Consider the following 57,671-nt stretch of genomic DNA (forward strand, 5'->3'; position numbering starts at 1 on the left):
CGTTTATGTTTTAAGTTGATATTTCTTTTTATTTGTTATTCCATATTGTAAACGTGTACGCTGTTGCCTTGTGCCGAAGGCAGATAATTCACGCCGAACCAGCAAACTTGCAGCAAGATAAAAGCGAACACCAGTATTCCAAGGGCTGACCTGTACTGTTTATTCTTCTGAAATCGGAAGTGTATATACAGCAGATTGCCCAGCCAGGTCGCTGCTGCCCAGGTCTCTTTCGGGTCCCAGCTCCAGTAATGCCCCCAGGCTTCTTTCGCCCAGAGCGCCCCGAAAAGCATCCCGATAGTCAGGAAAGCAGTTCCCACATAGACCAGGTTATCGCAGAGATCCATTACACCCGGCTCAATCGCCCTCTTTCGCGACCGGACCAGCAGATAGACGGCCACCACGGCCCCCGCTCCCAGCATCGCATAGGCAAACATATAAACAATCACATGCGGTGCAAACCAGGGACTTTGCAAGGCGGGCATCAGTGTCTTATTATGTATCTCCGGCTTAAACAGGTTGATACAAATAAACACCAGCGACATGACCGTACTGAAAGACAAGATCCATTTATAGCGCCAGCGGATATAAGTAATGATTCCGGCAACCGGCAGGAAGAAGGAGTACCACAGGCGCGTCTCCCCCATCGTCCGCAACGGCGGTCGTTCCAGCGACACCCACATCCCGACAATGAAAGCCATAAAGATAGCCAGGCCGGCAACCGTCCACAAAACCACCTGCAACGACTTGCCGGGCCGGTAAGCCGCCATTGCTCCCATGCCCCAGCAGAATACGGCCGGCAAAGCAAAATATATCAAATGATTCCATTCCATACGTTATACAGTTTTTATGTCATTAACCACCGTCTGTTCCGGCTTATTCCCGGGTGCCAGAATGAAAAGGCAGACGGAGCCGAGCAACATCATCAGAATGCCGGTATATACCAACGGAAGCCACGGGTCTTTCACCAACTCGAAGATGCTCAGGCGGCTCCATTTCCCTTTTGTTTCGTCATAACTTAGCTGGTAAATCTTCCAGCCGGACATACTGAAAGGCTTATTCACTTCAATCAATGCTTCGGCCTGCTCCTTTTCCTTCGTATACACCAAGACCTCGGAGGCGAAGCGTTTCGGTTCGCGTTCCGGCATGACCAGGCTCACCTCCTCATTCAGTTGCAGTGATACGTACGGGAACATGAAACTGCCGCAACTCACCCAACCGCTTTTTTCGACACCGCTTGCCTTATTGCGGGCAGTTACGTATAAGGCGGTTGTCGCCCCTTCGGAATGAAAGGCGACAAAGTTGACCGTGTCCTTTCCGGGGACGCAGGCGGCCATCGGCAACAGGTCGGTTACTTCTATCTCCCAATCCAACAGGTTGCCGGACAAAGGAGTGGATTCGACCAAGATGTTTTCAGGATTCTTTTCGGGCAACGCTTTACCGTCCGCATTGTCGATAATCAACAACTTCGGAGGATATTCGTCGATTGTAAATGATTTCAGTTCGATGGCTAAAGGCAGTTCCTGCATTTCTCCGGCTTCGTCGGTTGCCCGCCATTCCGGTTCACCTTGCGAAACCGTCATCCGCAGACGTTGCAAGTCACCATTTCCTAAAATGGCTGCCAGCAACGTAATGAATAATCCGGCATGATTCAGGATAAAAGGAACATCTTTCCATTTAAAACAGCTTATCTTCCGAATCGTCACCAACCCCAATACGGAGAGAAAATAAAGGAACAGCAGCATAAAAGGCCACGAGACCGTCATTTGCATGAAACCTAACCCGGACAGTAGTCCTCCGTGAGTAACCGTTGCAGAGGGAGCCACTTGTCGGGTCAGTCCCATGATGATAACCAAAACCATCCAGGCCGTCAAAGACGTAATACTCGCCGTCAGGCTGTAAAACCACTGCAAAACAGCAGCTTTACGGCTCGCGGCATATACCATTATCAAGAAAAACAGGAACACTCCTCCTGCTATAGCGTTCAGGGGATACCGGAAAAGAGTCGCGTCCACCTTCCCGGTTGTCATTTGCAGAATGACTCCGGTAATGAACAGGCCGATACTTATCGCCCATCCTTCTGCATATCCCCAGGGTTGCTTCCACATAATCAAATCTTTTCAGCCAAACGTTTGTTTGCTTTCGCTTCCTTAATCCATTCCGGAACGACAGTGTTCAGGAATTTCTCTTTTGCCTGACGTTCGACAGCCATATCCAGACCGATATATTGCTGTGCTTTTTCTTTTGTCGAGATATCCGGCATCGGAACATCATCTGTATAACCCAATTTAGCTAATACTTTGGATACAGCCAGACGTGCCTGCATGGTCCTGTCGAGGCCGTTACCCAGGATACGTTGTATCTCCTGCGGTGCATGGAATGCTCCACCGTGGGAAGCAACACCGAAATCCCAACGCCATTGTGCCTGACGGAGCAGTTTCAATACCGGAGCCATCTGGTCTTCCGTTGCGCCTTTATCCCAGGCAAACTTTGCTTCGATATGTGCTTTTGCCAGTTCGGCTTCCAGGCGGTTACGCATTTCGTTTGCCTTGTTCTGACGTTCGTAAACATTATTACGCAAAGTTTCTTCGCTTTCACGGTGGCAAACCTGGCAGGTACGGTCAATCATAGCCAGCGGGCTCATGATATGGTGGTCACTGTATTTCACGCCGCCTTCGCTTTTATAAGGCATATGGCAGTCGGCACAGGATACGCCACGCTGTGCATGGATACCCATCATCGACAATTCATAATCCGGATGCTGCGCTTTCAGAATCGGTGTACGGCTCAGTTTATGGGTATAGTCTGCGAAACCTTCTTCGTCATAATAAGCCTCCATGTCTTCAACAGTAAAGCCTTTATCCCAGGGGAAAGTCAGATACTTGCCGTCACCCTTGAAATAATATTCCACATGGCACTGCGCACAAACCAGTGAACGCATTTCCTGCTGGGTCGCCTTGGTGATGTCGCGTCCCTGGCGCTGGAATGCTTCAATCAAGGCCGGACGACTGATATGCAGATTCATATTCTCCGGTTCATGGCAATCGGCACAACCGATAGGATTCACAATCTCCGTTCCCATTGCCGCCCATTTGCTCTTATAGAAATTATCTACTCCTATCGCCTGCATCATACGGGGAACGTCCGGACTCTTACAAGTCCAGCAAGTTGCCGGCTGCGGACCTTCATCGGGCGTCATCGGAGCGCCGACACGCAGGGTATGACGCATATCGTCAATCGCATGCATATGACCGCGTGGAGTTGAATAATCTTTAGAAAAAGCATATCCGGCCCAAAGAATAACCATTTCGGGACGGGCTGCCAGCACATCGACCATCTGGTTTCCGTTATACTTGCTTTGAAAACTGGTATCCATCGTCTGCGTCCAGGTTTCATATTCCCGCGGATAGTTCGGGGCAAACTTTTCGTTTACCGACTCAATGCCGGTAATCTCGACTTTCTTGTTATTCATCACACTGGCAATCTCGGCCCTCCGTTCATTGATCGAGGCAGCGAGTACGCCCAATACGAAAACAACGGCCATTGTCCCGCCGAACAACAACCAGCCTTGCCATGATTTAAGTTTCTTTTCCATATTCGTTGATTTTTATTTATTCGTTTTATTTAAGCATATCTTTCAGCCATTGCGGCGTATTGGTTTTCGGATAAGGCACAATGGCCGAAGGAGTGGACGAGAGGCTGTTGGAACCTCCGTGCGGAACATCGCGGTGACAGTCCCAACAGGCTTTTCCTTCACCCGCCATCGCCATATTGTGGTCGATACGTCCGGTGTTTACAAATTCGGTATTCAGTTGCGTGTGGCAACGGACACAGTTGTTCATGATTACTTCAGCGCTTTCGTCGATAGCCTGTATTACCTGCGGTTCGCCACGCATCATAAAGACAGCGGCATGTCGCATACCGTCCATTCCTTTGAAAAACCATTTCTTTGCGGCGTTTTCGTGCGGCACATGGCAATCGTTACAAGTAGCGTTCCGGCTATGCGAACTGTGACTCCAAGTAGCATAATAAGGCCCCATGATATGACAGTTCACACAGGTCGACGGCTCATCAGACAAGTAACTCCAGGCCCTCGATACATAAAATGTATAAAAGCCTAAACCACAAATCGCTCCGCTCGCGACAATGGCAAATAATTTCCATCGTCTGGAAGGAAGAATCGCGTTTATTATCTCTTTTATCTTCATACAGCCTTAATTAAAGTTTAATTCTTGACAAATATCTTAAATCGAGTACAGGTAAAGTGTAATAAATATTACATTGCGCGAAAATTATCCAACAAATGAGAAAAGTTTTATTCATGGCAGTCTCCGCACTGCTGATCTGCACCTCGTGTGTAACGAAGAAAAAATACCTGGAAGCCGAAAATGGGCGGCTCGAAGCCATCGGCCGCGGCAATGCTTTACAAGAACAACTGGTCGATTGCAAAGATGCCGGTGACAAACTGAACGAGCGCCTCGCCGCCCTCCAGCGAGACACGGCAAAGATGGGCAGCAACATCCGCAACTATCAGACGATGCTGAATTCGAACATGACACAACAGGAAAAGTTAAACTCCCTCCTCAGCCAGAAGATGGAAGAATTGAACGAGCGGGAACGGACAATTAACGAATTGCAGGACATGATTAATGCCCAGAACGAAAAAGTTCAAAAGCTGCTAAGCAGCGTAAAGGATGCCTTATTAGGTTTCAGCAGCGAGGAACTGACTGTTACGGAGAAAGACGGCAAAGTATATGTCGCCATGTCGGATAAGTTATTGTTCGAATCAGGAAGCGCCCGGGTGGATAAACGTGGAAAAGAGGCATTGGCTAAACTGGCGGAAGTCCTCAACAAGCAGTCGGATATAGATGTATATATCGAAGGCCATACCGACAGCAAACCGATTAACACGGCACAGTTCAAAGACAACTGGGATCTGAGTGTAATCCGTGCAACTTCGGTTGTCCGCATCCTGACAAAAGATTACGGCGTGAATCCGTTACAGATACAGCCTTCCGGACGTGGAGAATATATGCCGGTAGCAGACAACGAATCGGCTGAAGGCCGCAGCAAGAACCGCCGGACAGAGATTATTATGGCACCGAAGCTGGATAAATTATATCAGATGTTACAATAACCTATAATAGCGGGAATGTGTCAAAAGTCGCTATCCTGTCTGTCATCCCGGGCTTAACCCGGGATCGTATACTACGTTGATATGCACCATTTAGTATAAGTTGGCGGATCAAGTCCGCCATGACAAAACGGACTTTTGCAACAGTCCTGTTATTCTATTGACCTATAGTGGATTTTTAATCGAAAAAAAGCTCCACTCCAAATCAAAGGGAGAACATGGGTACCAGATATCTTGTTTCTCTCCCCCTACTTCCTGAAAAATATGGATGAGACAGGTAGATGTTTTTAGGTATTTATCTCCATTTTCTTTCAATACGCTTACTTGACCAATCCCTTTGTTTTCAAATTCTCTGGTCGAATATCCCAAATTCGTATATTCCCTGAAAGAAGCCAAACTTTCTTCGTTATCCTTCACTTCTACCGATGCTTCATATATATAATACAAATAAGATTTATCAAACCCTGATTCCTTTGCTACATTTCTTGGAAGTGCACCTTTGCACACGTCAAGAGCTTCACAACGCGTAAATCCTTTGACAGCCACACTGTCATAATCATCAAATGTAAACCAGGTTATCTCCGGTTCCGATAAATAGATTTTTTTATCATACTGGAACTTTGTCTTTGAACAAGAGAGTAAAGCAAAGACAACTAACAGACTATAAATAAATGACAGATTCTTCATAATTCCTTAATTTAATATTAAATACTAGTCTTTTCATTCGTAAAACAAACTATTTATCCTCTTTTGATTTTACATCTATATCTTTAAAGGAAAAACAATGCCACTCCAAATCGAAAGGGGAACACGGATACCAGATATCCATCTTTTTACCATCCTTTTCCTGGGAAATATAGATTAGATAAGTGTTCATGACAAATGAATCATCAAGACTGTCATAATCTTTTACAGTATTGGAAACCCCAATATAACCCATATCCGGAAAAGAATATCCCAATTTAGTATTTTGATCAGCATACATAATAATAAAATCCTCCTCATTCATCTTAAATTCGGCAGTAACCGCGCAGATATAATAAACATAAGATTTATCGTATCCCGAATCCTTCACAACACTATCAGGCAGCATACCTTTATGTTCATCCCCGATAGTCCAGCTATTAAATCCCTTCACTACGATACTGTCCCCTTTCTCTACAGGATACCGGTTCACTTCCGGCTCCGACAAATACAAATAAACCTGACCGTTAAAACCAATCTCAGTCTTAGAACACGACATCAAGGTCAACATCAATAATAGATAAAACACAAACATTCGATTTCTCATATCATTCTCACATTTTAAATACTTCTATCCATTAAACGCCAGCCTTTGTTTCATATTGCGTGAGTGATAATCAATAAATTATTGTATGAGGCAGTGATAATAAAATATAAAAAAGACTCCCCCCTAATATTATTTATCATTAAATATTTATCATCTACTATCATACTATCATTATTTGATATAAATACATAATTATCAACACCCTATCTTATGACAGTAAGTGCTTTTAACTATCATATATCTATCATGCAACTATCATACCCGCTTAAAAAGTAAGATAGGAAACGTCTTCTTTTGGATAAATATATAGCTAAAAATCAACAACATAGTAACATATATTGCTTGACACCCGGGTCTTGACACCTTCGACACCCGGGTGTTCGCATCGTCAAGATGGGGGTGTAAAACAGGGTAAGATGGGCATCCCGGCAACAAAAAGTCTGTATTCGGGTGAAATTAAGTCATTGTTTTGGGATAAAAAAGTAGTAGACTAACGAATTATGAGAGACAGCATGTAACCGGGCAGTCATCTTTTTAAGGTCAAAAAGATGGCTGCTTAGTTAAAATAGAGTTAAAATGATGGTTGCATGATAGATAAATGATAGTTAAAAGCACCTACCATCATAGATTAGAATGCTTATAATCAGATATTTATATCAACCAGTGATAGTATGATAGTAGAATTAAAGATAATTCTACTTCTTACATCTTATTGCAAAATACAGAATATACAGAAATGCAATCAACGGCACAAAGAATCCGATTGCCATATTGTTTTCCCCGATATATCCCATCAGCATCGGACTGAAAGCGCCACCAGCCACTCCCATCACGATATAGGAAGATGCCTTTTTGGTATAAGCGCCCATCCCTTCCAGACCTAACGCAAAGATTGTCGGAAACATGATGGACATAAAGAAGAATGAAATATACAACGCATACAAAGATATCGTTCCGGCAGAAACAATTACCAACGCCATGCAGATGGCATCAGCCAAAGCAAACCAGGTCAGCAATTTTCCCGGAGCCATCCATTTCATCGTAAAACTTCCGGAAAGGCGGCCAATCATGAATAAAGCCATCCCGCCAAACGCAAGTATCCGCGAGGCTTCGATATTCGTCATCTGCGGGTCGAGTTCCGTGACATAATTAATAAAGAAACTAAAGATACCGGTTTGCGCCGCACAATAACAGAACTGGGCAATCACCGCCCGTACAAACTGCCCATGCCTCCACATCGAAGTGGCGGGGAGTTTTGTATCAAGTCTATTTTCCTCCTGTTCCTCTACCTTTATCTCCGGCAAACGAGTGAAAAAGAAAAGGATAGCTACCAATAAAACGATACCGCCCACAAGAATATAAGGTTTCGTCAGGGTAAACGGGTCATCCTGCGCACCTCCGAAGATTAAAGCCCCACCAACCAGCGGACCAAGTATCCAGCCCAACCCGTTAAACGATTGCGACAAATTCAGACGCTGCGCACCCGACTCCGTCGGTCCCAGAATAGTCGAATAAGGATTGGCTGCCGTCTCAAGAATACACAACCCGCAGGCAATGATAAATAAAGCGACCAGAAAAGGAGTCGCAGAATGCAAAAAGGCAGCAGGGATAAAAGCGAAAGCCCCGGCAGCAAAAAGTAACAATCCCAGAATAATACCTTTCTTATAACCGTAACGTTTCATAAACATTCCGGCAGGCAACGCCATCAGGAAATAAGCGATATAAGTGGAAAACTGCACCAGGCCGCTCTCTGCCTTCGTCATCGTGAAAGCGCCCTGGAAATGTTTGTTCAGTACGTCCAGTAAACCATGCGCAAATCCCCACAACAGGAACAGGCTGGTGATAAGTATGAATGGAACGAGATATGATTTTCCATTGGGGGCAGCAAATAAGCTTTGTTTGTTTTTCTTTTCCATCAGATTCTTTTGATTCGGGTAATTGAAATATGTCCATCAATTGCCATTTCTCCGCGGATATGGCGCCGGAAATGACTTAACAGATTGCAAAGGTAATTCTTTTCTGCCAATAAACTATGTATAATCAGGACCTCGCAGATATTGGAGGTCTTGACCGGTTATTTCTTTTTCAGATAATAATTCGGATTAAAGTAGGAAATCCGGTAAGCAGAGTCCGGAGCGTTACGGTATAAATTGATCGTATTAAAAACCAACTTTGCCGAATCCATATCGAACTCAAGTAAAACAGGGAACATCTTTTCAGGAACAGAATCATAAGGAGTCAACCCGGCTTTTGCCAGCTGGTTGTTCCAGAATGTCGTCAAGCTCTCCTGGTAGATAGTATCTCCTTTATGGTTGAATAGATAAAAAGTATCCCGCTCTGTCGTTGTCCACATTTTATCGGGATTTTTATATCCGGCAACCGGCATTAAAAACTGATAACCCGAAATATCCACCGGCTCCCCGTTATCAATCTCAAGATAAGCCTGATAGTCATATCTCTTATCTTCCGGAGGGTAGTTATCCCGTCCGGTTTGCGAAATCCGTTCAATATCTTTTGCCGTGATTCCGGGTATATAAGTAACCACCGACAAGAAGACGATCGCCAGGCAGGAAGCATACAGATAACGGCCGTACTGTTTGGTAAAGAATAAAACGGCCAGACAAGTCAGTATCAACCCGACTACCACCAGATACACACGCGGCTCTGTAAATCCGTACTCGTTGATACGATAACAAGCACCCACCCAATACATCACCAAAGCGGGCAATACGGCAAAACTGGCCTGTTTATAAAACCAATCATAATACCTCTTCGTCAGAAAGACCTGGCAACCTTTCAGAATAAAAGTGACAGAAACAAAACTGACAACGATATAAGCCACCGCCCCTTTCGGCAACGACCAGAGAACCGCTACCTTAATAAAATAAAGATACAGAATGACCGCATAGATCAGCAAAGCCGGCGAAAGCACATAATTCAGCAGCACTTCAAACAGCCGGTTACGGCTCTCCTCCTTTTCTTCCCTTTCTTGATTGAACATGAGGAACAACAAAGGCATCCCACACATAAACAGAAGGTAAGCCGAGTCGGTATAGAAACTCCTGTAACTGTTTTCCCATATCTCAAAGATGTATTGTATGGATGTATAGATCGAAATTGCCAGCAAATAAGCAATCCCCGCCAGTAATCCGGCAGACAACAAAGACTTCACATAACGCAACCCGACACGTACAAACTCATCATTATCACGTTTCCAGCCGCTAACCAGATAGAGAAGTTGCACTACAATCAATGAAACCAGATAGGTCGGTTGCCATATCTCATCCTTATCCAGCCACAAAAAAGGAATAAAAAAGAAAGCCGATAAGAAATACAACGGCCGTAGTTTGTGTTGTACGGTCAGTCCGTTCAATATATAGGTTATCAGGAACAGGACCGGAAAATAAGCCAGCGGCGCCGCCAGAAAAGAATATCCGAATGCATACTCGAAATAGACACATCCTGCCAGACTGAAAACGACTGACAACACAACTTCCACCGGATGTTTCCTGACAGCCAGTTTCAACCTGTTTATGAGAACCTCTATTTTCTTTTTCATATTGATTCAACGTTTATTAGATAGAAACGAAGATAAGAACTTCTTATTACATAAAAGCGATGAGAGACGAAATAAATAAACACATATTAGAACAAATCCCATAACTGTTTGTTTTATTAATAAAATCAATAAACGTAATATAAAACATACAGCTATGACTTTAAGTAGAAAATTATCCGATGCTCTGAACGAACAGATACTGGCAGAGATGTGGTCTTCCAATCTCTATCTGTCCATGTACATTCATTTTGCTCAAATAGGTTTGGACGGTTGCGCCCATTGGATGAAAAAACAATCGGAAGAGGAACTCGAGCATGCCTATAAAATGATTGATTATTCTGTAAAACGTGGCGGACAGGTGAAACTGGAACAGATCAATGTTGTTCCGACAGCTTTCGGCACACCGCTGGAAGTATTCGAACATGTATACCAGCATGAGGTTCACGTTTCCGAGTTGATCGACAAACTGGTAGACATCGCACATGCAGAAAACGACAAGGCGACACAAGATTTCCTTTGGGGTTTTGTACGTGAACAGGTAGAAGAAGAAGCAACCGCCAAAAACATCGTTGAAAAACTAAAACTCTACGGTGAACATCATGTGGCAATCATGGATCATCATTTGGGTAAGAGATAATTGGTTCAGATATTATCAGGTTTGAATGTTACTTTTCTCTTGAAAGAAAAGTAACCAAAAGTTCAAGGCTGCATCCGCTTCGCTACTCAGCCTCCTACGTTCGCTGTCGTCTGTGAACTCGCTGCACTCAAACAGCACAGCCTCTGGGCGCTCACTGCGGATGCTTCGTTTAACGCTCACCAGATGAGGCCTTTCATAGAACGCTTTGCGTTCTCCTAAGATTGCCGATACTACCTGTTAAATCCAAAAGTTTTTGTTCTATAAGTACCGGTATCGGCCATCTTAAGAGGAAGCACAGCTTCCTAGGAAAGGCCTAAGCGGATGAACGTCCGCGAAGGGGGAAGACGAAGCGGTTAAAAAAATCCGTTGTCTGAGCGAAGCGAGTTTCGGATTTTTCAGCGGAGTCTTTCACCGAAGCAGTGAAGCCGGTTAAGCCTTGATCTTTTGACTACTTTTCCATCAAGGGAAAAGTAGGTTCAATTATTTCTATATTTACTCTACTACCTTCATTATCGCCTTTCCCCAATATTCCCCCAATACGGCTGCCCCTTTTTCGTTCGGATGGAGATAGAACGTACCGGCATTACCTTCTTCCGGTATTAAATCCGTGAGGTAATTGGCCTTGAAATAGTCGAATGCCTCCGTATCTCCCATAAACACCTGGCCGGGAAAACGTTTGGCATACTCTTCGACCAACGATTGCAATACCGGATAATAACTTTGTAGACGGTTTAAACCTTCTTTCAGATACATGGCGCCGTTATATGTATTCGGACTGTACCATACCGGACGATGTAAAACGATTTTACAACTGGGATACAACGCTAGTAACTGGTTGATAATAGCTTTCATGTTTTCTTCATATTTTTCAGGAGAGGCCGGTGCACCGTTCGGACCTGTAATCGCGCTATCGTTCGTCCCCAACATAATGGAAAAGACAAGGGTCGCCCAAGTCTCGTCCGCAAACTTATCGGCAGCCTCCTTTGCCTTGGGGAAAAGTGTTTCCGTTGTCGGCAGATAATCGGTAGTCGTACAGCCGCTTACTCCCTGATTGGAGTATTTGACAGAAGCGACCGACGGTTGCTTTGTCAAGTATAAAGCGGCTTTTACAGGAGGAGCGTCATGTGACGGAGTAGCGATTAACGCTCCCTGGGTAATACTGTTTCCTATAAATACGATGTTCATATTCTTTTTACTTTCCGCCTTCATAAAAGGACTGCTTATCGCCAGTCCCAACAACAGGCAGGCTATTTTCGCGATCTGTTTCATATTCGTTTAGCTGAGTTAGTTTATTCGTTTGCGAAGGTAAAAATAAATCAACTATTTCGGGATGTTTTTGCAGCCAAACTTTTGCTCCCTCCGATTCACGTAAAGGATACTCTTCCATTATATCCATCAGTTCGCTCAGCTGCTCATTGGTAAACCTGAAGTTTTTAAAGAAAGCCGCAACGTAAGGGTGAGTTTCGGAAAAGCCTTTAGTAGCAACGGCTTCGATATGTTCTGCATTACCGAACACACCTTTACTGTCTTCCAGAAATTTCAGGTCATAACGGGAAAACATCCAGTGAGGCGTCCAGCCTGTCACGACAATCCAGTCATTATGTTCAACCGATTTTTGCAGGAACGCCGTCATGGTAGGCCCGCTGGAAGGCATCAAAGCCAGTTGTAATCCGTATTCATCAACAGCCTTTTCCGTCAGGTTCATCAGACTGGCACCGATATCGATTCCGATAATTTCATTTTTGAAACGTTCTTTGTGCGCATTCAGTTCTTCTATCGTATTGATCGTTACATAAGACGGAACAGCCAGTCCTAAACGGGCATTTTCAAACGGAACACCAATCGTTTCCAGACGGTCGCCATATTTTTTCATATAGTCGACATGCGTATCCGGAAGCCACGCATCCAGAAACAGATCGACTTTACCGGCAGCGACGGAGGTAAAGATCGGAGCGATATCGGCATTCTTCAAAGTCACTCTATATCCCTGTTCCTCCAGCATTGCCTTTGCCAGGTAACTCATGGCGATGCCTTCCGACCAGTTCACATAGCCGATCGAAATCTCCTTCGGGTCTTTGGCACGACTGCAACCGGCAAGGAACATGAGCACAGCCAGGAGCAGGATCAGGTTGATAAGTATAAATAATCTTCTCATACAATTTTTCTTTTTACAGTTAATCACGCAGGTTTATTTCTTACGAACAAACCCCTGAGTTATACGATCCAGTACAATGGCCAGAATCACAACGGCAATACCGCCTTCAAATCCGAGACCGATCTTCATCTGGGTAATACCTTTCAATACGATCTCCCCCAAACCTCCGGCAGAGATCATTGCGGCAATCACCACCATAGACAATGCCATCATAATCGTTTGATTCACTCCCGTCATAATCGTCGGCAACGCCAACGGCAGCTGTACTTTGAAAAGTAGCTGGCGGGAAGTCGCTCCGAATGAGCGTGTCGCCTCAACGATATCCTCCGGAACCTGCCGTATTCCTAAATCCGTCAAACGGACAACCGGCGGCATGGCAAATATCACCGTGGCAAAAGCACCCGGCACAGGTCCCAGCCCGAAGAACAAGACAGCCGGGATCAGGTAAACAAAAGCCGGCATTGTCTGCATCAGGTCCATAACCGGACGAATTATTTTGGCGGCAATGCGGTTTTGAGCCGTCCATATCCCAAGCGGGACACCCAGGATGAGGGCAATTACGGTAGACGATAAAACCAATGCTACGGTCTGCATCGTTTGTTCCCAGAATCCCATCCCGTAGATCAGGAAAAGTCCCAGCAACGTAAGCACAGCTGTCCCTTTACCGGCTTTATACCAGGCCAGTACCGCTAAAGCCGGAATCATAATGTAAAAAGGTATCCATAACAATCCATGCTGAAAGGTCTCGATGAAACCACCGATAATATTATTGATGACATCAAAAAAATGTGCCCAGTGTTCCGTCATCCAGTTGATGACGATTTCTATATATTTCCCGATATTAATCATAAATCTATTGCGTTTTGAATTATTTCTTCTATTTCTTTCTGATCTTTCCCGGTCATCTCAATGATGATAGCGGAAGGAGAGACAACACCCACCAACCGATTTTCCTCATTGACAACAGGTAAAGCCTGCCGCACTTTCGGAAGTAAAGGAAGCATATCTTCCACCGTAGTATTTTCAAGGACAGAAGGTACTTCTGTCTGTACGATAGAACTGACATCCTTGCTTCCCTCTTTCCGCAATTTCAATACATCTTTATATTGTATCTCACCGATAAACTGATCGTCATTCCCGATAACAGGCAGTGCATACAATCGTCTTTCACGCATTTTACGAAAGATCGCTTCCGGACCGTCTCTTTTAATCCTTACAACGATCGGTTGTTTAAGCATTATCGATGAAGCTGTTACGATGCGTCCCCGATCCACACTTTCTGTAAAACGTGTTACGTAAGCATTCGCCGGATCAGTCAGTATCTCTTCCGGAGTACCGACCTGCACGACTTCGCCATCTTTCATGATGGCAATACGGTCGCCCAGCTTAATCGCCTCGTCCAGGTCATGCGTAATAAAAATAATCGTCCTCTTCATCTTCTCCTGCAAAAGAAGTAATTCATCCTGCATCTGTTCACGGATCAACGGATCCAATGCAGAAAAAGCCTCATCCATCAAAAGGACTTCCGGATTATTAGCCAGTGCACGGGCCAGGCCGACACGTTGCTGCATACCACCGGACAGTTCATCGACCCGCTGATTTTCGTAACCTTTCAGACCGACCAGTTCGATACTCTCCTGTGCTTTCTTCTCCCGCTCTTCTTTAGGAACACTTTGCAATTCCAGACCGAACGAAACATTACTTAATACCGTACGGTGAGGTAATAACCCGAAATGCTGAAAAACCATTGCCAGTTCTTTCCGGCGTATCTGTAATAATTCCTTATCAGACGAACGTGTTATGTCGATCCCGTTCACACGGATCTCTCCCATTGTCGGTTCATTCAGCCGGTTTATGCAACGCAACAAAGTAGACTTTCCACTACCGGACAATCCCATGATAACGAACATCTCCCCTTCTTCAATTTCCAGGTTTGCGTTACGGACTGCGACTGTACATCCGGTTTCTTTCAAAATCTCCTGTTTACTTTTACCTTTCAGTATCATCTTTTTCGCCCTGTTCTTCTCAGAACCGAAAAGGATAGATAAGTTTTTTATTTCTATCTTCGTCATATATCTAATTATTTTGATTTCATGCCCGGTGGTTATAGTCCGGATCTGCTTTTTCAGACAAGTACAATCTGGTACCCGGACGCACATAATGAATCAGGAATAACTTTTTGACAATAAACTTTATATGCTAATTTTTACACCCTGGTGGTAAACGGAATCAGTACCGTTACATTATTACAACAAGTAAACCTTGATTTAGTTCATTTAAGGCTAAAAACATCTCGTGTCGGACAAATATTACCGGACAATAAAACGGCTTTCGCCATTTCTCTAAAAAACTTCTAAAGTTCAGTGAAAATCAATAAGATGAATTACATCTGAAAAATATCATATATTTTTGTAAGAAGAAACTTCCGTCAAATGCCGCTCCGCAGAATACCGGAGAAAAAAAGTTTATAAACTGTAGCCTGGAAAAATCAAAGAAGCGTGGATACTGTCAATATATAGACATTGAGGCTCTCGACAGGCCCCCCAACAATATGTATAACAGTACCACGCTCTTATCTATATACACGAACAACTTTACAATTATCTCATTGTGTATAAACAGAAAAGAACATTTGCATTTACAGTACTATTACTTGTTGGGTGAAATTGTCGAGATTTCGATGTCAAATAATATAAAAAAACGCTTATGTCTAACTTATAAAATGCTCATGAAGCAACACCTTGCATTTCATGTGCGGAACAAAGATACACAGAAGATTTAAATAATCAATTTTTCATCTAAAAATATACATGTATGCAATAGAAATACATGTAACCATTGTTATTTGATCAGTAAGTATTTTGTTTTCGAGGGCCTCATAAATGTTTTTGAGGACGCCAAAAACAGATTACTACCGGTAAAAAGAATAGGATTACCTAAAACAACCGGTAAACTAATTCGGTAATTCGGAGAGAAACATGTACATTTGCATTTTAAAGTATAAAATTAAATCTGTATCACAATGAAGACGCAATTATGCCAAAAGCTTGTAGTTCTCTTTCTCATAAGTGTATTTGTCAGCGGTTGTAACATCGGGACAAAAAAGACGACGGATAACGATGTGACATTCGATTCGATCAGTGTGGACAAAACATATCACCTCCTGGAAAATCCGGAAAATCCGAATTGTAATCTTCAGATAAACTTCACCTATCCGGCAAAATACGACAATAAAGATATCCTGAAAAAGATACAACAGCAATTTGTGTATTCTTACTTCGGAGATGGTTACGAAAACTTATCCCCCGAAGAAGCGACTGCCAAATATACCGAAGATTACCTGAACAACTACAAAGATTTGGAAGACGAATATAAAGCAGAAGTAGCAAAAGCCGACGAAACTCCGGTCGGAGCATGGTTCTCCTATTTTGAAATGTCGTCCGATGATATAGCCTACAATAAAAATGACATCCTAAGTTACACTGTCAACTTTGAAAATTACACAGGTGGTGCTCATGGCGCCCATTCTTTTACGAATCATGTCATAGATATGAAAACAGGTAACCTGATCAAGGAAGACGACATCTTTATCGAAGGTTTTCAGGAAGACCTGGCACAAATCCTTATAGACCGGATTGCCAAACAAAATACCGTGGAAAATCCGAAAGAACTGGAGAATATAGGGTTCTTCAGTATCGACGAGATTTTCCCGAACGGCAATTTCCTGATTGACGACAATGGTATTACCTATACATTTAACGAATATGAGATAGCCGCCTATGTAGTCGGTGCAACGAATGTACATCTTCCTTACGAAGAAATACAATATCTGCTCAAAAAAGAAAGTCCGATTGCACATCTGGCATTTTAAACATAATCTATGGAACTGATAAAAACTTATTTTCCGGAGCTGAACGAAACGCAACTTGCACAATACGAAGCTCTGTACGATTTATATACTGACTGGAATTCAAAGATCAACGTGATATCACGCAAAGATATCGAGAATCTTTATCCTCATCATGTCCTTCATTCGCTGGGGTTAACAAAAATGATGAAGTTTAAGGATGGTTCATCTGTTATGGATATCGGTACCGGCGGAGGATTTCCCGGTATTCCGTTGGCTATATTCTTTCCGGAAGTACAATTCCATCTGGTTGACAGTATCGGAAAAAAGATCAAGGTCGGACAAGCCGTGGCGGAAGCTATCGGTTTGAAGAACGTAACATTCCGTCACTGCCGGGCAGAAGAGGAAAAACAGCTTTTCGATTTTGTTGTCAGCCGGGCAGTCATGCCATTGGGAGACCTGGTCAAAATATCCCGCAAAAATGTAAAGAAAGAACAGCAGAACGCATTGCCCAACGGATTGATATGTCTGAAAGGCGGTGAGTTGCAACACGAAATACAGGCTTTTCAGAAACAGGCAATCGTTGTTGAACTGGGCGATCACTTCAAAGAAGAATTTTTTCAAACTAAAAAAGTAGTATACGTACCGTTATGATTACAATAAAGGCTTTTGAATTCAATTATTTCCAGGAAAACACATTCGTGTTGTATGATGACACCAAAGAAGCTGTCATCATCGACTGCGGTTGTCTTCGCCCGTCGGAAGAAAAAGAGTTGAGCGATTTCATTACAGAGAATAAGCTGACAGTGAAACATCTGCTTTGTACGCATTTACACCTGGACCATATCTTCGGGAATCCGTTTATATATAAAACGTATGGTTTATCCCCGCAGGCACACCGGCTCGACGTGGAACAACTCCCTGCACCCGACAAACAGGCACAGGCATTCGGACTACCGGGACATTTCCAAGAAATCCCGGTACAGAAACAGCTGGTCGGCAATGAAGTGGTCAAATTCGGACATTCGGAATTATTGGTCCTGACAGTTCCCGGACATTCTCCCGGCAGCGTGGCTTTCTACAATAAAAAGAACGGTTTTGCCATTGTTGGAGACGCGCTGTTTGCAGGAAGCATCGGCCGTACGGACTTATGGGGTGGTAATCAGGAAGTACTGATCGCCGCCATCAACGACAAATTGCTGTCATTGCCGGATGAAACGGTTATTTATCCCGGACACGGACCGGAAACAAGAGTTATCGACGAAAAATTAAACAATCCTTATTTATAAACACATTAAATACTATGGACACAAATAAATTTGTAAACCGCCACGTCGGCATTGCAGAGGAAGATATCCCGGCTATGCTTGAAGCTATCGGTGTTAAATCGGTTGACGAACTGATTGACCAGACAATCCCGGCCAATATTCGTCTGAAAGAACCTCTGAATCTTCCGGAGCCAATGACTGAGCGGGAGTTTGCAGAACATATCGCCGAACTGGCATCCAAGAATGAAGTTTTTACGTCATACATCGGAATGGGGTGGTATGATACTATCTGTCCTGCTCCTATCCAGCGTAATGTCTTCGAAAATCCGGTTTGGTACACCTCATACACACCATATCAGGCTGAGGTATCGCAGGGACGCCTGGAAGCACTGTTGAACTTCCAGACTGTAATCAGTGAGCTGACCGCTCTACCGCTAACCAACTGTTCTTTGTTGGATGAAGCGACTGCTGCTGCCGAAGCTGCAACCATGTTCTACGGAAGCCGGAGCCGTGCACAGGCAAAAGCCGGAGCCAATACACTATTTGTTGATGAGAATGTATTTGAATCAACTTTAGCCGTAATCAAAACACGCATGATTCCACAAGGTATCAACGTGGTAATAGGAAATTATAAGACATTCGCCTTTACACCGGATGTATTCGGAGCTATCGTACAATTCCCGAATGCAGATGGTTCGATTGAAGATTATAAAGAATTCATTGCAAAAGCGAACGCCAACGAAACCCGTGTAGCCGTAGCAGCCGACCTGATGAGTCTCGTATTACTGACTCCTCCGGGCGAATGGGGAGCAGACGTAGTATTCGGTAGCAGCCAGCGCTTCGGTATTCCGATGTTCTACGGTGGTCCTTCTGCTGCTTATTTTGCAACAAAAGACGAATACAAACGTGCTATTCCGGGACGTATCATCGGTATCTCGAAAGATGCTTACGGACATCCGGCTTACCGCTTGGCTTTGCAGACACGCGAACAGCATATCAAACGTGAAAAAGCAACTTCAAATATCTGTACCGCACAGGCTTTACTGGCAACAATGGCTGGTTTCTATGCCGTATATCACGGAGCAGAAGGTCTGCGCAACATTGCCGGACGCATCCACGCTTCGGCCGGATTCCTGGCAGCCGAACTTGAAAAATTAGGTTACAGACAACTGAACAAGGATTACTTCGATACGTTGAAGATCGAATTGCCGGCTCATGTTTCTGTAAATGCACTGCGTGAAATCGCTTTGGAATGCAAAGTGAACCTTCGCTACTTCGAAGGTGGCCAGGTAGGCATCAGTATTGACGAAACAACACAGTCTACCGATATAGGCGTATTGTTGTATATCTTCGCCGGTGCTGCCGGAAAAGACTATATGCTGGAAGAAGCCATCCCGGAAAAGACTTATTTCGATCAGAAATTCGCCCGTACTTCCGACTTCCTTCAGGAAGATGTATTCAAAAAATATCATACGGAAACCGAGCTGATGCGTTATATCACCCGTCTGGGACGCAAAGACGTATCATTGGCACAGTCGATGATCTCCCTGGGATCATGTACGATGAAACTGAACGCTGCATCTGAAATGCTTCCGCTCAGCCGTGCTGAATTTATGAATATTCACCCGTACGCACCGGAAGAACAGGTAGAAGGCTATACGGAGTTGATTGAAAACCTGTGCTGCTACCTGGCAGAGATCACCGGATTCAAAGGTGTTACATTACAACCGAACTCAGGTGCCGCCGGCGAATATACCGGACTTCGTGTCATCCGCGCTTATCTCGAAAGCATCGGACAGGGACATCGAAATATCGTATTGCTTCCGGCATCGGCCCACGGAACTAATCCGGCCAGTGCTATCCAGTGCGGTTATACCACTGTTACTGTTAAATGCGACGAAAACGGTAATATCGACCTGGAAGACTTCCGCGCCAAGGCAGAAGCCAACAAAGACAACCTGGCTGCCAGCATGATCACTTATCCGTCTACCCACGGTATTTTTGAAGTAGACATCAAAGAAATGTGTGATATTGTTCATGCTTGTGGCGGACAGTTATATATGGACGGTGCCAATATGAACGCTCAGGTAGGATTGACCAATCCGGGAACTATCGGAGCTGATGTTTGTCACCTGAACCTGCACAAGACATTTGCTTCACCTCACGGTGGTGGTGGTCCGGGCGTTGGTCCGATCTGTGTTGCCGAACATCTGGTACCGTTCCTACCCTCTCATCCGGTAGCCTGGGGAAGCGATCTGAATACGGTTTCTGCTGCTCCCTATGGTAGTGCAGGTATCCTTCCGATCACTTATGCTTATATCCGCATGCTTGGTACGGAAGGACTGGAAACTGTTACTAAAACTGCCATCCTGAATGCAAACTATCTGGCTTCTAAATTTAAAGACACTTACGGAATCGTCTATACCGGAGCCACAGGACGGGTTGGCCACGAATTGATTCTGGAATGCCGCGGTGTAAAAGAACGTTCAGGCATCGACGAAGGTGATATCGCTAAACGTCTGATGGACTTCGGGTATCATGCACCTACGCTTTCATTCCCGGTACACGGAACTTTAATGGTTGAACCGACCGAAAGCGAAAGCAAAGCCGAACTCGACCGTTTTGCCGAAGTAATGGACTGCATCTGGAAAGAAATCAAGGAAGTGGAAGAAGGCAAAGCCTCTAAAGAAGATAATGTGCTCAAAAATGCTCCTCATCCGGAATATGAAGTAACCGCCGATGAATGGAAGCATGAATATCCTCGTAGTAAAGCAGCCTTCCCACTGGAATGGTTGCATGACAGTAAATTCTGGATCAATGTGGCCCGCGTAGATAATGCTTACGGCGACCGCAATCTGATCCCGACACTCTGTGCTTGTGAAATTTAATAACAACAAACTATCTGAATGAAAAAAGTATTTTTAGCTTTAGCAGCCGTTGCCCTTCTGGCAACGGCTTGCAACAAAGCACCGGAAGCAAAAATCAAAGTGTACGGCTGGCAAGGTGAAGGCGGTAATACAACCGAAGAGACCTTACAAGCCGATTTTAGTAAATGGAAATCGCATGGGCTGGATGGTATGTGCTACAACGCCGGACATGATTTGCAAAAAATCCAGCGTGCCGCTAAAGTGGCTCACGCAAACGGTATGGAATACCATGCTTGGATACCGGCCATGTTACAGAGAGGCATGGACTCCACCCTGTATGCTGTAAACCGCAAAGGCGAACCGGCTTACGAAGTACAAGCGTATGTTCCTTATTACAAATGCCTTTGCCCAAACCATGAAGGGACTGCCGAATTCCTGACCGATCTATACGGCAAAGTAGCCGATATTCCTGAAGTAGATTACGTTCATCTGGATTATATCCGTTATGTAGACGTTATCCTCGCCAAAGGTCTTTGGGAAAAATACGGTCTGGTTATGAACGAAGAATATCCGACTGCCGATTATTGCTATTGCGACAAATGTGTAGCCGATTTCAAGACTGCTACCGGTATCGATATTAAATCTGTTGAAGATCCTTCCAAATGCAAAGAATGGGCTCAGTTCCGTTGTGACCTGATCACTAAGCTGGTAGATCGCATTGCAGATACAGTCCATGCTAAAGGTAAAAAGATCAGTGCAGCCGTATTCCCCGGTCCTGACTCACACGCCAAATGGATGGTTCGCCAGGAATGGAATAAATGGAATATCGACGCATTCTTCCCGATGAACTACAACGACTTCTACCTGGAAGACGCTGCCTGGGTAGGCGAGGTGACGAAGGAAGAAGTAAACTCTGTGAACGGAGAAAAACCCGTTTTCAGTGGTTTATTCATCTGCCACGATTGGCAAAACAAAGCTAACATCAAAGATCCGGAAGGACACGGTCTGATCCCTTCTGAAATAGAAGAAGCAGTACGCGGATCGATGGAAAGCGGTGCAGCCGGTGTTGCCCTGTTCACCCCCGGTAACATGACCGACGAACATTGGAAAGCTTTCGACAAAGCGATTCATCAAACTTACACTGTAAAGAAATAAAAGACTTACACAAGATGTAAATAAACGCAGGTATACGCAGCTCTAATTTTCTCATCTGCATATACCTGCGTTTTTACATTTCATATTCTAATTCTAAAAACAAATAACTATCGCATGAACACAACGACAAAGAAAGAGAAAATCAAATTCAGTAAAGCGTTTTGGGTAGCCAATACCGTTGAACTATTTGAACGTGCCGCCTACTATGGCGTATTTATCGTAATAACACTCTACCTCAGCCGCATCCTCGGATTCAACGACATACAAGCGGCAACCATCGCCGGAACATTCTCCGCATTCCTCTACTTCCTCCCGACTTTTGCCGGTGCACTGGCCGATAAGATCGGATTCCGCAATTCCATGCTATTGGCCTTCTCTTTGCTGACCATCGGTTATGCCGGGTTGGGGCTTTATCCTACCTGGTCCAGTCAGCCGGACTGGTTGAATACGGGACAACAACAACATTTACCGGATTGCTCGAAAGTAATCTCCGTTATGGAATTATCCCGATCATGATACTGATCGTTATCGGAGGATCATTCATCAAAAGTGTAATTTCCGGAACTGTAGCCAAAGAAACAACTCCCGAAACCCGTGCCAAAGGTTTCTCCATTTTCTATGCAATGGTAAATATAGGAGCCTTCTCCGGCAAAACTATTGTAAAACCGTTGCGCGAAGCATTAGGGAACGAGGGGTTGATCACTCTCAACTATTTTTCCGCTTCAATGACATTCCTGGCTCTTATTGCGATCTGGTTTTTCTATAAAAGCAGCCAACATTCCGGTGAAGGAAAAACTTTCGGATAAATATGGACGGCACTGATCAAAGTCTGTACAAACGGTCGCCTGATCATATTGATCTTTATTATTTCCGGTTTCTGGATGGTTCAGCACCAGCTGTATGCAACCATGCCTAAATATGTTTTACGTTTGGCTGGCGAAGGAGCTTCTCCTTCCTGGTATGCCAACGTGAATCCGCTGGTTGTAGTATTGACCGTAAACTTAGTTACCCAGTTAATGCGTAAGAAAACCGCACTTACCTCTATGACATTCGGTATGTTCATCATGCCGATCTCCGCTCTTTGCATGGCATCGGGAAATATGCTGGATGGCAACACAACTATCCTCGGTATGCATCCGGTAGCTTTCATGATGGTAGTCGGGATTGTCTTCCAGGGACTAGCGGAAACATTTATCTCCCCCCGTTTCCTTGAATATTTCTCATTGCAGGCCCCCAAAGGCGAAGAAGGATTATACCTCGGTTTCAGCCACCTTCACTCCTTCCTGTCATCTATACTCGGATTCGGCTTATCAGGTTTTCTGTTAAGCAAATACTGTCCGGAACCAACACTGTTCGCCACACATGAAGAGTGGGTAGCCGCCAGTGCACATGCCCATTATATATGGTATTATTTCGGGGCGATCGCGCTAGTTTCGGCCGTTGCTCTGATTATATATGGGCTGGTAGTAAAGAAACTGGATGCAACCCGCTGTTAAAAACCTAGTATAGAGCAAAAAAGAAGGATATTTTCTCATTTTCAGAGAATAATTTCCTTCTTTTTTATTAGGTTATCTACTTTCTATTTATTTAGCAATTGCTGAATTGCTGTTTGAGATCCTTTCTGCTTTTTTGATATAGAGATTGTAGGAAAAAGTGCTTCTATTTCATATGATTGCAAAGTATCTCTCGGATCAAAACGATCTGAAGCCACATATTTTTCAACCGAAGTTATTAATTGCCTCGTCGCTAAACGGTTATCTATATCACTTTCCGGATCTACACAAAGAACGAACAGCTTACCTTTTCTAACCTTTGCCTCGAAAGCAATACCCAGTTTCTGATTTGTTTCATACGAATCTATACTTTGAATAATAGGAGTTATATTATTCAAAGCAGTCAAATCCATAGCCGTTGCATGATTCAAAATATCCCACCATTGCCAGTCGGCATATGATTTTGTGGGAAAACACCTAAAAACCGGATGTTGGGCATTAATCAAAGTACCCACAATCATCGGATTCCAATTAAACATGATCGGGTTCCAAAAATGACTGGCAAAATGAGTTTTACGACCTTCGCACTTTTCCGGAATCAGTAATACATTATTTCCATCTTCAAGCATCTTCAAAGTTTCTTCATTCCATTTACGTGTATAGACAAAATTCGTTTGTTTTTCCGTTTGTTGCGGATATACCCAAATATTCCATTCATTTTTTACTCCTCCCATTCCTGCTTTCAATGTTAGTTGACAAGCATGAGTTATTCCATCCAAATCAATATCAATCGTACCTAAAGAGTCAACCGTATAAGGCTGGATATTTTTATTGTCCAAAGTGCCTTTGCTTATTATTTTCCCATCTTCATCTATCAGGCTCCAGTTTAGCTTTTCCTTTTTAAGAACATCTTTACCAAAATGATATATATCCATTTTTACTTTCAATTGTTCACCTGAAAGAAAAGTTCGTTTCTGTAAACGGGCCAGCAAAACAGTCGGTGCACATGACTCACGAAATTTCTCGGGAGAAACTAAACCTTTACTTTCCCAAAAAGCATCCAGGATTCCTACAAAAGCACTCCCTTGCCCCGGAAAATCAGCAAGGCCTAACAATTGAAAACCTCCCGAAGTACGGGTACGAAGTAAAGATTCATTCACTTCTTTATACTGTAATACGGTATGTGCACCTGTAGCTTTGAAGAAATCATTTGCCTGATGTAACATTCCATTTTTGGTTAACCTTTCTCTAAACACTTCAAAATTACGCGCTTCGAGTACACCCGTATATTTCCTGATCTCATCAAAATTGGGATACATACAACGCTGCCCGGTTTCATGTGCTATAACAGGTACATCAATGTCTGACTCTTTGTTGCGATCCCAATCGGTAGACGGAGTCCCTTCATAAACAGTGATCCATCCTTTGGAAGTAACATGTGACACATAGTATTGATCGGAAGCGGTATGAGTACGAGCCGTAGATGCAGAATAAAGACGACGGTTATCATAAGTCTGCGCTTTCTTGACCAAATCTTCCAAAACAGCAAAATCACCTTCATTTTCATTACCATTACACATTAAAATAAAAGAAGGATGATTACCGTAGGCATCCAGAATAGCATACATCTCTTTTTCAAAAAAATCGCGCCTGGCAGGATATTTGCCAACATCCTTAATCCACATGGGTAGTTCGGCTTGCAGATACATTCCCAATTCATCTCCTGCCATAAATGCCGCTTCGGGAGGACACCATGAATGAAAACGGACATGATTCATACCATATTCCTTAACTGTAGAAAATATACGTTTCCAATCTTCCACACAGGTAGAAGGATAACCGGTCAGAGGAAACACTGCACAGTCGAGTACCCCACGCAAATGGATATCGTGACCGTTCAAACGGACATGATGCTTACCTTGTTCTACATTTCGCATACCAAACGTAATCGTCCGGGTGTCCTGCTTTCCGTCTACATGCAATGTTGTTTCAAGTTCATACAAAAAAGGATTGAACTCATCCCATAACTTTATCTGTTTACCTAAGTTGATCGTTTGCTCAATGCCCTCTTGTGCAACGAGACTATCTATCCCAATTTGATGGGTTGCAACAAGTTTACCTCCTTTTTCACGGACATGCAACTCTAATGATCCTTTTTGAAATGTAGTTAAAGAAGATAACTCGACTTTCGCTAAAACAGACTTATTCTCTATATCAGGATACACATTTACACGGCGAATATGAACCTTTTCTTTGACCTGTATAGATATATCACCTATTATTCCATTCCAATTTGTTTGTGTGTATTCGGCAGTTCCGTGGTTCCATTGATCCATTGGATATTTCAAACGATTGTCCACACAAAGGGTCAGGGTATGCACTCCCGGTGTTAAATATTTTGTTAAGTGGAAAATATTGGGTGTACTCAAACTTTCATCCATACCAACCAATTGCTCATCTACAAAAACTGTCGTCTCCCAATGACAACGTTCCAGATTCAAGACTATATCTTTATTCTTCCATTCTTCAGGAATAACAACTTCACGTTGGTACCAGGCAGCTCCCTGATACTCGAATTTACGACTGAGACGGTCCACATAGCGAGCATTATTTTTAATACCTTTCCCTCCCTGATCCGTAGATCCGGGTAATACAATAGTCTCTACTAATTTATCCAGATAGAGTTCCGATCCGGGGGTTTTACCAAATCCCATAGGATCCAATTGAAAACGCCACATACCGGACAAATCAATCTTTAGCGAATCTGTTTTCGCCTGCATCAAATATGCCACAAAGCATAACAACAATAATACTACAGTTTTTCTCATCTTGTTTTTAATTATCACGCAACAAAGAAATATCAAATCCTCTCAATAAAAAATAGACTATATTTAACCGAGATGGACTATCTTAAGAAATCAGGTATAGATTTAAGCTAAATCGAAGCTAAAATCCATACCTGATACTTAACCTTAACACTCTAAAAAACTTTACCTATTATCTATTTTCCATACACATAAATCTCGGCAACACTTGTAGACGGTTCATTATTACTATCCGGAAGCAACAATTTCAAATAACGTCCCTGTTCTGCCGATTCAGGTATTGATATAGAAAGACTATCACCATCAACAAACACTGCATTTCCTATTTTTTTCCATCCATCGACATTTCCGTTCGATTGATCAGAAACATATAATTCCACGCTCTTCGTATCCGTATTACCGGCTCTGCGATAGATTTCGATCCTTGAGATTTTTTTCTGAGATTGCATATCGATTACTGCCCAGTGCGGCAGAGGCGCACTTTCATCCTCCCAGGCAGAATGCCAGAAAGTGTTTAAATTTCCATCAAGCAAAGCGATTCTTCCTCCATGATCTGAGGACTCGTCCGAAGCAGACAACACTGTCCATGAACTGCTATCATACTTATATTCTTCAGGAATAACAGTTTCAAATGTTTTCCATGCAGTTGCAAACGTATCGATAGCTTCTACTTCCGGAATAAACAAAGATCTGTACTCAATAGTAGAACCAGGCTTTATATCCGGAAGCTCAGTAACATCCTTTATTGAAGAAGTTTCAGTAACTGACAGCGAACCGTCATTCTTCGTATACCGTATTTCACTACAAACAAGGTCACTCGGGGCAAAATACCAAGTAACTATACCTCCCTTATCCGACAGTGATACAGTTTTAATGCGACGATCACTCAATCTTGATTGGTAAATTTCACCATAAGAAGTTCCAAAATCCGTCAGATATAAAGATTTATGTCCAAAATTATCTGTAGTGCGAACATCAAATGTATAAGACTTTTCTTCCATATTTTCCAATATAATGGAAATACTATCATAACCAGTCTTCAATTCAACAGGAACAATCAGAGAATCAAGTCCGTCATTCCAATATACATCAATAGACCGGACATTCGGAGTATTATAAGTACGACAGTTAAACAAAATCCGATTTTTACCTGCAATAAAACCTATCGTATCCGGTTTAGGAGCATAAATGATCTCACCATCTTCAATATATTCTTTATGTACGTCCATAAAATCATCGCAAGAAACGAAAGATAAAACAGATACTACAAATGCAACTATACCATATATTCTTTTCATAATCATTCTTTATTAATTCATTGAGCCAATCATTACTCTTCATTTTCTCCATAAAAAGATATTTCTGCTGGAGAAACATAAGAAGTACCCTTCCAAGCTGAAGTAAGAAGTATACGCACATATCTCATCGGAGGCTGCGATAAATCAAATGAAAACTCATGTCCTTTATCTGCCATTTCCTTATCAAGATCAGTAACAGTATTACCTGGAGAACCAGAAGGCTTAACAATTTCACAATCCATAATTTTAACCCATTCACTCCAATCTCCATCTTTACCAGGCTCGTGATCACAAGTATACACTTCCATTCTTTGAGGGTTACCATGATCATAATAAATATTTGTAGAACCATTTAACTTTCGTTGATGCATAACAAAACGACTAAGTTTAGCCATACAACCCAGATCTATTGTCAAAGCTGCCGGTAAAGCATTATTAGGGGTATGTCCAAAAGTTAAAGGATCATCATCAATCATATAAACATCCAAACATCCCCATTCTGCAAAAGAAGCATCGTTATCCAAACGCATAACTCGCATTTTTTTCTTATCCAACTTTTCTTCAAACAAAGGCGTAACTTCAGCTGAAATCGTATCTGAGTAATTGTTGAAATTATCTCCTAAAATCATTGAGAATTTGGATAACTCTGGAGCATATCCACGTACGCTATACGTATTTTTATCAATATCACTAGTCAAAATATTTAATGTAGACATCCGACCTAAAGAATCAGGTCCTAACAATTCAACATTTAGAGGAACCTTGTCCGAATTTCCCCAACTAAAATTAGCACCTCCAAAATCTGCTTTAATTCTTACTGTTTTTATAGCTTTACTTAAAGGGGACTCTAAAGGATAAAACTTTACTTCCACAGGATCAGACAGTTCTTGAGCACGATTTACAGCATAAAGCACTGCAGTATGTTCTAAAGTATCATTGTATCCTTGAATTAATAGTTTGTTTTCATAATACGATGCCATTACTTCATTTTCTTTACCATCTGATAGAGTATATACACACTTCACTGCCAATAAATCTTCCGAATTGGGAATCTTATAAGAAATTGTAGCTCCACCGGCAGACGGCTCCACCGTAACATCTGTAACAATTCCCGGCTTACCTAAACTGCCACTAATAGGAGCCAGTTCTTTCTCCGAACAAGAAGAAAAGACCAACAGTAACAATAAAAAACTCAAATATTTCGTTTTCATACACTTATACTATTATTAAAAATAAACAATTACCACCCCGGATTCTGAATCAATTGCGGATTCTTTACAATATCCGATTCAGGTATAGGGGCTAAATAATTTTTAAATGAGAAAGACTGTTCATAAACAGGAGTCACCGTATAATAATTTTCCGCATCAGAAGCATTTATGTTCCACCCTTGAATCAAACGATTTTGTTCTTGCAATGCAGTTTTCCAACGGCGACTATCCCAATAATAACTTCCTTCGCAGGCTAATTCAATCTTACGTTCACGCTGAATGATTTCGCGCATACCTTCTTTTGTTGTCGGTTTTTCCGGATGATTCGAATATTTACGCCAGCTTTGCAATACACCGTCCAATCCGGCACGCTCACGTACCATATCTATATATTTATAAACCTCTGCATCAGGTACATTTTTCGATTCGTTCAATGCCTCGGCACACATCAGCAATAAATCTGCAAAACGCATATCCGGAAAAGGATATGACTCCCAGGTCACACTGTTAGCATCACGATAAGACGAATTTATTGAAACCAATTTTTTAGGCCAATAACCAGTTGCATTATAATTTCCAGGATCTGCCGCAGAAGAATATTCTCCAAAACGATTTTTAGGGTACAGACACTCTGCATCATCATCCGGTATATTTTTGTAAGAATTTCCATACCATTTACCACGATCGAAACCTAATGTTGAATAAAAACGTGGTTCACGGTCAAAGTTCAATCCTGCAGTTTGTTCCCCTTTCTGAATATAATAACGATTTCCTTCATCCCCTGTACGCAGACTATAACGGTTCGTATAATCATACATTATATCTTCTTCAATGGGAACCCCATTTTTCGAATAAAACCATTCAACAGTCGACAAAGGAACGCTCAACCTTTGTTTAGTACCCAAAGTTAAAGCAGACTCAAAATAAGTAAAACAGTCTGACTGGAACCCTCCATCAACAGGATAAGACGTGTTACTCCAAATTAGTTCAGCATTCCATCTGTGACTAATAACACCTCTCAGTGTTTGAACCTGCAAAGTTTGATCTGATAATTTCTTTGCCGATATATAATCAGAAGTTCGGTACAAACGAATTCCTGCAGTTTCACAAATATCTACAGCTTTTTTACATGCTTCTGCCGCAGTTGTCCAACGTGAAGCATCATAAGTCTGATTAAAAAATGGTTCTCCGTTATGATCCCTGAAACTATTATAGTCAGTATTTCCATTAAACAAAGGGCTGGCCCAATACAAAAGTATCTTAGCCTTCAACATATAAGCTGCCGGCTGCGTAAAACGTCCTAACTCTGTTGTCGGATTTGAAAGAATCAACGGTAAAGCTTCACTTTCTATCACTTCATCCATCAGATCAAGAACATACGAAAAACAATCATCCACTTTTTCGCGGTAAACACGTACAGCTTGAGTAGATTCGTTTACAGCCGGACTTTCACGTAACGGACAGATAGGTCCGTAATAAGACAATAAATAAAAATGAAAATAAGCTTTAAGCATTTTGACTTCAGCTATCATACGCTTTTTTTCATATTCATCTAAATCCTTTACATCACCTATCCCCATCATAAAAGTATTACAATCACGAATACCGGCATACAGCGAATAACTACTTGCCCAATAATTCATAAGTGCACTGGTCGGACTGTCTTGTCCTAACCCTAATTTCATACCAGTATCACCACTATACTCAGTATTTAAAATCATCTCCATAGCTCCATGAATCCCCGGATTCTCGCTCATACTCGCAGCCTTTGGTACTCTCCAATAACAAGAAGCCAGATATTTTTCTACAGTGTAGCGATCAGCAAAAGCATGCTCTTCGGTAGCCACATTGTCAGGAACCACATCCAGAAAATCACAGGATGTTGCAGCCAATGCAGTACAAACACATACGATATATTTATAAATTGATTTCATATTGTACTATTTTTCTTGTTTTAGAATCCTAAATTAATACCTACATTAATGACGCGTTGTATCGGATATCCCAAACCGTTTCCTGCCATTTCCGGATCCCACAGTTTGAATTTACTCCAGCATAATAAGTTTGTTCCACTTACGTACACACGTAAGTTTTGTACCTTAACTTTCTTTGTTAACATCTGTGGTACAGTATAACCTACTTCTACAGATTTCAAACGAAGGAACGTCGCATCCTGCATGAACCACGTACTCTTTTGGTTGTTGTTTTCAACAGACTGATTCGACAATCTGGGCCAGAATGCATACGGATTACGGTTACTTTCCGACCAATAACTATCGGCAATTACTTGCAAAACCTGGTTTTCACCTTTCAAACCATCGTCATCACTTTGACCGGAATTAGCGTCCATAAACGGAGTGATTTTCTTTTGGTCAAGCCAGAAAGACTGACGGGCTGATCCTTGAAAAAAGAAAGAGGCATCCAGTCCTTTATAACCGACAGAAAGTCCAAAGCCATAATTGATCTCCGGTGTCGTAGGATAACCGATGGGAACCTTATCCAACTCTGAAATTTTTCCATCTCCATTCACATCACGATATTTGATATCTCCCGCCATATAGTTACCGAACTGTGTCGGAGAGTTTTTTACTTCCTCATCGTCAATAAACAATCGTTCTGCAATATATCCCCACTCTTGTCCTAAAGACTTTCCGATCTTTGACAACCAGGGAGTAGAGCTATAATCCGGTTCTTCCCACTCTACCGCTTCACTCGTGGCATAGGTAAAAGTACCGCGTCCTGTCATCCACCAGTCTTTGTTGAAACTCTTCTCATAATTCAATTCCATATCGACACCATGCCCTTTTGCCTTTCCCAGGTTTGCCTTTACAGCCGGAAGGATACCCATTGTAGCAGGAATCACACGATCCAACAATATATTCTCACGACGTTCCGTAAAATACTCCACATTAGCAGATAAACCGAAAGTTGTCGTAGCCTCTAATCCGACATTCATTTTATAAGAAGTCTCCCAACCGATCTGATCGTTGGCATAACGATTGAAGCTAATAGCACCGGGATTATAATTCATCTGTGTACCCCAGTTAACTTTACGGTCTGCATTCATATTTACATCCGACAAGTAATAAAAACGATCATTCCCACTTCCTATCTGATCCTGACCGGACATACCATAAGAACCCTTAAATTTAAATTGAGAAAATACATCCTTTAACGGTTCAAAAAACGCTTCATTAGAGACCATCCATCCCAATGCCCCTGATGGGAAAAAGCCCCAACGGTTATTTTCTGAGAATCGTTCGGAACCATTATAACCAAAAGTAAACTCTCCGAAATAACGAGAATCGAAGTTATAAGCCAAACGACCGGCTAAACCTATATTTCTATAAGGTAATGACAATTGAAGATTATCCGCAATACCGGATTTCTGATTGCGCATCGTATAAACCAACAGAGCATTCACATTATGTTTATCATTAAATAAACGGGTATATTCTGCTTTTCCTTCCAAATAGATACTACTGTTTATATAGCGCTGCCCTGGTTCGTAATTAATCCATTCCGTACCATCGTTAGGATTTAAACGATTCAACTTATAAGAATTTGCCTGCAAATCATAAGATCCTATGCTATAATAAAATGGTTTATATGCACGATTTACAGAATATTCTGAATAACGATCCATATTGACAAGCACACTAGCCGTCAAACCCTCTGTTATCATTTTCAAATCCTGATTCAACACAAATTGTGTCAGCATCGTATTCTTACTGTACTCATTATAACCTCTTAAAGCCTGCGCATAAGGATTAACATAGTTAGCACTTCCATAATTACCAAATAAAATATGATTAGCATGGGCATATTTTTCATCCGGTTCATAATATGGTTTAAACAAAACAGGATTAGCCTGCATCACATGAGTATACATACCACTACCACCGCCAATAGGCCCTGAATAATCATCAAACGCAGCACTCATTCGCAAAACCAGTTCTGTCGTTTTAGTCAAGTTCACATTCACATTTGAGCGAATTGTATATTTCATCAAATTGATATTCGAGTTGAAATTATTACGTTTATCAACCTTCACATTTCCATTATCTCGTGTCATATTGGCCGCCACATAATAACGAGCAACCGTACCGCCACCACTCACACTGATATTTGCACGCTGATTCATAGTCAAATCTTTGAACATGGTGCTATACCAGTCTGTCGAAGGGAAAATATCCGGATATAACCCACGTTCAGTCATGGTTATCTTTTCCTGAGAATATAAAGCTAACCCCAACGGATCACGTGTTTTAATTGCCTCATTCTGCATCCGCATGTAGGTAACCGGATCCGCTTGATCGACCCGGCTGGTAGGAGTAGAAAATGAATTTTCAATACGGACATTCACTGCGACCTTACCTTCACGTCCTTCTTTTGTTGTTACGGAGATAACACCATTTGCACCACGCGCACCATACAATGCTGTAGCCGTTGCATCTTTCATGATTGTAAAGCTGGCGATGTCATCGGTGTTCAAACGAGCCAGGTCATCGGTACTCAATTCGATTCCGTCAATCAGAATCAAAGGATCTTTTTTCGCATCTGCTCCAAAAGTCGTGATACCGCGAATAAAGAAGTTGGCATTATCCTGCCCCGGTTCACCACTTGTCTGATAAGAAATCAAACCTGCTACACGACCAGCAAAGGCTGTGGTCAAGTTACTACTCGGAATTTTCAGTTCTGCCGGTTTTACTGTTGTGATAGCAGAAACCACGCTTTCTTTTTTCTGCTTGGCAAAAGCAACAACCGTTACTTCTTCCAACTCATCTGCTTTCGGCTCCATCACGATATTCAGGAACCCCTCTCCCTTATAAGTCAATTCTTTCGTTTCCATACCAATGAAGGAAACAACCAGTACCGCATTGGTATTAACTCCATCGAACTCAAAATTTCCATCTACGTCAGCAATCACACCTTTCGTACTTCCTTTGATTTGCACAGTAGCACCAGGTAGCGGATCACCACCGGTGTCAGAAATCTTACCTTTTACTTTTTTCGAGTTCTGTAAAACAAGGCCGACTAACGGTTCCATCCTGTTTCTTTCCTCATCATAGCGACTAATTTGAATGTCTCTCTTCTCTGTTGCAGGTATATTTCCGGCAGCAAATACCGGAATTGTACAAACAAATGGCAGGGAGACAAAAAGTCCTAAGAGTACTTTTTGCTTCATAATGTATAATTTTTAGGATAAATATAAATTAGGTTATCTTCTCTTTCTCTAAGTCTTACTTCCGTGAAGAGACAGTACTATCTCCTGTATGGAGGCAATACTGTCTCCGGCATGGCGATAACGGTATCTCCAGATAAAAGACAGTAAAATATTCTATTGCGATAAAATTATTCAATCTCCGGACGGTCGCTTCCTTCTCCCGTTCCTACATGTACCGGAATCGAGACAGAACGAGGGGTTTTCAAGGTTATTCCTGTACCTTTTGTATATTGTGTGGTTACGGTCAGTTCATATTCGCCGTCGGTCAGTTCAGTAGGGACTAAAAAGATCAGCTCCGAAGGGTTATTAGTAGCAAACATATCCTCAGTCACTTTTGTCACAGTATCGTTCTCCTTATTACGAATAACGATACCCACAGAAGCATCATCACCTACAACCTTCAAATATGCACCGCGAATCACAAAATTCCGTCCGGGAGTCATACTACCATCTTTCAATTTGGTTTTCTTGTCTTCTGTTTCCAGGATATACATGACATCATTTTTCTCACCTTGTATAACCACCTGGGTTTTGGCCATTTCTTCCCGCAATACTTTATCCTGACTGAAGGATACATAAATACTGTTCTTTTCAGGATTCCAACGTCCTCCCTCTATCAGACCTGTAAAACGTGGAACCGCATAAAACAATCCGGTATTAACATTGTAACCATTCATCAGAAAACGGGCTATGATACGTTCGTAAAGGCTAACAACGTGTACCAGTGTTTCTTGTCTTAAACCGGTATCCTCTTCCCGCATTTCTTTGTACACCTGTTCAAGACCAACATTTCCGGCAGCATCAAGAATCAAAATCTTGTCATTAGGATCTTTCGTCACACTATTGGGTACGATCCATCCTTTTAATTTGTTTTGCATAATAGCTCAAATTGTGAAAGACTAATCTTTCTGGTTTGTATTAAATATTGTAAATCCTACAACCTAAAAAAGCAATAGTCTTAGCAGAACTATGGTATCCATCTACATATTCTGGAAGTTTATTCAATAGAAGTCGTATATTATGACAATAAAACTCAGATTGGATATCTCAACTCATTCTTTGAAAATAAACACATCAAACAACTGAATAAACATTACAATCTCAAATTAAATATTTTGAAATACAGATTTTGAAAGTTTATATTTATTTGTACTTTATCAGCTGTTTCGAAAGATAATCCATTATCAAAGAATGAAAGTCTATTTTCTATTCTTAGAAAGCTCTGTATTTTTGCATTGTTAATTAAATAACCTAAAACAATACCATAGTTCTGCTAAGACTACAGTAACTCAGATGAAAAAATATGGTTATATAATCTTCCATACAGGTATGATAGTTTCTCCCGAAATTATCTAAATATAAAAAACTAAAACTTTAGCACACATCAAAAAAATCAATTAAACATCAAGTTCTTTCATCATATTATATATATGTAACCGGCATTTGATTATTTGCACAATCTTTCGATTAGATGTACAATCTTTCGATTTGCCATACCTCAGCATTCTTTAAACTTACATTTTAAATATTTGTAAAAATCGGATATTACATAACTATTGAACTTTTCCCTTAAAATAGCGAATGAACAGCTTATGTCAAAAACAACAAAGGTGCAGTCTGGGTGCTCAAAAAACCCTAAAGTGTGCAGATTTCAGGTTAAAGTTCTTTGAGATAAAGAATGTTTGACTACTTTTGCAATCGGTAATTTTTTTACTAATTACCAATTAATTTTCAGACAATAGAAATCTAATATTCCTATTAATATGAGTTTAAGAATTATTGTTTTAGCGAAACAGGTTCCGGACACACGCAACGTGGGAAAGGATGCGATGAAAGAAGACGGAACGGTAAACCGTGCCGCCCTTCCTGCCATCTTTAACCCGGAAGACCTGAACGCATTGGAGCAGGCACTGCGCCTGAAAGATGCCTACCCCGGATCGACTGTTACATTACTGACTATGGGACCGGGACGTGCCGCCGAAATCATCCGTGAAGGTTTATACCGCGGAGCAGACGGCGGCTTTTTGTTAACCGACCGTGCCTTTGCAGGAGCCGATACACTGGCAACATCATACGCCCTGGCTACGGCTATCAAAAAAATTAACGAGTACGATATTATCATCGGTGGCCGTCAGGCTATCGACGGAGATACTGCACAGGTAGGTCCCCAGGTAGCTGAAAAGCTGGGATTGACACAAATCACCTATGCTGAAGAAATCCTGAACGTGGATGAAGCAGCACGCCGTATCACCGTAAAACGTCATATCGACGGAGGCGTGGAAACCGTAGAAGGCCCGCTGCCTATCGTAATCACAGTAAACGGCTCGGCAGCTCCCTGTCGTCCGCGTAACGCCAAACTGGTACAGAAATACAAACGTGCCATGGGAGCACAGGAAAAAGCGGCTCAACCGACAGCCTGCCACCCCAATGGCCCGCAAGCTATTCAGTATCCTGAACTATACGAAACACGCCCGTATCTGAACATCCCCGAATGGAGTGTGGCTGATGTGAACGGCGACCTGTCTCAATGCGGATTATCCGGCTCGCCGACAAAAGTAAAGACTATACAAAATATCGTGTTCCAGGCAAAGGAAAGTAAAACACTGACCGGCTCGGACAAAGATATAGAAGATATGATTGTTGAACTGTTAGCTAACCATACCATCGGATAAGATTATGAATAACGTATTTGTATATTGTGAGATTGAAGGCACAACCGTTGCCGATGTAAGTCTCGAACTTCTGACCAAAGGTCGCAAGTTAGCGAATCAGTTAGGTTGCCAGCTGGAAGCAATTGTTGCCGGTAGCGGCCTCGAAGACGTAGAAAGCCAGGTGTTGCCTTACGGTGTCGACAAACTGCATGTGTTCGATGCACCGGGCTTGTTCCCTTACACATCCCTGCCCCACTCTTCCGTACTGATCAACCTGTTCAAGGAAGAAAAACCCCAGATCTGCCTGATGGGCGCTACTGTTATTGGCCGCGACCTCGGTCCGCGTGTATCATCCGCACTGACCAGTGGTCTGACTGCCGACTGTACTTCATTGGAAATCGGTCCTCATGAAGATAAAAGAGCAGGTATCACTTACGAAAACCTGTTGTATCAGATCCGTCCGGCATTCGGCGGTAACATCGTTGCCACCATCATCAACCCCGAACACCGTCCCCAGATGGCTACCGTTCGCGAAGGTGTGATGAAGAAAGAAATCCTGGACGCAAATTATAAAGGCGAAGTGGTAAAACACGACGTAGCTAAATTTGTTCCGGAAACGGATTATGTAGTAAAGGTGATCGACCGTCACGTAGAAAAGGCAAAACACAACCTGAAAGGCTCTCCGATCGTCATAGCCGGCGGTTACGGAATGGGTTCGAGGGAAGGATTCGACAAATTGTTCGAACTGGCTAAAGAACTTCACGCCGAAGTAGGTGCCAGCCGTGCAGCCGTCGATGCCGGTTTCTGCGATCACGACCGTCAGATCGGCCAGACAGGTGTAACAGTTCGTCCGAAATTATATATCGCTTGCGGTATCTCCGGACAGATACAGCACATTGCAGGTATGCAGGATGCAGGTATCATCATCTCTATCAACAACGACGAGAACGCTCCGATCAACACGATCGCCGACTATGTTATCAACGGCACAGTTGAAGAAGTGATCCCGAAGATGATTAAATATTACAAACAGAACAGCAAGTAAAGAGATGGCAAATTATTATACAGACATACCGGAACTCAAGTATCACTTGAACAATCCGATGATGGAACGTATTTGCGAACTGAAAGAACGCAATTACAGAGATAAAGAAGAGTTCGATTACGCACCGCAGGATTATGCCGATGCAATGGATTCATTCGATAAAGTGCTTGAAATCACCGGGGAAATCACCGGAGAGATCATTGCTCCCAACGCCGAAGGTGTTGACGAAGAAGGTCCTCACTGCGCTAACGGACGTGTGGAATATGCTTCCGGAACAAAACAGAACCTGGATGCCATGGTGAAAGCCGGCCTGAACGGAATGACCATGCCGCGTCGTTTCGGTGGTTTGAACTTCCCGATCACTCCGTACACCATGTGTGCCGAAATCGTTGCCGCCGCCGATGCCGGATTCGGAAACATCTGGTCTCTACAGGATTGTATCGAAACATTATATGAATTCGGAAACGAAGACCAGCATAACCGTTTCATCCCGCGTATCTGCGCCGGAGAAACCATGTCTATGGACCTGACCGAGCCGGATGCCGGTTCTGATTTACAATCCGTCATGCTGAAAGCTACCTTCGACGAAAAAGAAAACTGCTGGCGCCTGAATGGTGTAAAACGATTTATCACCAATGGTGATGCAGACCTTCACCTGGTACTGGCCCGTTCGGAAGAAGGAACGAAAGACGGACGTGGTTTGTCTATGTTCATCTACGACAAGAAGCAGGGTGGTGTAGACGTTCGCCGCATTGAAAACAAGTTGGGTATCCACGGCTCTCCTACTTGCGAATTGGTTTACAAGAATGCAAAAGCAGAACTTTGCGGCGATCGCAAATTAGGCTTGATCAAATATGTAATGGCGTTGATGAACGGTGCCCGCCTGGGTATCGCTGCACAATCTGTCGGTTTGAGCCAGGCTGCCTACAATGAAGGAATGGCTTATGCCAAAGAACGTAAACAGTTCGGCAAAGCGATCATCGACTTCCCGGCAGTTTACGATATGCTGTCTATCATGAAAGCGAAGCTGGATGCCGGTCGTGCACTGTTGTATCAGACTTCACGCTATGTGGATATCTACAAAGCGCTGGATGATATTTCACACGAACGCAAACTGACTCCGGAAGAACGTCAGGAACAGAAGAAATATGCAAAACTGGCTGATTCATTCACCCCGTTGGCAAAAGGTATGAACTCTGAATACGCCAACCAGAATGCGTACGACTGTATCCAGATTCACGGCGGATCAGGTTTCATGTTGGAATATGCTTGCCAGCGTATTTATCGTGATGCCCGTATCACTTCAATCTACGAAGGTACGACACAGTTGCAGACTGTTGCCGCTATCCGTTATGTAACAAACGGTTCTTATCTGGCAACCATCCGCGAATTCGAAACAATCCCATGTTCTGCGGAAATGGAACCGCTGAAAGCACGACTGGTAGAAATGGCCAACAAGCTCGAAGCATGCATGAACAAAGTGAAGGAAGCGCAAAATCAGGAATTACTGGACTTCGTTGCCCGCCGCCTTTATGAAATGGCTGCCGACTGCGTCATGGCTCACCTGTTGATCCAGGATGCAACAAAAGCACCTGAATTATTCAGTAAATCAGCCGTAGTATACTTGAACTATACAGAAGCCGAAGTAGAAAAACACAACAGCTTCATCGAAAAGTTCAACGCTGAGGAATTAGTAAACTACAGACAATAATAAGTATTGTCTCTCCATAAAAAAGCCGGATATCATCTTTATTCTGATATCCGGCTTTTTTCAGATATTACCGATGAGAAGAATGCCATAATATCCATTGCATAATCCCTCTTAATGATAAATAGATCAGGAATGCCATCCATAAGGCATGGTTTCCCATCACACCGTAAAAGAGATAATAGACCACAAAAAACAGTCCCGAAGCCACCAGCATCGAATAAAGCATCAACCGGGTAGCTGTTGCACCAATCAGGATACCGTCCCAAAGGAAAGCGGCAAAGCCAGCCAAGGGAATAGCCAAAACCCAATAATAATAACTTCCGGCAGCATTAATGACTATTGTATCATTCGTCAGCAATCCCAGAAAATCTTGTCCACCTATCATATATAGAATCGTAAAAGACAACGACAATCCCCATCCCCAACGGAATAGCAGACGAATCATCCTTTGTAATCCTGTATTGTTTCGTGCGCCGACATAACGTCCGGTCATCGCTTCACCAGCATAGGCAAAGCCGTCCATTATATAGGAAAATAGTGTAAACAGCTGCATCAACAACGTATTAACAGCCAATACGACATCTCCCTGCCGTGCACCTGTCGATGTAAAAAAGGTAGTGACGGCCACCAAACATAATGTACGGAAAAAGATATCGCTATTCACCTGAAAGAAACGCTTCATAGCTGTCTTGCCGATTATCTCCCGCCAACGAAAAGCAATTTTCAACCGCCCGTAATAACGAAGCCAAAGCAACGAAGCCATAAAAAGTCCGGCATACTGAGCAATCAACGTACCCAACGCCACTCCTTCTATCTTCATATCCAGCAAATACACGAAAGAAAGGCTGGCAACAATATTCACCACATTCTGTGTAATCGCTATAAACATCGGGAAACGTGAATTTTGCATGCCGATAAACCACCCAGCAAAGCTATAAAGTCCCAATACGGCAGGTGCTCCCCATACACAAATATTAAAATAAACCGTAGCCAGTTCGCGCACCTCCGGGGTAGCATCTATCAAAAGAAAAGCTATTTTCCGGATCGGATATTGAAGCAGCAACAGACATAAAGCGATAAACAACCCCACTCCCACTGCCCGTAACAAAACACGTGTCACCTCTTTCAGGTCACGCTGCCCAAAAGCCTGCGAAGTCATACCACTCGTCCCCATCCGCAGAAAACCAAACAGCCAGTAAATAATATTGAACAGCATCCCTCCTACGGCGATCGCCCCGATATAAGCCGCCGATCCTAAATGACCGACAATAGCGACATCAATCAGTCCCAATAACGGAACGGTTATATTTGAAACAATAGAAGGTATTGCTAATTGAAGAATTTTTTTGTTCATGTTATTGTATATACCAAAAGCTTATTCTTAAATTTGTAAGCAAAGTTACGGATTACTTTATATATAACATTATAACGCAACAATGTTTCAATAACAGATAAAGGATGTTATTATAGGGAGTGAGCATGGTTCATGACCAAAGATCAGACGCATGAAATAGCAGGCCTGCCTGCTTCCAAACATAAAAAGACGAAACAGGCATCCAAGCCATTCCGAAAACGGATGTGCATGGATGCCTGATTTTTTAAGTCAGCAGGAACACCTGCCGAAGGCTATTTATCAAAACGTGGAGAAGTCCATCCCTCCTCCGGGATAATCACCGATGTGATCTTCTCACCATTGATCTGGAACGGAGACAGGAACATCGGGCGGCGATCATAACCGGAGGGCATAGTCGATTGCGACACCGAACAAGCATTGTAAGCAACATACCAATACCCGTTGGCCGACTTGATGACACGCATGACATTGCTCGGGGCGGTATACTCCGTACCCGCCTGGATAAACAGATCCCCATTCGTCGACATCAAATCGCCCGCCCCAGAACGATAAGGCCCCGTGGCGGATGATGCCGTCGCATAACGAACTTCGCCATCGACATCTCCAAAAATGAAATACCGGCCCGCTTCACGGAACATGGCGATATTGCCAAACGAAGCTGAAGAGACCTTGACCGGCTCCCCGTCCAGCTTGGGAAGAGCCGCCGCATCGAAAACGATTCCATTCGAAGAGGTCACGCTATAGGGGATTCGGATCTTTTGCACATAAGAACCTTCGGATGAAGTATATCCTATATAAATTTCATTGGCATCCGTAGCCATGACAAACGGATCCCGCAAGCTGCCCGCACCGAGTGACGAAGCCGTCAAGAGACAGCCGTGGTCCACATATGGCCCCTGCGCCGAAACAGAGCTGGCGATGCCGATAGCATCATCCTTGTCTGTCGAATAAGCCATAAAATAACGGGAAGCAGACACGGTCGTCTCGGCATCATCAACCGTGATTTCCTCACTCACCGTGCAATAGTCCACCGAGAGCGAATTTATACGTCCCGAAATCCATTTGGGACGGTTTGCAGCAGTAAAACTCACTTGCTGGTTAGTTTCCCATATCATGGAAGTGGAAGAATAGATACTCGGACAACAATAGTCCACACCTACGGCCCATTGAGTCTCACCACCGATCGCCACGAAATTAGTAGAAGTGACAACCAAAGTCCCTCCTTCCAAAGATGGCTCCCATACCGGATTATGATAGCTGACAGCCTCAACATTCGTACTACCGCCCCACTCTATAGAACCGATGCCATCTCCCTCCATATCCGTACAACCTGTTTGCAATAATTGCACGCCACCTAACAAGATCGCGGCAAATGTAATATTTGATAACTTCTTCATAATCGATTATTCAAAACTAAATTTATTACAGACTAATATCCCGGATTCTGTTCCAACCCCGGATAATAAGAAATTTCCCGCTGGGGAATCGGGAAAAGATGGCTTGTCCCGATCGTATAGGTCAGAAAATCCTCATCTCGTTCAGCCAAGGCATTGACCCCTGCCTGTGTGTAAATATCCCCCCAACGGTCTAGATCGTTAAACCGCAGGCATTCGCCGCACAGCTCCATCACACGCTCATGCTTGATCCGCGCAAGCAGCAGATCGTAAGAACCGAAGTCACTGGCATTCAAGTCGGTCATGTTGACACGACGCCTTACCTTGTTGATATACTCGACAGCTGTTGAGCGATCCGTACCAAGTTCGTTCAATATCTCGGCATAATTAAGATAAACCTCCGCCAGACGGATCATGCGATAGTTAATGTCGGAAGAATAACGTTCCGTGTATCCAGTCTTGCTATCGACTTGCGAATATTTGCGCCAATAACAAGGCTTCGCAAAATGGTTGATCGAATCAAGCTGGGCCCAGTTCTTGCCATGATAAAGAATTTCATCGACATAATCGGGATCTTCATAGAACAATGTATAATGCTTACGGATATCCACCTTTCCATCCTTGTCTGGCTCTAGATCGAACTCGTCCAACAACCACTGGCGTGGAGAGACATCGTCCCAAGCCGCGCCTCCCGAAGAGGCCAGATACAAGCCTAAATATTGCGGACGGTGCAAGCCGGAATAATCACCCATATAAGAATTTGTCCCCGTGTACTTGTAAGGGAGTTCGAAGATCGACTCGGAATTGAACTCATTCCGGCTGGTAAAATTATCCACATAATCCGGCACAAGGGAATAGATGCCAAGGGCGAAGATGTCTTCGCAGTTCTTTTTGGCCGCCGTCCAAAAAGCCGTGGCCTCGGACGAATGGGAAGCCGCCATCGCATCGACCGACGAAGGCCGTTTGCAATAGCCGGCAAGTTGCATGTTGATCCGACACATCATGCCGTAAGCACCACCCTTCGTCACACGTCCAAGATCGGCTTCCGGCCACGTGACAGGCAACAATGCCGAAGCTGCTTCGAAGTCTTTCAGAGCAAACATATAACTGTCATACTGGTTCATGATGCCATCACCTATTCCGTCTGAAGTCGAAGCAGTCGTTTGCTTCACACTCTGCCCATACAACGAAGCCATCCACCAATAGGCCGACGCCCGAATAAACAAAGCTTGCCCCTTGATTTCATTGAAACGGTCGCCAGCCAAGACAGCTTCACCCTTTTCATTCAAAGCGTCCAAGACCTGGTTAGCAAAATAAATCTGGGTATAGGCATCGCGCCAAGGGTAAGCATAAGCCGTCGAATTGTTGGCTATATAAGGGCTATGCAGGAAATTCCCATAAGAGGGAATGATCGTGTTCGGCGAAGTGGAATACCCCTCGTCGCTACGCAACACGTTGATCTGATGATACCAACGGGCAAAACCGCCTTCACTCTGCCGTTGATACCGATAAGCCGCGGCAAGCCCCGATTCGAAATCGTTTTCAGTTTGCCAGTAATTGTCCACCGTATACCGGTTCGGATCGCTGAGAGACAACCAATCGTCGCTACAAGAAATACCCCCTGAAAGGAGCAACAAGCCGGCGAACCAAACAACTATATTTCTATTGATTATATTCTTCATAATCTTGTCTTAATAAATAATTTGATTTAACATTAGAATGAAACCTGCAAACCGAACGTGTATTGACGTGCATTGGGATATTGCCCCGAATCGTATCCTTGAGCAAACACATTCGTGCAAATCAATTCAGGATCATATCCTTTATACTTCGTAATGGTCCAAAGATTCTGCGCACTGACATATACACGCAGACGCTGCACGAAAAACTTCCGGCTCAAAGTTTCCGGCAGGCTGTATCCGAGTTGCAAATTCTTGAGCTTCAAAAATGACCCATTCTCAAGGAAACGCGTGGTGTTCCCTTTCGTATTGTCACTCGCATTGGCATACATACGCGGATTCTCATTCGACGGATTGTCCCACGTCCAAGGAAAATAATCGCTCGGCATATTGTTCACAAACGATGCCAACGTCCCCTGGCGGACAGAATTATAAATTTTGTTTCCATACCGGGATGTCCAAAGCATATTAAAATCAAACCCTTTATATTCGACTGTAGCATTCAGCCCGGCCTCGAACTTCGGAAGCGGGGAACCGCAATAAACACGGTCGTCATCGTTAATGGAGCCGTTCCCGTCCACATCGACATAGCGCACGTCACCCGGTTGAGCCGTAGCCTGGACAATCTTCACCGTACCGTCTTCCAATGTCGTGGTATGGGCATACACCTCGTCCTTGGACTGGAAAATCCCATCTGTCTGAATCAGATAAAAATCACCAATCGAACGACCGACTTCCGTACGGCTGTAAGAGGAATCATAAAAATCAGCATCACCTAAACGGAGAACTTTATTCCGGACAGTCGAAATGTTCGCGCTGACCGAATACGAAACATCGTCCACATGGTCGCGCCATCCCAGATTGAACTCAATCCCTTTATTACGGATCTTCCCGTAATTGGTCCATAGGGCGTTCGTACCCGTAGCCCATGCCGTATTGATATTGTAAAGGAGATCGGAAGTTGTCGAATTAAACCATTCGAAGCTACCGAAAAGCCGGCTATTGAGCAAATCGAAATCAACACCGATATTGACGGATGTCTTGGTTTCCCACTTCAAGTTCTGATTGACACGTTGCGTAACAAGCGCTCCTGTCACGACATTTTCATTGTCGGGGCCATACCAGTTCCACATATTCGAAATGCCGATCAAAGGCTGGTAGGACGAAATACCGGGCAGATAAGAATAATTTCCCAACGACTGCATATCACCGATCTTGCCCCAACTACCACGAAGTTTCAAACTGTTAAACACATTGCTGATGTCCGAGTCCTGCCAGAAAGCTTCATTCGACAAATGCCAGCCCAATGAAAACGATGGGAAATAACCGCGACGATTGTCGAGACCGAACTTGGAACATCCGTCTGTACGGAAATTGACCTGAGCCAAATAACGATGGTCGTAATTATAATCCAAGCGCAAGAAATAAGAAAGCATACGGCGTTGTTCCTCGCTCCCTTTCATCGAATTCATAGTCGTACCCAAAGTGATCTCGGCCAAACTGTCATATTGCTGGTCATAGATGCTAGCTGAAAGATTATGCCAAGTCACAACCTCGGACGACATACCGGCCATCGCCGTAATATTATGTTTCCCTATTTCCTGATTATACGTCAATGTATTTTCTAGCAGGAACGTCGAATTGGAACTATTCGATTCCGACAACAGGTTCTCATGGCTAGTGTCGTCATTAAGCCTGATCGACCAATAATGCGACAAGGATTTATTATGCGCCCAGGTTGCATCCAGCCCCATATTGAAATGGTACGTGAAATACTTCAGAAACTTCAAATCCGCGTACACATTGCCAAGCACTCGGTCCGCACGGTTTTTCCCCACCGTTGCCTTTTGGATACCGACCGGATTGGTAATATAAGTAGGAAACATGGCACTTCCATGGCCGAATCCGCCGACATTAGCCTCGTCATATACTGCAATCACCGAAGGCGTTTGCAACGCGTTCAGGAAAGAACCGCCCTGAAGGGGAACCGCGTCCGTATGATAGAACGTAAAGTTTTCTCCGATCGTCAAGGCACCATAAGTGGCATCGCTGTTAAAACGTACACTTGCACGCTGATATGTAGGCCCATCTACCACACCCTTCTGATCCAAGAAACCTCCTCCGATAGACGTGTGCATGTTTTCAGACCCTTGCGTGTACATCAAATTATAATCTTGCGTGATACCCGTCTGGTATACAGCCTTCTGCCAATCCGTATCCGGCAGAGTCATGCCTGCCCCCCCTCCATTGGCGATCACAGGCCAAGGGATCTGGGCATTGATATAGCCCAACTCATTATATTTCATGTATCCGGCGGCATCCATCATATCGATCTTGTTCGACATCTGCGCCACTGAAACATTGGCCGTCACATCAAGCGATGGTTTCCCGGCTTTTCCGCGCTTGGTCGTAATCAAAATCACCCCGTTTGCGCCTCGCGCCCCATAAATAGCTGCAGCAGAAGCATCTTTCAATACTTGCATGGACTCGATCTCGTTCGGATTGATATTCCCGATACCGCTCACGATCAATCCATCGATCACGTATAAAGGCCCCACATTGTTAAACGAGCCGATACCACGGATACGAACATTTGCCGTACTCCCCGGCTGGGAAGATGTCTGGACGGAAACACCCGGAACCTGCCCCTGCAACATAGAAGCAGCATCGGTATTAGGTAACTTCTTGGCAGCCTCCATATTTACAACACCGACCGAACCAGTCAGATCTACTTTCTTCTGTGTGCCGTAGCCAATTACGACAACTTCCTCTAAAGCCTGTGAGTCCTCAGTCAAGATTATTTTCAATTTCGTCTCATCCCCTACTTTGACCAACCGGGTCACGAATCCTATATAAGAGACTTTTAAGGTAACCCCTTTTTCCACATTCAAAGTGAACACTCCGTCGATATCAGTGATCGTACCATTCGTCGTACCATCAACCGACACGTTTACTCCCGTTAAAGGTTCACCGGTTTGGCTTTCCACTGTTCCGGTAACGCTCTTCATCGTTTGTGCATATCCACATACAATGCAGAGACTCATCATCAGAACTCCCGCGATGGTTTTATTTATAATATGTATAATCGATTTATTTAAATCATTTTTCATTATATTCGTACGTTTAATAGTTAACTAAACAAGCAACTCACACATTGCTCATATATTTACCGGACTTCACATCATGATGCCATTCCGGTTTGTCACATCCATCATACCTTCCTCATAGGCATATCGTTTTAAGATTAATACCATGAGCAAGGTCATATTTGTCAAGACAAAGTAATCCTACTATACGATGAATATAATTCCGCGATGAAATTGCGGAATTAATCACAAGTACTTGTGATCCCGCCACATTATATTCTAATGTCTTCATAAGACCATTGCTATTTCTTATACCAAAAACATTCACCCCAGGTCATCAGACAATTCGGTTTTCGCACATCCTCCAATTTGACATACGAAGCCCAATAAGATTCACGATGATCGATTGTATGCCCCAACTCATTCTCATGACCGGTAAGAACAAGTTTCGGATTGAAACCGTCGATCGTATCTGACAGACGATTAGCCCAGCAATTGATCATCAAGACATCGACTTCCGGGATTTTTTTATACACGGTCAATAACCACTTCAAGTCTTCCTTATTATATTGGTCACCTGTCTGGACAAAAGTAAAACCTTCTGATGTTGTTACCACATGGATGTTGTTCATCATCTCGCTTTGATGTCCGGGAAGTATCTTGACCTTTAATTTACTCCTTTTCAATTTAAACTTCTTGTCCATAATTTGCTCTGAACGTACATGAGTAACAGCCCCATTACCCATCAAGACATCCGTTGGAGCCACAACCTCTTTCCCTGCATCCGTAAACATCTTCACAACTACAGGATCTACATGATCCGGATGATTGTGCGAAAGAAACATGATATCGCATTGCTCGGCGATGGCACGCATTTTTCCGTCTGATATCAAATGTCCCCCCTCTTTCATTTTTCCTCCTCTATATAAGTCAAAAGCAACCGTTGCACTTTTGGTCCTGACAATAAAACCGTCATTATATAGCTTATAAACCTTCATGCCTTCCGTCAACGGCAGCTTCAGATCTTCGAGGACGCTGTTCAAACGTACATCCGCAAAATCTGAAAGCACCTTGCTTCCATCCAATCGTGTATCATGGAAAATACCATCCAACAACAATAAAGCAGATTTACGTGCCAACGCAGGTTCACCTACCGAGGGCATATTTTCTTTCAGAAGAACATCCACCAACCGGAATATCTTTTCAGTCTGGTTTACCAAATAAACTTCTTGCTTTCCCCAGAAAGGAGTTGTTTTTTCTTGCTTTTGCGCAAATGATGCGCTTGTCATAAAAAAAAGGAATAATAAAAATAAGTTTTTTTTCATCACAGATATTTATTAAAATTACACAAAGCTACACAACATTCACCATTTCATTCTTTAACAAAACATATTTATTTCCGCAAAAAACACTCCAAAAAGATAAACCCAAAACATAAATATTCGTTTCTTCCCTCATCCTCTTCCAGCCACTATTTGGTCGCTATTTGTTCCATCGGAGATAGAACAAATAGCGAAAAGAGAACGAAGGGAAAATGGAAATTTCCTTCCCCTTTAGTTTTTCGATTCTGGTGTCTTGCTGAAAATAGCGTGAATACGTTTCATGTCGAACTTGGGGGTACGGTCATAATAGTAAATACCGTTTTGTTCCTGTTCCACATCTGTTAATTGTGTATAACAATATCCCCAAATATCATTCGAAAGAGACAACACGACATCCACCTGGCCTTTAAGGCGAGCATAGAACTCTTCCAAAGAACGAGGCGGTTCGCCATAACCCCAAGAGATATTCTGGGCACTCTCCATCTGCTGTACCGGATTCCATTTGATACCGCCAAATTCATCCACCAGATAAGGCATATCTTTCTTATATTCCAGGAAACGGTATTGATCCGTATATTTCAGACCGTTAAAACCGATATTTTTCGGCATCAACTGAATTTCCCATTTCGGAGTCACAAACAATTTACCGTCATTATACAACTGTTTCTTCAACTCTGCCGGATTTTGCTCATAATTATGAATCGTCCAGATATCGGTCGCAATATGTACACCCCCGCTCGTCCCGTGGAAAGGACGCGTCGGGTCGATCATTTTCGTCAAATTGTAGAGGTCATTCATCATACGCGGATATTGCACACGATCCGGCCAGAATTGCTCGTTAGTCGGTGTCCAAATCAGAAGGGACGGATGATTACGGTCGCGTTGCACGATTTCACACCATTCGGTAATGAAATTACGGGCCGTTTCTACATCGTTACAATCCATCCCCCAGCTGGAAGCTTCTCCCCATGTCAGATAACCCAGTTTGTCTGCCCAGTAATAAAAACGTTCTTCAAAAACCTTTTGGTGCAAGCGGGCACCATTGAAACCGGCTTCCATCGCAAGTATGATATCCCGTTTCAAAGCGGTATCGCTCGGTGCTGTCCAAATTCCGTCTGGATAAAAGCCTTGGTCAAGTACCAAACGCTGGTAATAAGGCTGATTATTCAAAAATACTTTATTGCCTTCGATATGAACCTTGCGCATACCGGCATAAGCTTTTACTTCATCGACAACTATGCCGTTTTTATCCAAAACCTTATATTCCAGATCATACAAGAAGGGATTTTCCGGACTCCAAGTCTTCATCTTCCTAACCGGAAGCACAACAGAAGATAACGAGCAAGCTGTAACAGTCTGGCTAGCTACCACTTTTCCATTATCTTTCAGTATTACCTGAAATTTTCCTCCCAATTCTTTGTAAAAACGAGGACGGACCACTATCTGTTGCTGGTCTATGTCTGTCAAAATCTGAACCGATTGTACCCCTTCCGAATGAACGGCCTCCATCCAGACGGTCTGCCAAATACCGGTTGTACGTGTATAGTTGCATGCATACGATTCATATTGCAAGTTTTGCTTTCCAGCCGGTTGCTTAGCTCCACGCACATCACTCTCCACATAAACGACCAAACTATGTGTCTGTCCCGGTTTTACAAAATCCGTAATATCGACAGAAAAAGAGGATGTTCCTCCGAAATGGCGGTTCGCCAATACGCCATCGATATAAACTTCCGACTTATAATATACAGCTCCGAAATTAAGCAAGATGTTCTTTCCGTCCCATTCCTGCGGAATCGATATCGAACGTTGATACCAGAAATGATTGATAAAATCCGTATATCCGATACCGGATAATTTACTTTCCGGACAGAAAGGAACGGTTATCTTTTTATCAAAACCTTTGGACTTATAAAACCCGCGTTCCATACCTGATCCGCCGAAATCGAAAGAGCAAGTCCATTCTCCATTCAAATTGACCCAAGATGCTCGCTCGAATTGCGGACGTGGATATTCCGCACGCGGAACAGCAAACAAAGCAGTTATACAACAAAACAGCAAAAATGTCGAAATATTCAGTATTCGTTTCATATTAATATAAGTTTATTTTAATAGCCAAATTCTCTTTGTCCGAAAATTCAGGTTTCAAAGATATTTTCAAGCCGCTAAAACCTCTTTCAAATATCAATCAAAAGCTTTCAAATATCAATCAAAATCGTACAACTGCCTCTTAAATAGTTTTTTCCGACTTTCGTCTGCCATCTGCAACAAACACACATAACACATTATACACATGAGACTTACCTGGTTGCAGACGACCCGTTTTATCTGCAACCCCATCTGTCACCTCCTTACCCTATCTTTACCACAAAATAACAAGTTCCACGCTTGGTACGTCGGGAAGGATACTTGTTTTTCTGCAACAAACGACCGAAATAAGACAATCGTTTGTTCCCCAGCTTCACACCACTCATCTTTTGCAAATAAAGGATTATTTCAATCGGAGAAAGACATTCGCTTTCCTCATCCGGTAAAGCGGGACGGAAATATTGCAGAAGCAATTGCTCTTCGACAGGCATTTGCTGAAAAACCTCATTACTCTTTGTCGTCGAAAACTCTTCTTCGGAAGTAAACCAATAACGCTCGCCCGCAGCTAAAGCAGCCGACGCCTGTGCATACAACTGCTCGTAATCTATTGCATATGAATTATCGATCGTACCGGTTATTTCAATACAAATAAAACGGCGGCTTCCGGTAGGATCAGACAACAAATCGTAATTATTGCAGGTAGCAATGAAAGAAGCATAACGATGCAACGCGTCGACACTCCGCTTATAAGGCTGACGAGCATTGACCACCGGCTTTTGCAGGACATGTTTCAAAAAACTCTGGTAAGCGGAACTAACCGAATCGAACTCGTCGATATTAATAAGGGCAAAACGGCTTAACATCAATTCCGCATTCCGCTTGTTACCGAAATCAATGCTATCGGTATAATATATACGCAAAGAAGGAGGCAACAAATTCCGACACCAGGTAGACTTGCCACATCCTTGCGGGCCCACCAGTAACGGCAACGAACTGTTCGCATGCAGATGCTCACGCCTGTGCCAATGCATAACCATACTCAAAAACCAAATATAAAACAAATCCCTCCAATGCGGATTGCCGGTCGGTAACGTATCCGCCAAAGCACGGATATGATCTTTTCCGTCCCAAGCAGGCAAATGATCCAGAAAGTCGTCCAACGGATGAAAAACAGGTGCACGATCCGAATAAACATACCGCTTCACATCCCTGTCCCACAAAGCCAGCCCCTCGGACTGAGCATTCAGCCCGATAGTGTTCAGGACGGTATCCGTTACCGGAGCAAACCGGATATAATAAGACCCGCGGGCACGGAACTCCACATCTCCGGTCAGCATATTCCGGCGGAATTCATAACGCCGTTTCATAAACTCATCTGTTTTAACAGCCATCAACTGTTCCTGGGGAATAGAAAATTTCTTCCCGAAATTCCTGGATAACAAATAAGCCGTATGTATCGTTTCCCTTATCTCTTCCTCAAAAAACTTCAGATCCCGGTATATCATCGTCCAGCGGACAGCATCTTCTTCCGGGATACCCGAATGGAAACAGTTCTCAGCCAACCGGATCAGAAAAGGCCTGACCTCTTTTCCCTCATCCAAGCCACCGGTCTTATCCAATGCATCCAGCACACAAGCATTATATAAGCGGGAAATAATATGGCTACGCTCATAACCGGGCATTAACCGCAATAAAGGGTCTTCATTTTTTCCGACTGCCTCCCTATAAGTAGTTTCAGCAACCAATTGCATCGGTTGCTCTTGCGTCAGCGGGATAGCCGAAGGGTTATAATAGACTTCCGGATCGTACGAATGTCTGCATCCCTGTTCCAAAGACAGGTTTTCAAAAGGGATATCCCATTGTAACTGAGCACGGTAATAGTTCACCGCACGACGGCAAGCCGACGCATGAAAGAGTTCTGCCAACTCTTTCGTTTGCGGTAAAGAACCATCCGGCAACGTAAACGGAAGCAAAATTTTTACACTTTTACCACTCGATCCCGTAAAAGCAGCCAGTGTTTGCGGAGCTTCCGAAGCCAGTTTCTTTATCCTTGCCACTTCCCCACTATCGGCCAGATTATTAACCTGCACCAACACAAGACCATTGTATACACTAAAATTCAGGCTATTATCTTTTTTCCTGAATAAGGCTGCAAACATTAATACGGGGATCTTTCCGGCATGGATATTTTTGTTTCCGGGCATTATGCTTATAAGCGATTCTCTTAACAGACCTATTTCCCGGCTATACTCTCCATGCCCTATTGTAGCCATGACAAGATTCAACTCTATATTTTTCAGCGACTTACCATCACCTTTTACTTGTGTTATTTTCATAAATACCGTTATTTTATTAGACATACGGATGACAGATGGCAGATACGGTTGCAGATAACACTCTATCATCTGCAATACCTAACAAAGTATTTTTCAACTATTTACTTTAAAAAGTGGCAGATGACAGATAAATTCCTGAAACTTTATGTACAACCTTATTTCAGCCTCGTAAACTCAATATCGCTCAGCCGGTCTTTCAGCTTCGGACTAGGTTTGAAGCCTATCCCCTTCAGTTTAATGGATTCAGCGCGAATTTTAGACGGTTCTTCCACATCGCGATTCGGCTGGGCGGTCACCGAGAAGGTGCCCAGACCGTCGATCGTCACCGTATTGCCTTCTTTCAAGGCTTCCGATATCAAAAGAGTCAGATTTTCGATCATCCCTTTAACATCCCCATACGTGAAAGTACTGGCATCGGCCATTTGTTCTGCCAACATATCGAGGTTGACATTACCATAACTTACGGTGGTAACCGAATACTTTACCTGCTCTTTGCCGGTAATATTATCATTGATTTTTGTGAGTTTGTACCTTACTGCCATGCGGTTCCCTTTCTTTTAGATTTAATATTACTACTAGTTACTTCAAAGGTTACTACCTTTTATCTCATTGATTACTAGTTAGTAAAACCAAGGTGTACAGGATAATTGAATAAGGTGTACAGGCTGGCCGACCAGGGTGTACAGGATAATCAGCCAGGGTGTACAGGATGATATTACTAAGTCAGGACTAAAGGTATAAAATATAAGGAGACATACAATAGTTTATCCTATATTTTTATCTTCTATTGCCGTTTATGTTAATAACAACACTTCGATTTTTCAAACTAAGACACAATAAACGTCACCTGGAAACCGGGCACAGGCCGTTCAGCCAAACAAAGGTCCCGGCCTTGCCGAACCATCATCTGCCGGGAAAGTGACAAGCCGATACCCGAACCATTCTTTTTGGTTGTAAAGAACGGAACAAAAATCTCCCGCTCGACATCTGCCGGAATAGGCGCACCGTTATTGCTGATCCACAACTCCTTATACCAACGCACATCCATAGTCGTCGCCCCGGCTTCGCAGGCATTCTTGACCAGATTGATCAACACCTGGCGCAACATATTCTCATCCGTAAACATCGTGACAGCCAAAGGGATGGAAATATGCCACTCCAAATCCGGATAAAGCGTCCGAATTCTTTCCACGAAAGCGGCCAATGGGATCTCCACAAGAACCGGCTCCTGCAACTCTGCCAGTTTCCGGTAACTGTCCACAAACAAGGCAAGCCCCCGGCTGGTCTCATGAATGGCACGGACTCCCTCCTCGTAAACTGTCCCCGCAATCGCAGGATTATCCAAATAGGCCTGGCTGATGCTGGCAATCGGTGTCGTAGCATTCATGATTTCATGGGTGAGCACACGAGTCAGACGCTGCCACGATTCCACTTCGTTGCGGGCAAGCAGCACGCCTATATCCTTACCTGTTTCGTTAAGGGCTTCCTGCAACGCCCGTTCTCCGAAGAACAGACCTTTTACAGGAAGACGGAACGTGAACTCTTCATTGCGAATCGCCTCACGCATCAGATGCGCCCGGTCTCTCAGCAACACCTGATGACGATAAAACCATCCGAAGAAGACAACAACGACCACCAAAAAAGAGACTATCAGAATCATAGTTTTTTCATTTTAGCATACAACGTCTGCCGGGTAATCCCCAACAGTTCGGCAGCCCGGCTGATGTTGCCGTGGCAACGCTCCACGACCTTATGCACATGTTCCGCCTCGACTTGTTCCAACGAAACCACTTTCCGGCCGGCATCAATCGCATCTTTCAGGACACGGATCAACTCCTGGTTGTCCCAAGGCTTGGTAACAAAGTCTGCCGCTCCCATCTTCAACCCGCGCACCGCCAATTTGATATCAGCGTATGCCGTCACCAGCACCACCGGAATGGCCGGATGCTTCTTATGGATTGCCCGAAGCCAAAGCAAGCCGTCTTGTCCGGAGTTTCCCCCTTGCGTGAAGTTCATGTCGAGCAAAATCACATCCACCTCCTCTTGTGCCAATACCGTAAGAAGCGTGTCGGGAGAAACAAGCGTCAATACTTTATCAAACTCACCGGCCAAACAGATCCTGACTGCCGTAAGAATCGCCGGATTATCATCCACCACCAATATCGTCCTGTAATTCGCCATATCCGATTCGTTTAGATTACCTTCATTTATCAGAGGCAAAGGTACGGAAAAAGGCTGTATGAATATCATACAAACAGGTGTATGATTTTCATACAAACTGCTCTAACCGCGCTTTACATCCATTGCCGAATGCCGGCAACCTTATACATTTGCAACAAATAAAACAATGAACAAAGATGAAATCGTACTTCACTTTTCTCAGCCGCAACAAGCTCTACACGGCTATCCAGTTCTTCGGACTGGCCATCGCATTGGGAGTCGTCCTCCTCTTAACGTTATACGCTAAAACCGAATTCAATATCGGTAACAGACAGCCATACTCCCACCAATTGTATGCCATCGGCTACGGCGATGGCATCGGTATGACGGTCGGTACCGCCCCGGAATTATTCCCTTCCATTCCGGAAATAAAAGAATGGACACGCCTCATCAACAACGAGCTGACAGACTTGACCATAGACAACAACTACTACCAGGTGAACAGCCTTGCCGTCGATTCCAACTTCTTCCGGCTGATGGACTATCCGCTCATCGGATGTGAACGCGACAAGGTACTGAACGGAACAAACGAGGCCATCATCTCCGAACCGTTCGCCCGTAAAGTATTCGGCAATGAAGATCCTATCGGACGCACAATCATGTACCTGAACCAGACACCGCTACGGGTCGTCGGGATTCTCCCGACTTTCGATCCGACAGAACTGTTGAAGCCGGTTGACCTCCTGGTCCCTATCAGATTGGTGGAAAAGACTTATTCCTGGATGGATAACTTCGGTTCAACCCAAACATTTGTCACATTGACAGAAGATGCAATCCCCGGCATCGTCACCCGAAAACTGCTCGACAGCTATAAAAGTTATTGGGATTATTGGAAAGAAGACAACAGCACGAACAACTTTACATGGGGTTCATCACTCACACGCATGGACGAAATATACTTTTCACCCTTGAACCATTACACTCCTTTCCGCAACGGGACACGGAAACAGGTTCAAATCTTATTGGCCATCGCGATGATCTTGCTCCTTTCAGCCGTCTTCAACTACATCAACCTGACCGTGTCGCAAACCGGCAAGCGGGCACATGAGATGGCGACTCGACGGTTGATGGGCGATTCTGCCGGGCAAATCGTGTTGCGCTACCTCGCCGAGTCGGCAATCTTCACAACCGGGTGCTTCATCGGCGGATGCCTCATCGCCGTCATTGCCAAACCCTATTTCGAATACTTGCTCTCTACCCAAATCGCCATGTCGCTTTCTCCCGCAACGGTGGCCTACGCCCTGCTGTTATTAGTTGGAATCACCGGTATATCAGGATTAGTACCGGCACTCATCATTCGCAAATACAGCCCGATAGATATTGTAAAGGGGAACTTCCGCTTGCAGAACAAGCAACTGTTCAGCCGCCTGTTCATCATCGTGCAGAACGTGATCAGCACGTTCCTCATTACGTTGGGACTGACAATGGCCGTCCAAATACACTACCTTGCTACCCTGCCGACCGGCTATAATACCGATCTGGTCTTTGTACGGGCCTGGGATTTAGGACCGACCTACGACAAACAAGCCATCCTCCAGAAACGTTTGCAGGCATTGCCCCAGGTGGCAGAAGTGGCGTTGGCACGGAAACTGCCTTTCGTCAGCGGCCACGATGGCGTACGCCAGCCGGACGAAGAGGGAATGTCATGGCTCCACCTCTCGGATGTGGACAGCACTGCATTCCGGATGTTGGGCTTCGAAGTGACAGAACGCTGGTCGGACCCGCTACCCGGCATGGTTTGGGTAACGGAAGAGACCTGCCGCCGTTATAACCTTTCGGCCGACAACCCCCATTTCGGAAAGAACGGTGACGAGGGCGGCTACCGGTATAACGTCTGTGGTGTTATCCGTGATTACCGTTCACTCATGCCGTTAAACACTCCGACACCCGATTCGCACGGAGCGGTCGGGGTGATGGACCCGCAAGGCTATGTGATCAGCCAAGTCGTCCGGACCCAAGGTAACCGGTCGGAAGCTTTGGCCGCCATCCGCCATACCTGTCGGGAAGTGTCCAAAGAGGTGATCGGGATGCCGAAAGACCTGGAAGCCGATTATATAGATGATTATCTGGACAAAGATTTGACACACGAGAAGAACATCGTGATGCTCGTCCTTTGCTTCATGGTCATCTCCATCCTCATCTCTGCCATGGGATTGTTTGCCATGTCGATAAGCTACACCGAACAGCAAAGCAAGCGGATTGCTTTGTGCAAAGTGATGGGAGCCGAAACAAGCGGTGCGGTATGGGAACTTTCCAAACGATTCATGATGCTCTCGTTGCTTGCCGCCTGCTTCGCCCTGCCCATCAGTTTGAAAGCGGTTCAAATCAGTTTGGAGTCATTCTATAACCGCATCGCCTTCCCGTGGCACCTCATAGCCGCGGCTGTTTTGGCAACCATAGTTATCGCTTTCGTGTCAATCATCAGTCAAACTTTGAAAGTCGCCCGCCGCAACCCTATAAAAAGCATCCGGACGGAATAAAAGCAACAGTATATAACAGGTAACATCATTATAAAAAACGAAACGAGTCATGATTAAAATAAAGAATCTCAGCAAAAGCTTCCGGACGGAAGAAATAGAAACCATCGCACTCAACGGCGTAAGCATGAAAGTGAAAAAGGGCGAGTTCGTCGCCATCATGGGTCCAAGCGGATGCGGCAAATCGACCTTGCTGCATATTCTCGGTCTGCTGGACAACCCGGACGAAGGCAGCTACCTGTTGGATGGGGAAGAAATGGGACACTTGAAAGAGAAAGACCGAACCCGTTACCGCAAAGGACGTATCGGGTTCGTCTTCCAGAGTTTCAACCTCATCGACGAGC

At 43.7% G+C, this 57,671-nt stretch carries 40 protein-coding genes and 1 pseudogene (1 of these 41 only partly in view); 13 read left to right on the top strand and 28 right to left on the bottom strand.

Features of this window, described 5'->3' with window-relative positions:
- Positions 1-35 precede the first annotated feature (35 nt).
- The 4 genes from ccsA to nrfH are packed head-to-tail and all read right to left on the bottom strand — an operon-like array spanning position 36 to position 4,205.
- The gene (ccsA, locus tag C825_RS22195; RefSeq protein ID WP_010800215.1) at positions 36-830 is read right to left on the bottom strand and encodes a cytochrome c biogenesis protein CcsA; all 795 of its coding nucleotides are present in this window, start codon (positions 828-830) and stop codon (positions 36-38) included.
- Between the two features lie 3 nt (positions 831-833).
- Complete coding sequence (locus C825_RS22200; RefSeq protein WP_010800216.1) at positions 834-2,105, bottom strand: cytochrome c biogenesis ResB family protein; 1,272 nt, start codon at positions 2,103-2,105, stop codon at positions 834-836.
- Positions 2,106-2,107: 2 nt separating this feature from the next.
- Positions 2,108-3,592, bottom strand: a complete 1,485-nt coding sequence (gene nrfA, locus C825_RS22205) for an ammonia-forming cytochrome c nitrite reductase (RefSeq protein ID WP_010800217.1) — start codon at positions 3,590-3,592, stop codon at positions 2,108-2,110.
- Between the two features lie 25 nt (positions 3,593-3,617).
- Positions 3,618-4,205, bottom strand: a complete 588-nt coding sequence (nrfH, locus tag C825_RS22210) for a cytochrome c nitrite reductase small subunit (protein ID WP_010800218.1) — start codon at positions 4,203-4,205, stop codon at positions 3,618-3,620.
- A 95-nt stretch (positions 4,206-4,300) separates the two neighbouring features.
- Here nrfH and C825_RS22215 point away from each other — a divergent pair, with 95 nt between their 5' ends.
- Positions 4,301-5,134 (top strand): OmpA family protein, encoded by an 834-nt coding sequence (locus C825_RS22215; protein ID WP_007659432.1) that lies wholly within the window; start codon positions 4,301-4,303, stop codon positions 5,132-5,134.
- A gap of 162 nt (positions 5,135-5,296) precedes the next feature.
- On the opposite strand, the gene C825_RS22220 is transcribed toward C825_RS22215, so the two are convergent.
- From C825_RS22220 to C825_RS22235, 4 genes are all read right to left on the bottom strand, one after another.
- Positions 5,297-5,818, bottom strand: coding sequence for a hypothetical protein (locus C825_RS22220; protein WP_010800219.1), 522 nt, complete (start codon positions 5,816-5,818; stop codon positions 5,297-5,299).
- Positions 5,819-5,867: 49 nt separating this feature from the next.
- Complete coding sequence (locus C825_RS22225; RefSeq protein WP_007659429.1) at positions 5,868-6,422, bottom strand: hypothetical protein; 555 nt, start codon at positions 6,420-6,422, stop codon at positions 5,868-5,870.
- Positions 6,423-7,117: 695 nt separating this feature from the next.
- The gene (locus C825_RS22230) at positions 7,118-8,338 is read right to left on the bottom strand and encodes a sugar MFS transporter (RefSeq protein ID WP_007659426.1); all 1,221 of its coding nucleotides are present in this window, start codon (positions 8,336-8,338) and stop codon (positions 7,118-7,120) included.
- A 158-nt stretch (positions 8,339-8,496) separates the two neighbouring features.
- Complete coding sequence (locus tag C825_RS22235; RefSeq protein WP_010800220.1) at positions 8,497-9,981, bottom strand: DUF4153 domain-containing protein; 1,485 nt, start codon at positions 9,979-9,981, stop codon at positions 8,497-8,499.
- A gap of 154 nt (positions 9,982-10,135) precedes the next feature.
- Here C825_RS22235 and C825_RS22240 point away from each other — a divergent pair, with 154 nt between their 5' ends.
- Complete coding sequence (locus C825_RS22240; RefSeq protein ID WP_007659422.1) at positions 10,136-10,618, top strand: ferritin; 483 nt, start codon at positions 10,136-10,138, stop codon at positions 10,616-10,618.
- Between the two features lie 492 nt (positions 10,619-11,110).
- Here C825_RS22240 and C825_RS22245 read toward each other — a convergent pair whose 3' ends face one another.
- From C825_RS22245 to C825_RS22260, 4 genes are read right to left on the bottom strand one after another with little or no spacing between them, the layout of a single operon-like run.
- Complete coding sequence (locus tag C825_RS22245; protein ID WP_044215251.1) at positions 11,111-11,887, bottom strand: GDSL-type esterase/lipase family protein; 777 nt, start codon at positions 11,885-11,887, stop codon at positions 11,111-11,113.
- Positions 11,811-12,773, bottom strand: coding sequence for a glycine betaine ABC transporter substrate-binding protein (locus C825_RS22250; RefSeq protein WP_010800221.1), 963 nt, complete (start codon positions 12,771-12,773; stop codon positions 11,811-11,813). The genes C825_RS22245 and C825_RS22250 overlap by 77 nt, the downstream gene beginning before the upstream one ends.
- A 33-nt stretch (positions 12,774-12,806) precedes the next feature.
- Positions 12,807-13,622 (bottom strand): ABC transporter permease, encoded by an 816-nt coding sequence (locus C825_RS22255; RefSeq protein WP_010800222.1) that lies wholly within the window; start codon positions 13,620-13,622, stop codon positions 12,807-12,809.
- A complete protein-coding gene (locus C825_RS22260) occupies positions 13,619-14,845 on the bottom strand; it encodes a quaternary amine ABC transporter ATP-binding protein (protein WP_010800223.1) in 1,227 nt (408 codons plus the stop codon). Before C825_RS22260 ends, C825_RS22255 begins: the two co-directional genes overlap by 4 nt.
- Before the next feature lie 950 nt (positions 14,846-15,795).
- Here C825_RS22260 and C825_RS22265 point away from each other — a divergent pair.
- From C825_RS22265 to C825_RS22290, 6 genes and pseudogenes are all read left to right on the top strand, one after another.
- Complete coding sequence (locus C825_RS22265) at positions 15,796-16,644, top strand: DUF3298 and DUF4163 domain-containing protein (RefSeq protein WP_010800224.1); 849 nt, start codon at positions 15,796-15,798, stop codon at positions 16,642-16,644.
- A gap of 9 nt (positions 16,645-16,653) precedes the next feature.
- Positions 16,654-17,274 (top strand): 16S rRNA (guanine(527)-N(7))-methyltransferase RsmG, encoded by a 621-nt coding sequence (rsmG, locus tag C825_RS22270; RefSeq protein ID WP_007659413.1) that lies wholly within the window; start codon positions 16,654-16,656, stop codon positions 17,272-17,274.
- The gene (locus tag C825_RS22275) at positions 17,271-17,909 is read left to right on the top strand and encodes an MBL fold metallo-hydrolase (RefSeq protein WP_007659412.1); all 639 of its coding nucleotides are present in this window, start codon (positions 17,271-17,273) and stop codon (positions 17,907-17,909) included. The genes rsmG and C825_RS22275 overlap by 4 nt, the downstream gene beginning before the upstream one ends.
- Positions 17,910-17,923: 14 nt before the next feature.
- Complete coding sequence (gene gcvP, locus C825_RS22280) at positions 17,924-20,776, top strand: aminomethyl-transferring glycine dehydrogenase (RefSeq protein ID WP_010800225.1); 2,853 nt, start codon at positions 17,924-17,926, stop codon at positions 20,774-20,776.
- An 18-nt stretch (positions 20,777-20,794) separates the two neighbouring features.
- Positions 20,795-21,910: a glycoside hydrolase family protein gene (locus C825_RS22285; RefSeq protein WP_010800226.1), complete on the top strand. Its 1,116-nt coding sequence runs from the start codon at positions 20,795-20,797 to the stop codon at positions 21,908-21,910.
- Positions 21,911-22,024: 114 nt separating this feature from the next.
- A pseudogene (locus C825_RS22290) lies at positions 22,025-23,406 on the top strand (MFS transporter).
- 83 nt (positions 23,407-23,489) lie between these two features.
- On the opposite strand, the gene C825_RS22295 reads toward C825_RS22290, so the two are convergent.
- From C825_RS22295 to C825_RS22320, 6 genes are all read right to left on the bottom strand, one after another.
- Entirely contained in the window at positions 23,490-26,183 is a 2,694-nt protein-coding gene (locus C825_RS22295) for a glycoside hydrolase family 2 protein (RefSeq protein ID WP_228100075.1), read from the bottom strand.
- A gap of 221 nt (positions 26,184-26,404) precedes the next feature.
- Entirely contained in the window at positions 26,405-27,526 is a 1,122-nt protein-coding gene (locus tag C825_RS22300) for a DUF4998 domain-containing protein (protein WP_010800231.1), read from the bottom strand.
- A gap of 32 nt (positions 27,527-27,558) precedes the next feature.
- Positions 27,559-28,737 (bottom strand): DUF5000 domain-containing lipoprotein, encoded by a 1,179-nt coding sequence (locus C825_RS22305; RefSeq protein ID WP_010800232.1) that lies wholly within the window; start codon positions 28,735-28,737, stop codon positions 27,559-27,561.
- A 29-nt stretch (positions 28,738-28,766) separates the two neighbouring features.
- A complete protein-coding gene (locus C825_RS22310; protein ID WP_010800233.1) occupies positions 28,767-30,671 on the bottom strand; it encodes a RagB/SusD family nutrient uptake outer membrane protein in 1,905 nt (634 codons plus the stop codon).
- A gap of 20 nt (positions 30,672-30,691) precedes the next feature.
- Positions 30,692-33,925: a SusC/RagA family TonB-linked outer membrane protein gene (locus tag C825_RS22315; protein WP_010800234.1), complete on the bottom strand. Its 3,234-nt coding sequence runs from the start codon at positions 33,923-33,925 to the stop codon at positions 30,692-30,694.
- Between the two features lie 167 nt (positions 33,926-34,092).
- Positions 34,093-34,842: a DUF4469 domain-containing protein gene (locus C825_RS22320; protein WP_010800235.1), complete on the bottom strand. Its 750-nt coding sequence runs from the start codon at positions 34,840-34,842 to the stop codon at positions 34,093-34,095.
- 885 nt (positions 34,843-35,727) lie between these two features.
- Between C825_RS22320 and C825_RS22325 the strand changes: the two genes are divergently transcribed.
- The 3 genes from C825_RS22325 to C825_RS22335 are packed head-to-tail and all read left to right on the top strand — an operon-like array spanning position 35,728 to position 39,371.
- Positions 35,728-36,636, top strand: a complete 909-nt coding sequence (locus tag C825_RS22325) for an electron transfer flavoprotein subunit beta/FixA family protein (RefSeq protein ID WP_007653585.1) — start codon at positions 35,728-35,730, stop codon at positions 36,634-36,636.
- Positions 36,637-36,640: 4 nt separating this feature from the next.
- The gene (locus C825_RS22330; RefSeq protein WP_010800236.1) at positions 36,641-37,660 is read left to right on the top strand and encodes an electron transfer flavoprotein subunit alpha/FixB family protein; all 1,020 of its coding nucleotides are present in this window, start codon (positions 36,641-36,643) and stop codon (positions 37,658-37,660) included.
- Positions 37,661-37,664: 4 nt separating this feature from the next.
- Positions 37,665-39,371 (top strand): acyl-CoA dehydrogenase family protein, encoded by a 1,707-nt coding sequence (locus C825_RS22335; RefSeq protein WP_010800237.1) that lies wholly within the window; start codon positions 37,665-37,667, stop codon positions 39,369-39,371.
- 67 nt (positions 39,372-39,438) lie between these two features.
- Here the strand turns inward: C825_RS22335 and C825_RS22340 are convergent, their stop codons facing one another.
- From C825_RS22340 to C825_RS22385, 10 genes are all read right to left on the bottom strand, one after another.
- Positions 39,439-40,725: an MATE family efflux transporter gene (locus C825_RS22340; protein WP_010800238.1), complete on the bottom strand. Its 1,287-nt coding sequence runs from the start codon at positions 40,723-40,725 to the stop codon at positions 39,439-39,441.
- Positions 40,726-40,997: 272 nt separating this feature from the next.
- Positions 40,998-42,122 (bottom strand): glycoside hydrolase family protein, encoded by a 1,125-nt coding sequence (locus C825_RS22345; RefSeq protein WP_010800239.1) that lies wholly within the window; start codon positions 42,120-42,122, stop codon positions 40,998-41,000.
- Positions 42,123-42,154: 32 nt separating this feature from the next.
- On the bottom strand, positions 42,155-43,801 hold the full coding sequence (locus C825_RS22350; RefSeq protein ID WP_010800240.1) for a RagB/SusD family nutrient uptake outer membrane protein: 1,647 nt from the start codon (positions 43,799-43,801) through the stop codon (positions 42,155-42,157).
- Between the two features lie 32 nt (positions 43,802-43,833).
- Positions 43,834-46,908: a SusC/RagA family TonB-linked outer membrane protein gene (locus tag C825_RS22355; RefSeq protein WP_010800241.1), complete on the bottom strand. Its 3,075-nt coding sequence runs from the start codon at positions 46,906-46,908 to the stop codon at positions 43,834-43,836.
- 278 nt (positions 46,909-47,186) lie between these two features.
- Positions 47,187-48,173 (bottom strand): MBL fold metallo-hydrolase, encoded by a 987-nt coding sequence (locus tag C825_RS22360; RefSeq protein ID WP_228100074.1) that lies wholly within the window; start codon positions 48,171-48,173, stop codon positions 47,187-47,189.
- Between the two features lie 264 nt (positions 48,174-48,437).
- The gene (locus tag C825_RS22365) at positions 48,438-50,297 is read right to left on the bottom strand and encodes a glycoside hydrolase family 2 (protein ID WP_010800243.1); all 1,860 of its coding nucleotides are present in this window, start codon (positions 50,295-50,297) and stop codon (positions 48,438-48,440) included.
- 260 nt (positions 50,298-50,557) lie between these two features.
- Positions 50,558-52,630, bottom strand: a complete 2,073-nt coding sequence (locus C825_RS22370) for a BT4734/BF3469 family protein (protein WP_010800244.1) — start codon at positions 52,628-52,630, stop codon at positions 50,558-50,560.
- A gap of 155 nt (positions 52,631-52,785) precedes the next feature.
- Positions 52,786-53,172, bottom strand: coding sequence for an HU family DNA-binding protein (locus C825_RS22375; protein WP_010800245.1), 387 nt, complete (start codon positions 53,170-53,172; stop codon positions 52,786-52,788).
- A 284-nt stretch (positions 53,173-53,456) separates the two neighbouring features.
- The gene (locus tag C825_RS22380) at positions 53,457-54,290 is read right to left on the bottom strand and encodes a sensor histidine kinase (protein ID WP_007653606.1); all 834 of its coding nucleotides are present in this window, start codon (positions 54,288-54,290) and stop codon (positions 53,457-53,459) included.
- Entirely contained in the window at positions 54,287-54,811 is a 525-nt protein-coding gene (locus tag C825_RS22385) for a response regulator (RefSeq protein WP_007653607.1), read from the bottom strand. The genes C825_RS22380 and C825_RS22385 overlap by 4 nt, the downstream gene beginning before the upstream one ends.
- 176 nt (positions 54,812-54,987) lie before the next feature.
- Here C825_RS22385 and C825_RS22390 point away from each other — a divergent pair, with 176 nt between their 5' ends.
- Positions 54,988-57,330, top strand: coding sequence for an ABC transporter permease (locus C825_RS22390; RefSeq protein ID WP_010800246.1), 2,343 nt, complete (start codon positions 54,988-54,990; stop codon positions 57,328-57,330).
- Between the two features lie 49 nt (positions 57,331-57,379).
- Positions 57,380-57,671: the start of an ABC transporter ATP-binding protein gene (locus C825_RS22395; RefSeq protein ID WP_010800247.1), read on the top strand. Its footprint extends 389 nt past the window's final position; only the first 292 of its 681 coding nucleotides appear in the window; its start codon is at positions 57,380-57,382; its stop codon lies off the right edge, out of view.

The sequence above is a fragment of the Parabacteroides sp. ASF519 genome (genome assembly GCF_000364265.2).
Taxonomy (GTDB): Bacteria; Bacteroidota; Bacteroidia; order Bacteroidales; family Tannerellaceae; genus Parabacteroides; species Parabacteroides goldsteinii.

Excerpts from the sequence above, each read along its gene's own strand:
- C825_RS22320 (WP_010800235.1), bottom strand. The coding sequence starts at position 34,842 with ATGCAAAACAAATTAAAAGGATGGATCGTACCCAATAGTGTGACGAAA.
- C825_RS22350 (WP_010800240.1), bottom strand. The coding sequence starts at position 43,801 with ATGAAGAATATAATCAATAGAAATATAGTTGTTTGGTTCGCCGGCTTG.
- C825_RS22380 (WP_007653606.1), bottom strand. The coding sequence starts at position 54,290 with ATGATTCTGATAGTCTCTTTTTTGGTGGTCGTTGTTGTCTTCTTCGGA.
- C825_RS22390 (WP_010800246.1), top strand. The coding sequence starts at position 54,988 with ATGAAATCGTACTTCACTTTTCTCAGCCGCAACAAGCTCTACACGGCT.
- C825_RS22345 (WP_010800239.1), bottom strand. The coding sequence starts at position 42,122 with ATGAAGAAGTTATCAAATATTACATTTGCCGCGATCTTGTTAGGTGGC.
- C825_RS22300 (WP_010800231.1), bottom strand. The coding sequence starts at position 27,526 with ATGAAAAGAATATATGGTATAGTTGCATTTGTAGTATCTGTTTTATCT.
- C825_RS22335 (WP_010800237.1), top strand. The coding sequence starts at position 37,665 with ATGGCAAATTATTATACAGACATACCGGAACTCAAGTATCACTTGAAC.
- C825_RS22240 (WP_007659422.1), top strand. The coding sequence starts at position 10,136 with ATGACTTTAAGTAGAAAATTATCCGATGCTCTGAACGAACAGATACTG.
- C825_RS22200 (WP_010800216.1), bottom strand. The coding sequence starts at position 2,105 with ATGTGGAAGCAACCCTGGGGATATGCAGAAGGATGGGCGATAAGTATC.
- C825_RS22385 (WP_007653607.1), bottom strand. The coding sequence starts at position 54,811 with ATGGCGAATTACAGGACGATATTGGTGGTGGATGATAATCCGGCGATT.
- C825_RS22235 (WP_010800220.1), bottom strand. The coding sequence starts at position 9,981 with ATGAAAAAGAAAATAGAGGTTCTCATAAACAGGTTGAAACTGGCTGTC.
- C825_RS22250 (WP_010800221.1), bottom strand. The coding sequence starts at position 12,773 with ATGAGAAGATTATTTATACTTATCAACCTGATCCTGCTCCTGGCTGTG.
- C825_RS22370 (WP_010800244.1), bottom strand. The coding sequence starts at position 52,630 with ATGAAAATAACACAAGTAAAAGGTGATGGTAAGTCGCTGAAAAATATA.
- C825_RS22275 (WP_007659412.1), top strand. The coding sequence starts at position 17,271 with ATGATTACAATAAAGGCTTTTGAATTCAATTATTTCCAGGAAAACACA.
- C825_RS22340 (WP_010800238.1), bottom strand. The coding sequence starts at position 40,725 with ATGAACAAAAAAATTCTTCAATTAGCAATACCTTCTATTGTTTCAAAT.
- C825_RS22265 (WP_010800224.1), top strand. The coding sequence starts at position 15,796 with ATGAAGACGCAATTATGCCAAAAGCTTGTAGTTCTCTTTCTCATAAGT.
- C825_RS22365 (WP_010800243.1), bottom strand. The coding sequence starts at position 50,297 with ATGAAACGAATACTGAATATTTCGACATTTTTGCTGTTTTGTTGTATA.
- C825_RS22330 (WP_010800236.1), top strand. The coding sequence starts at position 36,641 with ATGAATAACGTATTTGTATATTGTGAGATTGAAGGCACAACCGTTGCC.
- rsmG (WP_007659413.1), top strand. The coding sequence starts at position 16,654 with ATGGAACTGATAAAAACTTATTTTCCGGAGCTGAACGAAACGCAACTT.
- nrfH (WP_010800218.1), bottom strand. The coding sequence starts at position 4,205 with ATGAAGATAAAAGAGATAATAAACGCGATTCTTCCTTCCAGACGATGG.
- C825_RS22305 (WP_010800232.1), bottom strand. The coding sequence starts at position 28,737 with ATGAAAACGAAATATTTGAGTTTTTTATTGTTACTGTTGGTCTTTTCT.
- C825_RS22285 (WP_010800226.1), top strand. The coding sequence starts at position 20,795 with ATGAAAAAAGTATTTTTAGCTTTAGCAGCCGTTGCCCTTCTGGCAACG.
- C825_RS22295 (WP_228100075.1), bottom strand. The coding sequence starts at position 26,183 with ATGCAGGCGAAAACAGATTCGCTAAAGATTGATTTGTCCGGTATGTGG.
- C825_RS22325 (WP_007653585.1), top strand. The coding sequence starts at position 35,728 with ATGAGTTTAAGAATTATTGTTTTAGCGAAACAGGTTCCGGACACACGC.
- C825_RS22220 (WP_010800219.1), bottom strand. The coding sequence starts at position 5,818 with ATGAAGAATCTGTCATTTATTTATAGTCTGTTAGTTGTCTTTGCTTTA.
- gcvP (WP_010800225.1), top strand. The coding sequence starts at position 17,924 with ATGGACACAAATAAATTTGTAAACCGCCACGTCGGCATTGCAGAGGAA.
- C825_RS22360 (WP_228100074.1), bottom strand. The coding sequence starts at position 48,173 with ATGACAAGCGCATCATTTGCGCAAAAGCAAGAAAAAACAACTCCTTTC.
- C825_RS22255 (WP_010800222.1), bottom strand. The coding sequence starts at position 13,622 with ATGATTAATATCGGGAAATATATAGAAATCGTCATCAACTGGATGACG.
- C825_RS22245 (WP_044215251.1), bottom strand. The coding sequence starts at position 11,887 with ATGAAACAGATCGCGAAAATAGCCTGCCTGTTGTTGGGACTGGCGATA.
- ccsA (WP_010800215.1), bottom strand. The coding sequence starts at position 830 with ATGGAATGGAATCATTTGATATATTTTGCTTTGCCGGCCGTATTCTGC.
- C825_RS22355 (WP_010800241.1), bottom strand. The coding sequence starts at position 46,908 with ATGAAAAATGATTTAAATAAATCGATTATACATATTATAAATAAAACC.
- C825_RS22215 (WP_007659432.1), top strand. The coding sequence starts at position 4,301 with ATGAGAAAAGTTTTATTCATGGCAGTCTCCGCACTGCTGATCTGCACC.
- C825_RS22375 (WP_010800245.1), bottom strand. The coding sequence starts at position 53,172 with ATGGCAGTAAGGTACAAACTCACAAAAATCAATGATAATATTACCGGC.
- C825_RS22310 (WP_010800233.1), bottom strand. The coding sequence starts at position 30,671 with ATGAAATCAATTTATAAATATATCGTATGTGTTTGTACTGCATTGGCT.
- C825_RS22260 (WP_010800223.1), bottom strand. The coding sequence starts at position 14,845 with ATGACGAAGATAGAAATAAAAAACTTATCTATCCTTTTCGGTTCTGAG.
- C825_RS22315 (WP_010800234.1), bottom strand. The coding sequence starts at position 33,925 with ATGAAGCAAAAAGTACTCTTAGGACTTTTTGTCTCCCTGCCATTTGTT.
- C825_RS22230 (WP_007659426.1), bottom strand. The coding sequence starts at position 8,338 with ATGGAAAAGAAAAACAAACAAAGCTTATTTGCTGCCCCCAATGGAAAA.
- nrfA (WP_010800217.1), bottom strand. The coding sequence starts at position 3,592 with ATGGAAAAGAAACTTAAATCATGGCAAGGCTGGTTGTTGTTCGGCGGG.
- C825_RS22225 (WP_007659429.1), bottom strand. The coding sequence starts at position 6,422 with ATGAGAAATCGAATGTTTGTGTTTTATCTATTATTGATGTTGACCTTG.